Source organism: Rheinheimera sp., from assembly GCF_037442525.1.
GTDB lineage: Bacteria > Pseudomonadota > Gammaproteobacteria > Enterobacterales > Alteromonadaceae > Pararheinheimera.
The window spans coordinates 1-57,671 of the sequence record NZ_JBBIQD010000015.1; the positions used below are offsets into that span (position 1 = coordinate 1).

General features: G+C 53.4%; 45 protein-coding genes (1 of these 45 running past the window's edge). 15 read left to right on the plus strand and 30 right to left on the minus strand.

Annotated elements, in window-relative coordinates; all coding sequences use genetic code 11:
- Positions 1-138 precede the first annotated feature (138 nt).
- Positions 139-1,365 (minus strand): DcaP family trimeric outer membrane transporter, encoded by a 1,227-nt coding sequence (locus tag WKJ03_RS16335; RefSeq protein WP_337843304.1) that lies wholly within the window; start codon positions 1,363-1,365, stop codon positions 139-141.
- A gap of 184 nt (positions 1,366-1,549) precedes the next feature.
- Between WKJ03_RS16335 and acs the strand changes: the two genes are divergently transcribed.
- Both acs and WKJ03_RS16345 read left to right on the plus strand, forming a co-directional pair.
- Positions 1,550-3,499, plus strand: coding sequence for an acetate--CoA ligase (gene acs / locus WKJ03_RS16340; RefSeq protein ID WP_337843371.1), 1,950 nt, complete (start codon positions 1,550-1,552; stop codon positions 3,497-3,499).
- Between the two features lie 81 nt (positions 3,500-3,580).
- On the plus strand, positions 3,581-4,252 hold the full coding sequence (locus WKJ03_RS16345; protein ID WP_337843305.1) for a response regulator transcription factor: 672 nt from the start codon (positions 3,581-3,583) through the stop codon (positions 4,250-4,252).
- A 20-nt stretch (positions 4,253-4,272) separates the two neighbouring features.
- On the opposite strand, the gene WKJ03_RS16350 is transcribed toward WKJ03_RS16345, so the two are convergent.
- Both WKJ03_RS16350 and WKJ03_RS16355 read right to left on the minus strand, forming a co-directional pair.
- The gene (locus WKJ03_RS16350) at positions 4,273-5,313 is read right to left on the minus strand and encodes an AI-2E family transporter (protein WP_337843306.1); all 1,041 of its coding nucleotides are present in this window, start codon (positions 5,311-5,313) and stop codon (positions 4,273-4,275) included.
- A 39-nt stretch (positions 5,314-5,352) separates the two neighbouring features.
- Positions 5,353-8,892, minus strand: coding sequence for a PAS-domain containing protein (locus WKJ03_RS16355; protein WP_337843307.1), 3,540 nt, complete (start codon positions 8,890-8,892; stop codon positions 5,353-5,355).
- 179 nt (positions 8,893-9,071) lie between these two features.
- On the opposite strand from WKJ03_RS16355, the gene WKJ03_RS16360 reads away from it, so the two are divergent.
- From WKJ03_RS16360 to WKJ03_RS16380, 5 genes are all read left to right on the plus strand, one after another.
- Positions 9,072-9,338 carry a DUF4212 domain-containing protein gene (locus WKJ03_RS16360; RefSeq protein WP_337843308.1) on the plus strand — a complete coding sequence of 89 codons (267 nt, stop codon included), beginning with the start codon at positions 9,072-9,074 and terminating at the stop codon, positions 9,336-9,338.
- 10 nt (positions 9,339-9,348) lie between these two features.
- Positions 9,349-11,064 (plus strand): sodium:solute symporter family protein, encoded by a 1,716-nt coding sequence (locus tag WKJ03_RS16365; protein WP_337843309.1) that lies wholly within the window; start codon positions 9,349-9,351, stop codon positions 11,062-11,064.
- A gap of 123 nt (positions 11,065-11,187) precedes the next feature.
- Positions 11,188-13,008 carry a putative nucleotidyltransferase substrate binding domain-containing protein gene (locus WKJ03_RS16370; protein WP_337843310.1) on the plus strand — a complete coding sequence of 607 codons (1,821 nt, stop codon included), beginning with the start codon at positions 11,188-11,190 and terminating at the stop codon, positions 13,006-13,008.
- On the plus strand, positions 13,009-13,665 hold the full coding sequence (locus tag WKJ03_RS16375; protein ID WP_337843311.1) for a 3'-5' exonuclease: 657 nt from the start codon (positions 13,009-13,011) through the stop codon (positions 13,663-13,665).
- Positions 13,666-13,946: 281 nt separating this feature from the next.
- Entirely contained in the window at positions 13,947-16,328 is a 2,382-nt protein-coding gene (locus WKJ03_RS16380; protein WP_337843312.1) for a family 20 glycosylhydrolase, read from the plus strand.
- Here the strand turns inward: WKJ03_RS16380 and WKJ03_RS16385 are convergent.
- From WKJ03_RS16385 to WKJ03_RS16400, 4 genes are read right to left on the minus strand one after another with little or no spacing between them, the layout of a single operon-like run.
- The gene (locus WKJ03_RS16385) at positions 16,320-17,792 is read right to left on the minus strand and encodes a M81 family metallopeptidase (protein ID WP_337843313.1); all 1,473 of its coding nucleotides are present in this window, start codon (positions 17,790-17,792) and stop codon (positions 16,320-16,322) included. The genes WKJ03_RS16380 and WKJ03_RS16385 overlap by 9 nt on opposite strands.
- Before the next feature lie 9 nt (positions 17,793-17,801).
- Entirely contained in the window at positions 17,802-19,292 is a 1,491-nt protein-coding gene (locus WKJ03_RS16390) for a sodium:solute symporter family protein (protein ID WP_337843314.1), read from the minus strand.
- Between the two features lies 1 nt (position 19,293).
- Positions 19,294-19,686, minus strand: coding sequence for a RidA family protein (locus WKJ03_RS16395; protein ID WP_337843315.1), 393 nt, complete (start codon positions 19,684-19,686; stop codon positions 19,294-19,296).
- Between the two features lie 9 nt (positions 19,687-19,695).
- Entirely contained in the window at positions 19,696-20,559 is an 864-nt protein-coding gene (locus tag WKJ03_RS16400; RefSeq protein ID WP_337843316.1) for a MurR/RpiR family transcriptional regulator, read from the minus strand.
- A gap of 172 nt (positions 20,560-20,731) precedes the next feature.
- Here WKJ03_RS16400 and WKJ03_RS16405 point away from each other — a divergent pair, with 172 nt between their 5' ends.
- A complete protein-coding gene (locus WKJ03_RS16405; RefSeq protein ID WP_337843317.1) occupies positions 20,732-21,952 on the plus strand; it encodes an amino acid deaminase in 1,221 nt (406 codons plus the stop codon).
- A 77-nt stretch (positions 21,953-22,029) separates the two neighbouring features.
- Here the strand turns inward: WKJ03_RS16405 and WKJ03_RS16410 are convergent, their stop codons facing one another.
- The 4 genes from WKJ03_RS16410 to WKJ03_RS16425 all read right to left on the minus strand — a co-directional run bounded on the left by WKJ03_RS16410 (position 22,030) and on the right by WKJ03_RS16425 (position 28,269).
- Entirely contained in the window at positions 22,030-24,327 is a 2,298-nt protein-coding gene (locus tag WKJ03_RS16410; protein ID WP_337843318.1) for an acyl-CoA dehydrogenase, read from the minus strand.
- A 21-nt stretch (positions 24,328-24,348) separates the two neighbouring features.
- Positions 24,349-24,990 carry a TetR/AcrR family transcriptional regulator gene (locus WKJ03_RS16415; RefSeq protein WP_337843319.1) on the minus strand — a complete coding sequence of 214 codons (642 nt, stop codon included), beginning with the start codon at positions 24,988-24,990 and terminating at the stop codon, positions 24,349-24,351.
- A 205-nt stretch (positions 24,991-25,195) separates the two neighbouring features.
- Positions 25,196-26,539: a DUF2252 family protein gene (locus tag WKJ03_RS16420; protein ID WP_337843320.1), complete on the minus strand. Its 1,344-nt coding sequence runs from the start codon at positions 26,537-26,539 to the stop codon at positions 25,196-25,198.
- An 80-nt stretch (positions 26,540-26,619) separates the two neighbouring features.
- The gene (locus WKJ03_RS16425; protein WP_337843321.1) at positions 26,620-28,269 is read right to left on the minus strand and encodes an amidohydrolase family protein; all 1,650 of its coding nucleotides are present in this window, start codon (positions 28,267-28,269) and stop codon (positions 26,620-26,622) included.
- Between the two features lie 226 nt (positions 28,270-28,495).
- On the opposite strand from WKJ03_RS16425, the gene rimO reads away from it, so the two are divergent.
- The 4 genes from rimO to WKJ03_RS16445 all read left to right on the plus strand — a co-directional run bounded on the left by rimO (position 28,496) and on the right by WKJ03_RS16445 (position 33,341).
- Entirely contained in the window at positions 28,496-29,899 is a 1,404-nt protein-coding gene (gene rimO, locus WKJ03_RS16430; RefSeq protein WP_337843322.1) for a 30S ribosomal protein S12 methylthiotransferase RimO, read from the plus strand.
- A 270-nt stretch (positions 29,900-30,169) separates the two neighbouring features.
- Positions 30,170-30,865, plus strand: a complete 696-nt coding sequence (locus WKJ03_RS16435) for a DUF1080 domain-containing protein (RefSeq protein WP_337843323.1) — start codon at positions 30,170-30,172, stop codon at positions 30,863-30,865.
- Positions 30,865-32,553, plus strand: coding sequence for a GMC family oxidoreductase (locus WKJ03_RS16440; RefSeq protein WP_337843324.1), 1,689 nt, complete (start codon positions 30,865-30,867; stop codon positions 32,551-32,553). Before WKJ03_RS16435 ends, WKJ03_RS16440 begins: the two co-directional genes overlap by 1 nt.
- The gene (locus tag WKJ03_RS16445; RefSeq protein WP_337843325.1) at positions 32,553-33,341 is read left to right on the plus strand and encodes a gluconate 2-dehydrogenase subunit 3 family protein; all 789 of its coding nucleotides are present in this window, start codon (positions 32,553-32,555) and stop codon (positions 33,339-33,341) included. The genes WKJ03_RS16440 and WKJ03_RS16445 overlap by 1 nt, the downstream gene beginning before the upstream one ends.
- 240 nt (positions 33,342-33,581) lie before the next feature.
- On the opposite strand, the gene WKJ03_RS16450 is transcribed toward WKJ03_RS16445, so the two are convergent.
- The 9 genes from WKJ03_RS16450 to WKJ03_RS16490 all read right to left on the minus strand — a co-directional run bounded on the left by WKJ03_RS16450 (position 33,582) and on the right by WKJ03_RS16490 (position 38,034).
- Positions 33,582-33,974: a DUF1801 domain-containing protein gene (locus WKJ03_RS16450; RefSeq protein WP_337843326.1), complete on the minus strand. Its 393-nt coding sequence runs from the start codon at positions 33,972-33,974 to the stop codon at positions 33,582-33,584.
- A 39-nt stretch (positions 33,975-34,013) separates the two neighbouring features.
- Positions 34,014-34,370 (minus strand): DUF2200 domain-containing protein, encoded by a 357-nt coding sequence (locus WKJ03_RS16455; RefSeq protein WP_337843327.1) that lies wholly within the window; start codon positions 34,368-34,370, stop codon positions 34,014-34,016.
- Positions 34,367-35,227 (minus strand): DMT family transporter, encoded by an 861-nt coding sequence (locus WKJ03_RS16460; RefSeq protein WP_337843328.1) that lies wholly within the window; start codon positions 35,225-35,227, stop codon positions 34,367-34,369. Before WKJ03_RS16460 ends, WKJ03_RS16455 begins: the two co-directional genes overlap by 4 nt.
- Before the next feature lie 21 nt (positions 35,228-35,248).
- Positions 35,249-35,629, minus strand: coding sequence for a DUF1761 domain-containing protein (locus tag WKJ03_RS16465; protein ID WP_337843329.1), 381 nt, complete (start codon positions 35,627-35,629; stop codon positions 35,249-35,251).
- 24 nt (positions 35,630-35,653) lie between these two features.
- Positions 35,654-35,836 (minus strand): hypothetical protein, encoded by a 183-nt coding sequence (locus WKJ03_RS16470; RefSeq protein ID WP_337843330.1) that lies wholly within the window; start codon positions 35,834-35,836, stop codon positions 35,654-35,656.
- 149 nt (positions 35,837-35,985) lie between these two features.
- Positions 35,986-36,195 (minus strand): hypothetical protein, encoded by a 210-nt coding sequence (locus tag WKJ03_RS16475; protein ID WP_337843331.1) that lies wholly within the window; start codon positions 36,193-36,195, stop codon positions 35,986-35,988.
- 417 nt (positions 36,196-36,612) lie between these two features.
- The gene (locus WKJ03_RS16480) at positions 36,613-36,960 is read right to left on the minus strand and encodes a hypothetical protein (RefSeq protein ID WP_337843332.1); all 348 of its coding nucleotides are present in this window, start codon (positions 36,958-36,960) and stop codon (positions 36,613-36,615) included.
- Positions 36,961-37,006: 46 nt separating this feature from the next.
- A complete protein-coding gene (locus tag WKJ03_RS16485) occupies positions 37,007-37,549 on the minus strand; it encodes a hypothetical protein (RefSeq protein ID WP_337843333.1) in 543 nt (180 codons plus the stop codon).
- Between the two features lie 35 nt (positions 37,550-37,584).
- The gene (locus WKJ03_RS16490) at positions 37,585-38,034 is read right to left on the minus strand and encodes a hypothetical protein (RefSeq protein WP_337843334.1); all 450 of its coding nucleotides are present in this window, start codon (positions 38,032-38,034) and stop codon (positions 37,585-37,587) included.
- 728 nt (positions 38,035-38,762) lie between these two features.
- Between WKJ03_RS16490 and WKJ03_RS16495 the strand changes: the two genes are divergently transcribed.
- The gene (locus tag WKJ03_RS16495) at positions 38,763-39,407 is read left to right on the plus strand and encodes a hypothetical protein (protein ID WP_337843335.1); all 645 of its coding nucleotides are present in this window, start codon (positions 38,763-38,765) and stop codon (positions 39,405-39,407) included.
- Here the strand turns inward: WKJ03_RS16495 and WKJ03_RS16500 are convergent.
- The 6 genes from WKJ03_RS16500 to WKJ03_RS16525 are packed head-to-tail and all read right to left on the minus strand — an operon-like array spanning position 39,392 to position 45,403.
- On the minus strand, positions 39,392-41,179 hold the full coding sequence (locus WKJ03_RS16500; protein ID WP_337843336.1) for a monovalent cation:proton antiporter-2 (CPA2) family protein: 1,788 nt from the start codon (positions 41,177-41,179) through the stop codon (positions 39,392-39,394). The genes WKJ03_RS16495 and WKJ03_RS16500 overlap by 16 nt on opposite strands.
- A 1-nt stretch (position 41,180) precedes the next feature.
- Complete coding sequence (locus WKJ03_RS16505) at positions 41,181-41,720, minus strand: NAD(P)H-dependent oxidoreductase (protein ID WP_337843337.1); 540 nt, start codon at positions 41,718-41,720, stop codon at positions 41,181-41,183.
- A 40-nt stretch (positions 41,721-41,760) separates the two neighbouring features.
- Positions 41,761-42,519: an NUDIX domain-containing protein gene (locus WKJ03_RS16510; RefSeq protein ID WP_337843338.1), complete on the minus strand. Its 759-nt coding sequence runs from the start codon at positions 42,517-42,519 to the stop codon at positions 41,761-41,763.
- A gap of 53 nt (positions 42,520-42,572) precedes the next feature.
- Positions 42,573-43,775 carry an ABC transporter permease gene (locus tag WKJ03_RS16515; protein WP_337843339.1) on the minus strand — a complete coding sequence of 401 codons (1,203 nt, stop codon included), beginning with the start codon at positions 43,773-43,775 and terminating at the stop codon, positions 42,573-42,575.
- A complete protein-coding gene (locus WKJ03_RS16520) occupies positions 43,776-44,561 on the minus strand; it encodes an ATP-binding cassette domain-containing protein (protein WP_337843340.1) in 786 nt (261 codons plus the stop codon).
- Positions 44,561-45,403: a DUF3025 domain-containing protein gene (locus WKJ03_RS16525; RefSeq protein WP_337843341.1), complete on the minus strand. Its 843-nt coding sequence runs from the start codon at positions 45,401-45,403 to the stop codon at positions 44,561-44,563. Before WKJ03_RS16525 ends, WKJ03_RS16520 begins: the two co-directional genes overlap by 1 nt.
- 173 nt (positions 45,404-45,576) lie before the next feature.
- Between WKJ03_RS16525 and asnB the strand changes: the two genes are divergently transcribed.
- On the plus strand, positions 45,577-47,241 hold the full coding sequence (asnB, locus tag WKJ03_RS16530; protein ID WP_337843342.1) for an asparagine synthase B: 1,665 nt from the start codon (positions 45,577-45,579) through the stop codon (positions 47,239-47,241).
- A gap of 170 nt (positions 47,242-47,411) precedes the next feature.
- Positions 47,412-49,406, plus strand: coding sequence for a hypothetical protein (locus WKJ03_RS16535; RefSeq protein ID WP_337843343.1), 1,995 nt, complete (start codon positions 47,412-47,414; stop codon positions 49,404-49,406).
- A gap of 29 nt (positions 49,407-49,435) precedes the next feature.
- On the opposite strand, the gene WKJ03_RS16540 is transcribed toward WKJ03_RS16535, so the two are convergent.
- From WKJ03_RS16540 to WKJ03_RS16555, 4 genes are all read right to left on the minus strand, one after another.
- Positions 49,436-53,983: an EAL domain-containing protein gene (locus WKJ03_RS16540; RefSeq protein ID WP_337843344.1), complete on the minus strand. Its 4,548-nt coding sequence runs from the start codon at positions 53,981-53,983 to the stop codon at positions 49,436-49,438.
- Positions 53,983-54,354: an MmcQ/YjbR family DNA-binding protein gene (locus tag WKJ03_RS16545; RefSeq protein WP_337843345.1), complete on the minus strand. Its 372-nt coding sequence runs from the start codon at positions 54,352-54,354 to the stop codon at positions 53,983-53,985. The genes WKJ03_RS16540 and WKJ03_RS16545 overlap by 1 nt, the downstream gene beginning before the upstream one ends.
- A gap of 79 nt (positions 54,355-54,433) precedes the next feature.
- Positions 54,434-56,455: a S9 family peptidase gene (locus tag WKJ03_RS16550; RefSeq protein WP_337843346.1), complete on the minus strand. Its 2,022-nt coding sequence runs from the start codon at positions 56,453-56,455 to the stop codon at positions 54,434-54,436.
- A 57-nt stretch (positions 56,456-56,512) separates the two neighbouring features.
- On the minus strand, positions 56,513-57,671 hold the 3' portion of the coding sequence (locus WKJ03_RS16555) for a fumarate hydratase (RefSeq protein ID WP_337843347.1). It continues 365 nt past the right edge of the window; only the last 1,159 of its 1,524 coding nucleotides appear in the window; its start codon lies off the right edge, out of view; its stop codon occupies positions 56,513-56,515.

The window sequence follows — 57,671 nt, forward strand, 5'->3', positions numbered from 1 at the left end:
ACTTTACGCAAGCGATAAAATGACATTTTGATGATAACCACGCTCAACCGCTCAATAAACAAGCAAGGTGGGGAAATAAACCACAAAACAGCAGAACAGGCCGCCGGAGCGGCCCTGAGTTGACTCTGAAAAGCGCAATCAGAAGGTATACATAGCGCTGAATTGCACCCGGTTTAAGTCACCATCGGCCCCTGACACCACTTCGCGGGTGGCATGACGCAATTCAACGCCGTACATCAATTTGCTGGCCGCCTGATAAATCAGGTTCACGGCAATGCTACTGGTCTTGTCAGTGACAGCCCCCCCAGTCAAAGCTGAGTCATTGTCGATACTCTGTGCCGAATAAATGAAGCTTGAACGCCATTTGTCATCCCACATATGTCGGTACGCCAGCGCATAGGCGGTCACCGGAATAGCATCCAGGGTCCCGTCAGCAGCTATCACGGCATCGTTACTGGTATTGAGCCCTATATAACGACCAATACCCTCCCCTGTATTCACCGTGAAGCGAATGTCGTCTTTGGCTGAGAGGTTGTACTTACCGGAGATGGACACGCCATACCCATTGGTCTGATCGTCGATACCCGCAGCCATATTTTCATAAGCAATTTCGCGAGCCAGCACAGCAACAGCAACTGAGCCCCAGGTATCAGCGAAGTTATACTTTAAGGTCAGATCCGGAATACTATTGTCATCTGTGACAATACGGGCACCGCCACCAAAAGGTGTAATAGTGCTTTCCGGGTTTTCTGCCGACACCGACCAGCTGCCCGAGGTATAACGCACTTGTGCTTGACGGTTAAACACAGAACCGTCCGTGTTCCCCACAAAGTCCAAACTGTCAGGTAAAGATGCAACATCCATAAAGTTCGACCAGGTCTGACCGAAAATCCAACCATCGTAGCTAATAAACGCATGGCGAACTTCTGGCGAATAACCGTTGGTGATCCGCTCATCACCTATAGGTGTGGTCATCATGTCAAACTCAATGCGGCCAGTAATGGTTTTACCATTATCCAGTTTGGTTGCACTGTTAAAGAAGAAGCGGGACTGACGGGCATGCGCATCAAACTTACCGGATTCGCCCTCTCCTCCTACCGGAGTCAGGCTAGGGACATAAAATTCACGACCGATCCCGGTAGCCAGGTCACCATCCGGTGTATCTGTGTATAAGAAATCAAGCTTAATGTAACCGCCATAGGTAAATTCAGTATCACCAAAGGTGACTGCCGCCTGAGTTGGGGCACTTAAGGTGGCGAGGCTCAGCCCCACAGCTACTGCCAGAGTGTTTTTTGTAAGCATTGTTGTTGTCTCCAGGTCCTGATTGATTTGTTTTTGTAAATATGGCGTTTCAACTCTGGTCACTAAAAACGCTTCCAACAATTAGCCTTTAGTCGCAGATGTATTTTTATCCTTGACCGGCAGCCGCTACAGCAGTTTTGGCTAGACTAATGTCTAATATGGCCGCTGTAGCGAAACAGGTAGAACGATGGCCATGACTTATCAGAACGTGACTTTTATCACGTCACCACAACAGGGGAACTTATTTATGACGCAAGCCCAACTTTATCCAGTGCCGCCACAGGCCAAGGCCAACACCCTGGTCACTCAGGAGCAGTATCTGGCGATGTATCGGGAATCCGTTGAACAACCGGAGCAGTTTTGGGCTAAACAGGGTCAGCGCATTCACTGGTTTACACCTTTTACCAAGGTTAAGGACACCAGCTTTGAGTTGGGTAATGTGCATGTGAACTGGTTCAGTGATGGCAGCCTGAACGCCAGCTATAACTGCCTCGACCGCCACTTGCCAGAACGAGCCAATCAGGTGGCTTATTATTGGGAGGGGGATGAGCCCGGTGTGCAAAAGGCCGTCACCTATCAGGAGCTTTATGACGAGGTCTGTCAGCTTGCCAATTCCATGCGCAAGCTGGGTGTAGGGAAAGGGGATCGTGTCACTGTCTATCTGCCGATGATCCCACAAGCGGCTGTCGCCCTGCTCGCCTGTGCCCGCATTGGCGCTGTGCATTCGGTGGTCTTTGCCGGCTTCTCGCCAGACGCTTTGGGCAGTCGTATAGTGGACTGCAGCTCCAAACTGGTGATCACCTCCGATCAGGCTGCCCGCGGCAGTCGCTTAACCTATTTAAAAGACAACACCGATCAGGCACTCAGCCATCTGGGAGACAGCAATCCGGTGCAACATGTCATTGTGGTAAAACATGTCGGCGAGAATATTGACCTGCACCCGGGCCGCGATCTGTGGTACCACGAGCTTATTGCCGCAGAACCGAAGCAGTGCGAACCGGAAGTGATGAACGCCGAAGACCCGCTGTTTATTCTCTATACCTCAGGCTCCACCGGCAAACCCAAAGGAGTGTTGCACACTACTGGTGGTTATATGGTGTGGGCCTCAATGACCCACCAGTATGTATTTAACTATCAGCAAGGCGACATTTACTGGTGTGCCGCTGACGTGGGTTGGGTGACAGGCCACACCTATATTGTCTATGGCCCTTTGGCTAACGGTGCGACCAGCGTGTTATTTGAAGGGGTACCAACCTACCCAAGTGTCAAACGTATTGCACAGGTCATCGACAAATACAAAGTCAACATTCTTTATACGGCGCCCACCGCTATTCGTGCTTTGATGGCCCATGGCACTGCGCCTGTTGAAGGTGCAGATTTATCCTCGCTCAAAGTGCTTGGTAGTGTCGGCGAACCTATTAATCCGGAAGCCTGGACCTGGTACCACGATAAATACGGCAAAGGCCAGTGCCCGATCGTCGACACCTGGTGGCAAACGGAAACCGGCGGCATCCTGATCACACCATTACCTGGCGCTACTGACCTGAAACCTGGCTCCGCCACACGGCCATTTTTTGGTGTAAAACCAGCCATTGTCAGTAATGAGGGCGAAATTCTCGAAGGCGCAGCGGAAGGCAACCTGGTGTTACTGGATAGCTGGCCCGGTCAGATGCGCACCGTCTTTGGCGATCATGATCGCTTTGAACAAACTTACTTCAGCACCTACAAAGGCATGTACTTTACCGGTGACGGTGCCAAACGGGACCAAGACGGTTACTACTGGCTGACAGGCCGGGTGGATGACGTGCTGAATATTTCCGGCCACCGCTTAGGCACCGCAGAAATCGAAAGCTGCCTGGTGGCTCATGAAGCCATTGCTGAAGCGGCTGTGGTGGGTTACCCGCATGACATCAAAGGCCAGGGCATTTATGTCTTTGTGGCGCCTCGGGTCGGTGTGGAGCCAAGTGACGATTTAACCAAAGCAGTACGGGACTGGGTACGTAAAGAAATATCCCCTATTGCGTCGCCGGATCTGGTGCAATGGACACCGGCGTTACCCAAAACACGTTCAGGCAAAATAATGCGCCGCATTTTGCGTAAAATTGCCGCCAATGAGTACGATCAGTTGGGTGATATCTCGACCCTGGCCGATCCCTCTGTGGTTGAACACTTGATCCAAAACAGGTTAAACCGTTAAGCTCCCCGTACTAATGCCACCATTTTTTGAATGGTGGCAATATCTTAGCTAAACCCGGTCACGGCCGGGTTAGGAGTTTAAATGGCCAAACTCATTGTCGCTGACGATCACCCTTTGTTTCGTAATGCGCTGATCCACGCCATCAGCAATACCTTTGTCACCAAGGCCACCATTGAAACCGACAGTTTTGAGGCCACCTGCACTGCGCTGGAGCAACACCCTGACGCCGATTTGTTATTGCTGGACCTGCATATGCCGGGTAACTGCGGTTTCCTGGGATTGATCCAACTGCGTAAGCAATACCCTACTCTGCCCATTGTGGTTATTTCTGCCAGCGAAGACACGGATGTGATCCGGCGCGTGATGTCTTTTGGCGCTTCAGCTTTTATTCCAAAATCGGCCCATCCGGCCGAAATTGGCAAAGCGCTCAGTGCAGTGATGGACGGTGAACTTTGGGTGCAACCGGCTTTGCGCGCTCAGGTATTGGATCAGCATAACCAGACAGACCTTGATTTGGCTGCAAAAGTCGCCGAGCTGACACCACAACAATACAAGGTGTTGTTTTATCTGACCGAGGGCTGGCTGAATAAACAAATCGCCTATGATCTGCATATTTCTGAAGCCACGGTGAAAGCCCATATTACGGCTATATTCCGTAAACTTGGAGTGACCAACAGAACCCAGGTGGTGATCCAGGCTCAGCGTCTGCAATTGGAACCCCCTGCAGACAAGTTGCTGACGACAACATTCTGACCCCTGAACCTGCTGCGGTATCAGGGGTTAAACTCTTCCATAAAAATCTGCCAGAACGCCAGAAACAACGCCGCCACCATAGGGCCCAGAACAAATCCATTAATGCCCATCAGCGACAGGCCACCCAAAGTGGAAAATAACACCAGGTAATCCGGTAATTTAGTGTCTCGCCCCACCAATAAAGGCCGCAGTATATTGTCGGCCAGACCAATCACCAAAGCACCATAAGCCAGCAGAATAGTGCCGACCACCCATTCGCCTGTGCCATACAAATACAGGGATACTGGCGCCCAGACCAGCGCAGCCCCTACCGCCGGCAGCAGTGATAAAAAGGCCATCACTACCCCCCACAGCACAGGGGCAGGCAATTCCAGCAGCCAGAAAATAAAACCACCCAAAGCCCCCTGCACCACGGCCACCACCAGATTGCCTTTGACTGTGGCTCTGGTTACTTCAGCAAATTTGGCAAACAACAAACGTTCGCGCTGATCCCCCAGAGGCAGCGCCTTCACCATTAATTCCACCAGATGGTGGCCTTCACGCAGCAGGAAAAAGGCCAGATACAGCATCAGGCACAAATCCAGCACAAAACCAAAGGTATTTTGCCCAATTGCCAGGGCCTCTTTGGCCAGCATACGGCTGGCCTCCACTGCAGCTGACGAAACACGCTCCCTTAACTCACTGGTTTCAATGCCAAAGCGGTTTAACAGCTCAGTGAATGCAGGAAAGGCCTGACGAATGGTTTCAATAAATTCGGCGGGGTTAATTTCTCCACTTTTGATTTTGTCGTAAAACAGCGCCCCTTCCTGAATAAAAGCGGTGCTGATGGCCAGCACAGGCAAGACCACCACCAAGACACAGATAACTAAGGTAAGCAGCGCTGCCGTATTGGGTCTGTCTCCTATCCAGCCCAGTAACAACCGTTGCACCGGGTAAAAAATGACGGTAATAGCACAGGCCCAGAAAATACTGCCCCAAAAGGGTTCCAGTACCCAGCCAAAAGCCAGGCTGACCAGCACCAGCATCAGTAAGAAAAAACGTTGTTCCAGTTTGGCTTGCATACTCATCCTTGCCTGAGGTTTTAGCGGTTCGCCTCTATTCTACGAGGCCGTTCCTTTGGTTTTCAAATGATTAATCCCTGCCCTCAGCGCCGCTGGTTTAATGGGTTTGGCCAGAAACAGCAGGCCCGCGTCTTTGGCGCGCTGCGCCAAATCGGGTTCAGGTGCTGCTGACACTAAAATACCAGGGACCTGCCCCCAGATCTGCAGCAATTGATGATACAGCTGCAGGCCGTTGAAATCCTGGCCCAGCTGGTAATCCAGGATCAGTAAATCAGGTCTGTTCAGTTGCGAAGCTTGTTCCAGCAGTTGTTCTGCCCGGACATAACAACGCACCTGCCCCAACTTCCACTGCTCCAGCAGCAGTTGCAGCGCGGCCAGATTGGAGCTGTCATCATCCACGCAACAAACAGTCCAGTCCGGCAACACCGTGCTTGTATTGACCAGCTCAGCGGCCACCTGCTCACGCCGCTGCGGGCTTAGCGGCAACCAGAGGCTAAAGACAGTGCCTTTACCAACTGTGGAACGCACTTCTATTTTATGCCCCAACAGCCGGGCCATCCGCTGCACAACTCCCAGCCCCAATCCTACGCCCTGCTGCCCTCTGGCCGTACTGTCCACCCGGTAAAAATCAGCAAAAATATGCTGCAGCTCCTGCTCTGCAATTCCGGGGCCGGAATCCCAGATTTGCAACAGCAACTGCCCTGAGCGACGGCGACAACTGACCAGCACTTTGCCTTTTGCCGTGTATTTCACCGCATTGGACAGAATATTCTGCACGATGCGGCGTAAATAGGTGCTGTCACTTTCCACCTGCCAGTCGGAAAAATACCGGCGGATCTCCAGCTGTTTCTGACTGGCGAGCAGGCTGAATTCATCCAGCAGTGGGGTTAACAACTGCCGGATTTGCACGGTCTGTTTTTTCGGCAGCAACCGGCCGTCGTCCAGCCGGGCTATATCCAGCAAGGTGCCAATCAGCTCTTCGGTGGCTTTCAGAGAATTATCCAGCTGGCTGACGACTGTCTGCTGTTTGTCCGACAGGCTGCCATCCTGCAAGGTCGCGGTAAATAACCGGGCCGCGTTCAATGGCTGCAAAATATCATGGCTGGCCAGCGCCAGAAACCGGGTCTTCGATGCATTCGCCGCTTCAGCTTCCGCTTTGGCCTGCAACAGCTGCAGCTCTGTCTGGCCACGACGCTCCACTTCCTGCAGCAACTCCTGGTTAATTTCACTGATCCGCTGTGTGCGTTCCTGCACCCGCTGTTCCAGATGCAGTTTGGCTTCAGCCAGTTGCTGCACAGCCCGCACATGGTCGGTAATATCAGTAAAGCTGGTGACAAAGCCTCCCCCCGGGATAGGATTGCCGCGCATTTCGATCACACTGCCATCTGGCCGGACCCGCTGAAACACGTGGGGAGTGCCTTTTTGCATATGGCCTATGCGTTTGGCTACATGCTCTTCGGGGGCTCCCTCACCAAAAAGCCCACGCTCAGCATTAAACCGCACTATGTCTGCCACGGGCCTGCCAATACGGATCATACCGTCCGGGTAATCAAACAGCTCCAGGTAAGCCTTGTTCCAGGCCACCAGTTTTAGATCCCGGTCCACCACACTGATGCCCTGGCTCAGGTGTTCCAGCGTGGAAAACAGAATTTTGCGGGAAAACTGAATAGCCTGCGTCGTGTCATCAAACAGGGTCACCACATCTTCCAGTTCCAGCTGCCGGCCTTCGGTGGCCGCGCTGACCACCGCCAGCGCTGACGCCGCACCTATAACCCCTGCCAGCTCACGTTCAACAAAAGCCACCAGCTCCGGACTGGCCCACGCCCCCTGTTCGTCAGGTTCCGGATAACGGCGGCAAAAATCGGCAATGGCTTCGGCCGTGCGCTGAGCACCAATAAAGCGCTCCAGCAACATCACCACATCGGTGCGGCGAATGCGCAGCTTTTTGACCGGATTCTCACGATGTTCCAGCGGCAAGGTTGGTTTGACAAAAGCAGCCGCCTGCAGCCGATCTTTAAAATTAACTTTGACCAGCATCGAGCCCAGCAGGTAACAGAACAGATTCAGCCCCAATGACCAGAACACGCCGTGACTTAAGGTATCGAGTTCAAGCCCGAACAATGCTGTGGGCCTGAGCAGGTCGACACCAAATAACCCGTACTGGACAATGGAATCCGGCAACACCCCGACGGCCGACAACTGCGGCACCATCAGGCAATAAAACCACAGCAAAAAGCCAACAGCCAGACCGGCATACACGCCAAAGGCATTGCCGTGTCGCCAGTACAGGCCCCCCACCACAGCAGGAGCCAGCTGAATCGCCAGCGCAAAGGCCAGCAGACCCGTTTCCGCCAGCTCGTAATTGCGGGCAAATAAGGCGTAATAGCCATAAGACAGCATCATCACTGTGATGATCATCGCACGACGCACCAGTAAAATAAGGCTGCTGTAATCCTTTTTCAGTTGCTGGCTGGACGGACGGCGCAGGATGGTCGGCATCACCACGTCATTACTGATCATGGTCGAAAGCGCCAGGGTAGAAATAATAATCATCGAGGTCGCGGCGGAAAAACCACCGATAAACACCAGCACACTTAAGGTGTGCCAGCCGGACTGTTCCGGGATCAGCAAAACAAAACTGTCTGCCAATTGTCGCTGCTCCGGAAACATCATCATGCCGGTCAGCGCAATAGGGATCACGACCAGCGTCACAATCAGCAAATAACTGCTGAACCAGCGTCTGGCATGGCGCAAGTGCCGGTGATCGACATTTTCGACAAAACCAACATGAAACTGGCGTGGCAATAAAAAAATTGCAGCCATCGCCAGCACTGTTTTGGTCATAAAGGCCAGCCAGCTTTGTTCTTCATGGTTCGCTTTCAACGCCGTGGCATGTCCACTGAAACTGGACAAGGGCACCTGCTCTGGCAGCAACAGCCAATACGCCATCAACGCCAGACAGATTAAGGCAAAAAGTTTAACCAGGGATTCAAAGGCAATGGCCACCATCACACCACGATTCTGCTCCGTCAGTGTGACTTTGCGGGTGCCAAACAAGATCGCAAAAATCATCATGGTCACCGCACAAAACCAGGCCGTATCCTGCCACCAGGGCACGTCATGGTCCGCCATACCAGCCCCTAATAACACCTGGTACGAACTGGCAACAGCTTTGAGCTGAAGGGCGATATAGGGGATCACGACCACCAGGCACAACAAAGCAGTAACCAGCGCCATATTTTTACGTTTGCCATAGCGGGCGCTGATAAAGTCGGTAATGGACCCAATATTCTGTTTTTTCGCCACATAGAGCAGCTTAAATAAAAAAGGCTGGGCGAAAACAAAAATCAGGATAGGGCCCAGGTAAATCGGAATATAGTCCCAGCCCTGAGTCACCGCTGTGCCCACTGCACCATAATAAGTCCAGGAAGTACAGTAGACCGCCAGCGCCAGGCTGTAGAGCAAGCCCCCATACTTTCGTAGCAGATGATCACCGGCATGCCGCTCGCCCCAGTTGGCAATAAAAAACAACAAACCCACATACATCAGGGCCAATACAGCGACAATCCACGCAGACAAAGCAATCTCCTTTTTATTTTTATACGCCTACTGTTGTGTGCCAGCCGCTGAAAGTCAATCTGCGGGCCCTTCACCTTCGACTAAAGTCGGGCTATCGCTGAATAAAGCCCCTGCTATGGTAAACAAGCAAGTCAACAGATTTTTATAACAACCACAATAAACAACAAGAGGAAGACAACATGGCTTTTCAAAGCTCTGAACAGGCGCAGGCCTATTGGCGGGAGAATATCTCGCTGATGCTCAAGCTGCTCATCATCTGGTTTGCCGTATCTTTTGGTGCAGGCATCCTGCTGGTCGATCTGCTCAATCAAATCCCGTTGTTCGGTTTTAAACTTGGGTTCTGGTTTGCCCAACAAGGTTCTATTTACACCTTCGTGGCGCTGATTTTCGTGTATGTGACGAAAATGAATGCGCTGGACCGTAAGTACAACGTGCACGAAGACTAAGAGGCCCGCCATGGATTTACAGACTTTAACTTACATTATTGTTGGCGCAACCTTTGCGCTTTATATTGGCATCGCCATCTGGGCCCGTGCCGGTTCCACACAGGAGTTTTACGTCGCTGGTGGTGGCATTTCGCCTTTGGCCAACGGTATGGCCACAGCCGCTGACTGGATGTCTGCCGCCTCCTTTATTTCAATGGCAGGTATTATCGCCTTTATGGGTTACGATGGCTCTGTCTACCTGATGGGCTGGACGGGCGGTTATGTATTGCTGGCGCTCTGCCTCGCCCCCTACCTGCGTAAATTCGGCAAATTTACCGTGCCGGACTTTATCGGTGACCGCTATTACTCGCAAACGGCCCGCACAGTCGCCGTGGTCTGTGCCATTCTGGTGTCCTTCACTTATGTGGCTGGCCAGATGCGTGGGGTCGGTGTGGTGTTTTCCCGTTTCCTGGAAGTGGACATCGACACAGGCGTTATTATTGGGATGGCTGTCGTATTCTTCTACGCTGTTTTGGGCGGTATGAAAGGCATTACTTATACTCAGGTTGCCCAATACTGCGTGCTGATTTTCGCTTATATGGTTCCTGCGATTTTTATTTCCCTGATGATCACAGGCCACGTGCTGCCACAGCTGGGCTTAGGTGCCACCCTGACCGATGGCTCTGACAGCTACCTGCTGGCCAAGCTGGACGGTTTATCCGCTGAGTTAGGTTTTGCCGCCTACACCGAAGGCACCAAATCAATGGCCGATGTCTTTGCTATTACGGCCGCTCTGATGGTGGGTACTGCAGGTTTACCTCATGTGATTGTGCGTTTCTTCACTGTACCTAAAGTGCGGGATGCCCGTATTTCCGCCGGCTGGGCTTTGGTCTTCATTATGATCCTGTACACCACAGCCCCTGCCATTGGTGCTTTTGCCCGTTACAATATGATCAATACCATCAATGGCCCGGATGCTCAGGGGACCTTAGTGACAGAAGCCCCACAATGGGTGGAAAACTGGTCAAAAACAGGCCTGATTAAACATGAAGATAAAAACGGTGATGGCCGCATGTTCTATTCAGGTGACGAGCGCAACGAGATGACCATTGACCGCGACATTATGGTACTGGCCAACCCGGAAATTGCACAGTTACCGGATTGGGTTATCGCCTTGGTGGCAGCGGGTGGTATTGCGGCCGCATTGTCGACCGCTGCGGGTTTATTGCTGGTGATTTCAACCTCGATTTCGCATGACTTACTCAAACGAAACCTGATGCCGAAAATCAGCGATAAACAGGAATTGCTGGCCGCCCGGTTGGCCGCCGCTGTAGCCATTATGGTGGCAGGTTACCTCGGCATTAACCCACCGGGTTTTGTGGCGGAGGTGGTGGCATTTGCCTTCGGCCTTGCCGCAGCCAGCTTCTTCCCGGCCATTATTATGGGGATCTTCTATAAGAAGATGAATAAAGAAGGAGCTATTGCCGGTATGGTGGCAGGTATTGTGTTCACTGTGGGTTATATCCTGTACTTCAAAGGGATCTTTATCACCCCCTTGGCTGAGAACAAAGCAGACAACTGGCTCTTTGGTATCTCGCCTGAAGGCATAGGCACCATCGGCATGCTGGTGAACTTTGTGGTAGCCTTTGCCGTCAGCAAAGTGACCAAAGAAGTACCGCAGGATGTGCAGGACATTGTTGAGCAAATCCGCTATCCCAAAGGGGCAGGTGCAGCGCAGGCGCACTAATATCCTTAGGGCCAGTCAAGGCGTGGCCACACGCCTTGACTGTTTCAGAGCTTTGACTTTTGTCTGTTGGCCATACCCGACCGCCAAAATTGAAACCTCTTTGCTAAGCACAGGACAGACGCAATGCCAGTTCAGGATGTTGTCCGATTTTTACACCAAACTCCCCCATTTGATGATCTTGCGCTTCATGTGCTGGAGGAGCTATGCCGTGATCTGCAGGTGTATTACGCCAGTCAGGGCGAAACACTCGCCCCCAAAAACGAGTTGCTGCTGGTCCGGTCCGGGCTCTTTGCACTGCATACCGACCAACAACAGCTGAGCCATCTGCAGAGCGGTGATTTTTACGGTTACCAATTGCTGCTGACAGGGCTGGCGGACCAGGACCGGCTGATTTGTGAAGAAGATGGCTTGCTGTATTTTCTGAGCCAGAGCCGCTTTGACCAGTTGCGTTATCAGTACAAAAATTTTGATTTGTTTTTCCAGCGCCTGTTTGGCCGCCGCTTGCATCTGTACCAGCGCAGTCAGGAACACAGCACTTCAACCTTAAAAGTGGCGGATCTGCTGACCCGCCGGGTGGTGACCATAGCCCCGGAACAGAGCATTCAGCAGGCTGCAGAGTTGATGACCGAACAGCGGGTGTCCTGTTTATTGATAGAACAGCAGAATGAGCTGGTGGGTATTCTGACCGACAGGGATTTGCGCAGCCGGGTGCTGGCGAAAAACCTGCCAGCCTCCACCCAGGTCCTGCAGGTGATGACCAAAAATCCACATAAAATCGAGCCGGACCGCTACGCTTTTGAAGCAATTCAGTTGATGAGCCAACACAATATTCATCATTTGGCGGTAGAAAGTGATGGCAAAGCCATTGGTGTGCTGACCACCACCGATCTGATCCGCAGTCAGCAGGAACACCCGGTCTTTTTAATCAGCCATATTCACCGCCAGCAAAGCCCGGCGGCTCTTGCCGATAGTCAGACACAGATCCGCGACTTGATGGTCAATCTGGGCCAACAGAAATTACCGGCCTCTGAAGTCAGCAGCATACTGACCAGCATTATGGACGCCCTGACTCAAAGCTGGCTGCGCCTCGCGGAGCAGCAGCTGGGCCCGGCACCTTGTGTCTACAGCTGGCTCTGTTTTGGCTCCCAGGCCCGACGTGACATGTTACCGAGCGCCGATCAGGACAATGCTCTGCTGCTGGAGAAAGAAGCCACAGGCCCCGTTGCCGACTACTTCAGCGCGTTGGCAGAGTTTGTCTGTCAGGGGCTGGCCCAATCCGGTCAGGCCTTGTGTCCGGGCCTTATTATGGCCAATCAGCCAAAATTGCGCCTGAGTCTGAAAGGCTGGTCGGCCCGCTTTGCTCACTATCTGCAAAGCCCGGATCCTCAGGCGCTGCTCGACAGCAGCATCTTTTTTGACTTGCGTCTGGTGCATGGCAGCAAGGGGTTGTTTAACGCCCTGCAGCAGGATGTGTTGGTGAAAGCCCAGGGCAACGAGCTGTTTTTATTTCATCTGGCCAGAAACGCCACCGAGCGCCAGCCCCCCCTGGGTTTCTTCAAACATTTTCTGCTGGAGCAGGATGGTCGCCAGCGCAAGGGCATGGATATCAAAAAACGTGGCGTCAGCCTGGTGACCGATCTGGTGCGGGTTTATGCCTTGGCCCATGGCATCCATGCGGTCAGCACCAGGGAGCGTCTGGCCCAACTGGAGCAACTGGAGGTCATCAGCCAGACTCAGCAGCAGAATTTGTCAGGCGCCTATGAGGTGCTGGCTAATCTGCGCTGGCAAGTGCAATGGCAGGATTTACAGCGTGGCCGCCATCTGAGCAATCTGCTGGACCCCACCACACTGAACTTGCTGCAACGGCATCAGCTGAAAGACGCTTTTGCCGTGATCAGCGACGAACAGCAAATTTTGCGGCAACGTTTTTGCCGGGAGTATTAAATGTGGTCCTGGTTTCGTCAGGCACAACCTGTGCACCAGAAAATCCGTCAGTACGAAGCCGTGCGGCCGGACAAATCAGCGCGGGCGCTGGATTGCAGTTATCTGGTGCTGGATTTTGAAACCACAGGGCTGGATCCGGCCAGGCACCATATTGTCAGTGCAGGCTGGGTCTGTATTGAGCAGCAGCGCATTTTGCTGAATTCAGCCCGGTACCAGCTTGTCCGCACACAGACTTCGGTTGGGCAAAGTGCACTGATCCATGGCCTGCACACCCCAGAGCTGCAGCAGGGGATGGAACTGCATGAATTACTGGACCTGCTGTTGCAGCAAGCGCAGGGCCGGGTCCTGGTCAGTCATCACAGCACTCTGGAGCTGAATTTTCTGCGTCAGGCCTGTCTGTATTGTTATGGCCGGACGGCACGCTTTCGTATGTTGGATACCCTGCGACTGGAGTTGTTCAGGCTCCAATTGCAGGGTCGCCTGGTGGCACAGAATAAACTGACACTGGCGGCTTGCCTGGAACGCCGTCAGTTGCCTGCGATCACCGAACACCAGGCCTTGTCGGATGCCTTTGGTTGTGCCCAGCTGTTTCTGGCCCAGCTGAAAGAGCGAGACAGCGGCAGCACTTTGGCTGATTTGCTGACCCAAAGCCGTTAAGGCAGAAAAAACGGAGGCCAGGATGTTTCAGGACATGGCGCGGCTCGCACCCCGCGCCGGATTGAAAACGTGCATTCCCAGCCTCCGTGACGAACTCTGCCTGGCTTTTGTGGGTCTCTGACCAAAGGCACAAAAACCAGACAACAATGTTACTTTGTACCACAAGGTAACAAATGTAAAGCTTAAATCGCTAAAAAAACGTACAAAAAATGACATCCAGGATGGACTTCTCAGAAATAATCGAATATCAATATGTTACCAAGTAACCAAATCATTCTGTTATGCACTCATTTGCCGTTGTCTTGTTTGGGCTGATGCTGTCGGTCCCTGTCACTGCTGAACCTTTGGCATTAATTCCAGCGCCTGTGCAGCTTCAACAGCAGCCCGGCGTTTTTGTGTTTCCCGCCCGGCTGGCCACCTCGGTGCCAGCCGATGCGGTCCTGTTAAAAACCCAACTCAAGCTTTTTGTTCAGCGCAACCAACTAAGCAGCACGCTGAGTTACGTCTCTGCCGAACAGGCACAACTCAGGTTTGACTGGCTGGAGCCTCAGCCGGCTTCGCTCCGTAATGCGGCAACGAAAAACCGGGGTGCTTATCAGCTTCAGATCAGCCCGGAGCAGATCCGGGTCTTGGCCTCTGACGAGGTAGGCTTTTTTTATGCGTTACAAAGCCTGCAACAACTGGTGCAGCGTCCGGCTGGCCAAGCAACACAGGTCCCGGCGCTGAATATCACCGACTCCCCCCGTTTTGCCTGGCGCGGTTTATTGCTGGACAGCGCCCGTCAGTTTCTGCCTTTGCCACTGCTGAAACGGCAGCTGGATTTGATGGCGTCAGTCAAACTCAATGTGCTGCATTTGCATCTGACCGACGATCAGGGCTGGCGTTTTGAATCAAAAAAATTTCCATTGTTGCAGCAAATCGGTGGCCAGGATGGTTTTTACACTCAGGCTGAGCTGGCTGAGCTGGTTGAATATGCCAGGCAGCGGGCTATCCGCATTGTGCCGGAAATCGACTTGCCGGGGCATACCACGGCTCTGGGTCTGGCCTATCCGCATCTGATGGCCGCACCAGCTCCCACCCGCGCCGAAACCCATTGGGGTGTGCACAAAGCGGTGCTGGACCCCAGTAATGAACAGGTCTACCAGTTTCTGGAACAGCTGTTGGCCGAAGTGGCCAGTGTGTTTCCGGACAGTCATCTGCACATAGGCGGCGACGAGGTGTTACCAGATCATTGGTTGGCCAGCCCGTCTATCCGTGCTTTTATGCAGCAGCATCAGCAGGAAAACGCCGCAGCTTTGCAGGCTTATTTCAACCGCCGTGTGCACCAAATCCTCAAGAAACTGGGAAAAACCATGATTGGCTGGGATGAAGTGATAGACCATCCCCTGCCCACAGAAGTCACAGTGCAATCCTGGCGTGGTACAGAATCCTTGTACCACGCCGCCAATCTGGGCCATCCTGCTATCCTGTCAACAGGTTATTACCTCGATCAGCCACAAAGTGCCGCTTATCATTACAGAACAGACCCGCTGCCTGCCGCCGTACAGCTGCCCGACCCGGCCAGTATTCGCCACTGGTCAGAATACAGCTTTGAGTTTCCCCGCAAACGCGGCGCGCCAGTCACTGGCCGGTTGCTGCTGCTTGAACTGCACAGCAAACCAGCGCAGGCCTTGCTGAATTTTGATGGCAAACCGCTGATCCAGGCTCAGCTCAGCCGTTTGGCGGATGGCCAGGTGGCGCTGACTTTTGACAGCTGGATGGGACCGGTCCGCGCTGAGCTAAGTTTGTCGGAGCGTCTGACAGGCCAGTTTGTGGTCGGCAATGCGCCTTATCAGGCCAGTGGTCAGCGTATTACAGCCCAGAGTACCGCCGCCTTACCAGCCGGCTATAGCCCCAGCCTGTTATCAGAGCAAGCCGCAGGCAAAGTACTGGGCGGAGAAATTGCGTTATGGAGCGAACTCATTACGCCTGAGCTTATTGATATCCGCTTATGGCCCAATGCCATCGCTGTCGCAGAACGCTTATGGTCAGCTCAAAGTGTGCAGGATGAGGCCTTTTTCTATCAGCGCCAGTCGCACTGGTTAGAATGGGCTGAACGCTACAACAGTCTGCAACTGCAGCAACAGCAACAGGACGGCTTCAGCCGTCTGGTACCCGCCAACGATCTGAACGCCCTGGCTCTGCTGGCACAAACCCTGGAGCCAGCCCATTATTACCACAGGTTGCATGAAAAATCGGTGGCAGGCCGCTATTATCGCCAGCCTTTGCAGCAACTGGTGGATTTTTTACCGGCGGAACAGCAGCAGTTAAGGCAATTTGAGCAGCAGGTGCAAGGCTGGCTGCAGAACCCCAGGCCTGAGCTACAGGCTGAATTGCTGCAGCAACTGACGCAGTGGCAACAAGCAGCCACTCAGCTTGAGCAGATCCAGGGTCTGGAATTTGCACCTCTGGTGGTACAGATAAAAGCGCTAAGCCAAATGGCAATACAATGGCTGCACCAACTCAGCGGGCAGCAGCCATTTTCAGCAGCGCAACTGCAGCTCGCTGAAAAACAATTGCAGCAGGCTGCGCAAATACAGCAGGAAATGGTGATAGCGCTGCACCGCCCCATCCAGTTATTGTTCAGGCAAGCGCAGCTCAGACAAGCCAAAACTTCAGGTTAAATCAAAAGGCGCCGGATGGCGCGGCCAGACAGGCCGCTGCAACTTGTGGTATTGGTTCGTCACCGGGTTACTGGGGTATGGCGCTCCGGCGTCTACATAAATGATCTTGCCCGCGATCCCGACAAACCCCTGGTAGAAATGGTTGGTGGATTTAATCAGCAGCACCCGGTAGCTCAGCGGGTCCAGCCCAAGCGCCCTGAACAGGCTGGGGTCAAAAGACTGGCATCTGTTGCTGTTTAGAATCAGATCGATGCCATCAAAACGGATCAAGGCACAATCGCCCATCGGCACCAGGCTGCCGGCAAACTCCTGTTGCGCATTCTGTTTCAGCCGTACCACTTTGACCCGTTTATCGACAGGATCGCCAGCGCTTGCGCAGCTTTTGCCACCAAAACGCAATTCAATGTCCGCGCCTTCACCGGCGGCCTGACATAAACGCACGGCCATCGGGTCCCATAAAGTCCCCACCGCAACACCGGATACCTGCTGGCGGATCAGCTCGTGCAAAATCAGGGTGCCATCCCCCGCCACCCCGCCGCCTGGGTTGTCCCAAACATCGGCCAGCACCACAGGGCCAGCCTGGACGCTTTGGTCATGCAAGTGCTGCAACGCGTCAGGAATGGTGTAAAACTGTGGCAAGGTGCGGCCACGAAACGAAAACAGTTCCAACCCCAGCTCTTGAGCCAAAGCAGCCCCCAGCTCTGGTGCATTGTCGGTGATCACCAGCAACTTAGCGCCCATATCCGGCACGTCACCGGCCATAAAACCATGGATCACCGACACAGATAACACTGGCGCCTGCTGCTCCAGTTGCATCAACTTATGTACAAAAGACTTCATCGGCTCATGGCTGGTTGGAAAGACGTCAATCATCCGGCAATCAAAGCTGTTCATCACAGGCCGGATTTCCCCTTTCACCGCCCGCACGGCAAGCTGCAGCAATTCCTCTGCGCGCTGCATAAAATCAAGATGCGGAAACTCTTTAAACGCAATTAACAAATCGGCCTGCTGCTGGCGCAGAGCGGTCAGATGGCTGTGTGGATCCAGCGTGGCCGCCACTATGGCGGTTGGCCCGACCAACAGACGCACCCGTTGCAGCAAGTCCCCTTCACAGTCGTCATAGCCCTGCGCCACCATAGCGCCATGCAGACCCAGCATCACCAGATCCACTGGCAAAGCGGCCTGTAATTGCAGCAAAATTTCATCCCGCAACTGCTCATAAGCCGCCCGGTTTAATAAACCACCGGGTTCGGCCCAGGTGCAGGTGCCTTCAATCAGCGTCACTTCTGTTGGGTGCAAGGCGGCATAATCACGGCAGGCCACCAGCGGCGCACTGCATAAAGTCGGCGTGGCAGGGTGTTCCCCCGGTGCGGCATAAAAGCTTTGATAAAACGACTGCAGATCGGTGTACATCGGCGAAAAAGTATTGGTTTCTGTGGCTAAGGACGCCGTAAAAATTCGCATAAATCCCCGTCAGGATAACTTTGGATCAGAACTGGTGAATAAGGCGTTATCACCACCTGCTGTGATCTTGGTGGGTGCGGCTTGATGCTGTATTTGTTGCAGCGCCTGCTGCCGGTTCAGACCGGGTTTAGTGCAGAGGCTGACCAGCACGGCAGCCATGCTGGCGACAGCTAAAGCCGGTATACAGGGGTTGCCCCATAAATTCAGCCAGTCAGGCTGGCTTAACACAGACAATGAAGTGCCGACGGCCGCCAGCAAAGCCGCCACAGCGCCTTGCCAGGTCAGCCGATGCCAGAAACGTCCCAGCACAGCCACCACACAAAGTCCGGACATCAGGGTGGCAATCATGGCGGTGATATAACCGACCAGGTTATTCGACAACAGCGCCAGCGCAAAAGCCGACACCGAGACCAGCACTACGGTCAGCCGCGACACCCAGACCGCTTTCTGGCCCTGCAAGGGCGACCGGCCCACCCCTTGCTGCAAGTCATGCATAATGACAGTGACAGCCGCAATGGAGTCTGAACTGGCGGATGAAAGCGTGGCCGACAGCCCGGCCAGCAGTACCAGCATGGCGGCCACAGCAGGCAGCACCAAGACCGCGACAGAGGTAAAGGCGAATTGCGGATTCGTCAGTTCAGGCAACAGCAGGCGGGCACTGACGCCTATTAAAGCCGGTAAAAACGCGAACCCCAGATATAAAAAGCCGGCAAACAAAAATGAGCGCCGTACGCTCTGCACAGAGCGGCCTGAATAAATACGCTGGCGGAAAGACGGGGTGGCCAGCACGCCAACAGCCACAGCAACGGCTAATGAGACAGCCGCCAAACCAGGTAACGGTTTAAACAGATGCTGCGAGGCCTGCTGCCAGAACTGTATCAGTGACTGCCAGCCGCCGCTGGCCTGCACAGCGCTGTAGCCCATCACTAAAAAGCCACTGAATAGAATCAACGCCATCAGGCTGTCAGTCCAGATCACGGCTTTATAACCACCTATGGCAACATAAATGGTAAAAGCTAAAGTGATCAAAAGTTTGGCGCTTAGCATATCAAGCCCTGTCATCCAGGACAGATACAAAGCCCCACCAATAATATGCGCGCCTAACCAGCCAAGCGATGCCAGAAAAATCAGCACGGCACTGCCTTGTTTCACCCAACGACTGGCGCCTGTGTAATAACTCAGCTCTTCACTCATGGTGGAAAACTTTAAATCCCGCACCTGGGCAAAGCAGCAGGCCAGCAGCAAAATGCCCAAAGCTCCGCCCACTCCGTACATCATACCGGTCCAGCCATGACCGTAGGCGTAGCCCACTGCTCCCATACTGGTACCCGTGCCAATCATGGTGGCTATGGTGGTGCCAAAAGTCAGGCCCCCACTGACTTTGCGGCCCGCCAGCAAAAAATCATCCTGGTTGTGCTGACCGCGGGAAACCCAGACACTGAGTGCAGTCATCAGCAGCAGGTAACCACCAAATCCGGCCAGAAAATACAGCGGGTTCATCTCAGGCCCGGTCTGCGCGGTAACAGGTCAGGTCGACTTCCACTTTGCAGTCCACCACCAGATCCGTCACAGCACAAATACGGGCTGGCGGCGCGTCAGCAAAAAACTCGCGGAACACCTGATTGAAGCTGGAGAAATAACGGGCGTCTGTTAAATAGACTTTGACATGCACCACGTCCTGTAAGCCATAACCAGCCAACTGCATAATGTCGACACAGTTCTGAATGGCAAGGCGGGACTGTTCGACAATACCGCCTTCCACCACTTCACCGTCCCGCATCGGCGTCTGACCCGACACATACAACCATCCGCCGGCCTCTACTGCTTTGGCAAAAGGCAGTCTCTGCCCACCAGTGCCTTTGCTTTCATCCACACCGTAGCGTTTAATCGTCATGACTTTTCCTTAATCCCCCAATGGCTGACGCTCATCACCGCCACGGCTGCTGTCGAGCGACAACTTGACCCGCCGCAATTTGTCGCGTGACTTGCGTTTGTTCTGTTTGGCCACTTCGGTGGCCAATACATCAATCACCGCCAGCATGGCGTAACGGGATGCCGAAGGTTTGTAGATAAAATCAGTCTCAGGGGCCTGCAGGCCCAGTACGATGTCGGCATTTTTGGCTAAAGCGGAATCAGGTTTGGTAATGGCGATCACTTTGGCGCCGTAGTGCCGGGCCATCGCCGCTGAATCAATAATTTCACCTGTATTCCCAGTCAGTGAAATGGCGACCATCACATCCTGTGGTTCGACGGACGCTGCCACCATCCGCGTCAGCAAACCATCCTGATAACTGCAGACCGGCATACCAAAGCGAAACAGCCGGTACTGCAATTCCTGCGATCCAATGGAGGAACCGCCCCCCATGCCGATACAAAAGATCATCCGGGCATTGAGCAGATAACTGACCGCCTGGCGGATATCTGCCTCCACCAGCAATTTACGGCTTAAATCCAGCGTATTTTTAATGGCTTCGTACACACCATGAATGCCATCCAAATCGGCCGGCTCTTCGACAAAACGCTGGCCAACCGCCAGCGATTGCGCCAGTTTCACTTTCAGCTGCCGCACATCTTTGCAATCCACAGTACGGGCAAAGCGGGTAACAGTGGCCTGGCTGACACCTGCATGCTCAGCCAAGAGTGCAATGCTCATTTCAGTAGCCGCTTTTACATTGTCGAGGATCAGCTGCGCCACCCGCTGTTCCGACTCACTCATTTCAACAAAACGTTCAGATATACGTGACAGCACATCAATTTCATAGGTCATAACGTCGCCAACCCCAGGTTAGAATGTCACATGAAAAAACTAACAAAAATCCCAAAACCAAAGATACTTTGTACCATAAGCACCGAAATGTAAATATCTACCAGACCTGATTACAATGCTTTACACTGGAAACATCACTGAAACCGCTCGTTTCAAACCCAGGCTATATGTTATGAAGTACCAACGAATCAACGAAAAATCCGGCTCCCCTTTTCTGCCTTCTGCCAAAGCCAATGTGCTGCGGGAATCGTTGTGCCTGCCAGCGGCAGTGCTGAAAAAAACACAGCTGGAGCAAAATATCCGCTGGATGAACAGTTTTGCCGCCGCTCATCAGGTGCAGCTGGCACCCCACTGCAAAACCGCCATGATGCCAGCCTTGATGCAACAACTGCTCAGATCCGGTGTCTGGGGCCTGACCGTTGCCACGGCCTATCAGGCGCAAATTGCTGCAGAGCACGGTGCTAAAAAAATTCTGCTGGCCAATCAGTTGACAGGCCGCGCCAATATGGCTGTGGTTGCGCGTTTGCTGGCTTCTGGCGCCGAAGTGTTTGTTTGCGTGGATCACAGCAGCGACCTGGCAAGGCTGAACCAGTTTTTTGCCACAGAAGCATTGCAGTTGCCGGTACTGATTGAACTGGGCGTGCCTGGTGGTCGCTGCGGTTGTCGCAGCCACGAACAGGCGCTGGCGCTCTCCAGGCAGCTCCAGCAGTTTCCGGCCCTGCAACTGGCCGGCATTGAATTTTATGAAGGTGTGATTAAAGGTGAGGCTGCAGAACAACAAATCCGTCTGTTTTGTCAGGGGGCAGCCGCCTTACTGCAGCAGCTACAACACAGTGGCGCGCTGACCCGCCCCAGAGCCTTATTAAGCGGCGCAGGTTCGGTCTGGTATGACGTAGTGGCCGAAGAATTTCAGCAAAGTCAGCTGGCGGACAGTACAGATTTACTGCTACGCCCTGGCTGTTACATCAGCCTGGATGTGGGTATTTATCAGCAAAGCCAACAGCAAATCACAGAACGCAGCAGTGTGGCCTGCATGCAAAACGGCGCCTTGCAAAATGCGCTGGAAGTCGCCTGTTATGTGCAGTCAGTGCCAGAGCCGGGTTTTGCCGTATTAAACCTCGGAAAACGTGATGCCGCTTTTGATGCCGGGCTGCCGCTGGTGCTGGCGTTGTACCGCAACGGCCAGCTGCTGGCCAAGCCGGATACGGCTAATCAACTGAGTAAAATGATGGACCAGCATGCATTCTGGCATTTTGGTGAACTGGATGTACAAGTCGGCGATATGCTGCTGCTCGGCACCTCCCATCCCTGCCTGACCTTTGATAAATGGCGGCAAATCTGGTTAGTGGACAATGACTACAACCTGCTCGAAGCACTTCCTACCTGTTTTTAACCGCGACAGTTTCAACAGAACAGCCATAAAAAAGCCCGCCATCAGGCGGGCTTGGTGTTCAGGTTAACAGTCAGGGCTTAGATAGCGTTGTCGGACAACACACCTGGCTTAAAGCTGTCCACGCTGATGGATTCAAACCGCAGTTTGTTCATCACCCGCAGTTGTTGGGCTTCGTCGCTGCTGATCACACTGGCGTCCAGCGCTTTTTCAATCAGAATATCCATCGGCAGTTTGCGGGCAATAGTGCCTTGCTTCTGTGCTGCGTAGATTTTCTTCATTACTGGCTGGGCTTCGTGCACCGCAACAAAGGCCGATTCCATTAACCCTGTCGGGTCGTTTTCACCTTCACCGATAAAGCACAGGTGAGTCAGGCGGTCACGGATCACACCAGGTTTCAGCAGCGCGTCACAGATATCCTGCGCCGTCTCATCGGCAGGCATTTTGTAGCCAATACCAAAAGGGAACACCAGGGTCTTCAGGACGCGGGCCACCACACGGCTAGGGAAGTTCTGTAAGAAACCATCCAGCGCTTTGCCAATTTCAAACAGGTTACGTTCTACGGCGTAACGCACGAAAGGTAAATCAGCCACCTGACGGCCATTGTCTTCATAGAACTTCAGTACCGCAGACGCGATATACAGATGGCTTAATACGTCACCTAAACGGGCGGACAGCATCTCTTTACGTTTTAAATCGCCACCCAGCATCAGCATGGAGAAATCAGCGCACAACGCCAAAGCACGGCTCATCCGGCTTAATTGCTTGTAGTACTTAGCGGTTTCGCCAGCCACCGGGCTTGAATTAAAGGCACCGGCCGTTAAGCCCTGGAACAGCGCACCAAAGGTGTTGCCCATGGCAAAACCAATGTGCTTCATCAGCAGGCTGTCGAACTGCTTCAGGCCTTCTTCCGCATTCGGGTTGGCCGCCGCTTCCAATTCCTGCAGTACGTACGGATGGCAACGGGTCGCCCCCTGACCAAAGATCATCAGGTTTCGGGTCAGAATGTTGGCCCCTTCCACTGTGATGGAAATGGGCATGCCCATATAACCATGTGCCAGGTAGTTTTTCGGACCCACCTGGATAGCGCGGCCTGAGTGAATATCAAAGGCGTCGTTCAGCAGGGTGCGCGACATTTCGGTCATATGGAACTTGGCAATGGCCGTCACCACAGAGGGGCTCAGGTTCAGGTCAATGGCACCTGCCGTCATCACCCGCATGGCTTCCAGGCTGTAGGTGTAAGCACCAATACGGCCCAGTGCTTCCTGCACGCCTTCAAATTTACCAATCGACATACCAAACTGCTGACGGACATAAGAATAAGCACCAGTCATCCGGGTGGCTAAATGACCCGTGGCGGTCGCCAGTGCTGGCAGCGAAATACCACGGCCTGCAGACAGACACTCCACCAGCATACGCCAGCCACGACCGGCGTAATCTGGACCACCGATAATCCAGTCCAGTGGAATAAACACGTCTTTACCGTAGGTAGTACCGTTCATAAAGGCCATGTTCATTGGGAAGTGACGGTCGCCAATTTCCACCCCCTGGTGGCTGGTTGGGATCAGCGCACAGGTAATGCCCAGCTCGGTTTTTTCACCCAGCAGGTTGTCCGGGTCGTACAGCTTAAAGGCCAGGCCCAGAACTGTGGCCACAGGCGCCAGCGTAATGTAACGCTTGTCCCAGTTCAGCCGGATCCCGACCACTTCGTTGCCTTCGAACTGCCCTTTACAGACCACGCCGGTATCCGGAATACCGCCGGCGTCTGAACCCGCTTCCGGGCCAGTCAGCGCAAAACAAGGCACTTCTTTACCGGCAGCCAGACCTGGTAACCAGCGGTCTTTTTGCTCCTGGGTACCATAATGCATTAACAGCTCACCCGGGCCTAAGGAGTTAGGCACCATAATGGTCACAGCGGCCGTTAAGCTGCGGGTAGCAATGCGCGACACAATAGTGGAGTTGGCAATGGCAGAGAATTCACGGCCACCATAGCTCTTTGGAATAATCATCGCAAAGAAGCCGTTGCCTTTAATGTAGCTCCAGACTTCAGGGGGAAGGTCGCGTTGTTCCTGCACAATCTTGTAGTCATCCAGCATTTTCAGCAGGGTTTCCACTTCATTGTCCATAAAGGCCTGCTCTTCTGCAGACAATTCGGCTTTTGGAATGGCGTGCAGTTTGTTCCAGTCTGGTTTGCCTTTAAACAGCTCGCCGTCCCACCAGACATCGCCCGCTTCCATCGCTTCACGTTCGGTGTCCGACAGTGGCGGCAGGATTTTTTTAAACACAGCAAAAATAGGTTTGGTAACGAGGTTACGCCGGATATCGGCCACACCCAGTACCACAATCAGTGCGACCAGTAGCAGGATCACAATGGACATAAGTTTTATCCTTCCGCGAGCTTAGTTAGGGTTTAAAGGTGAGGCAATACCAGCAGCCAGGTATGGGATCAGCCGCTGGATCACGCCTTCTATTTCTACGTTTTCATTAAAATCTGCTGCAGCAATTTCCTGCAACGCCTGGTTGGACGCCATGGTAAACACTATGGTGCCCAACGAAAAATGCAGCCGCCAGAAAATTTCACTGGCGGGTAACTGTGGACAGGCCTGTTGCACCAGCAGCACAAATTTATCCAGCACCCGGCCGTGATGATGGTTAAAAAACCAGCGTAAATGGCCCTGCACGTCGGTGTAGCCGCGCCCCAGCAACTGCAGAAAAATTCGCGTGCCCTGCGGTTTGACGGTATTGAGTTCCAGCAAAGGTTTAACAAACACTGTCAGCACCGTATGCAGATCATGGGCTTTGGTCTGGGCCAATAACCGGCTGAACTCCTGATCCAACCTTGGCATCAGCACCGACAAATACCGCTGCAACACCGACTGGATCAGCTCTTTTTTTGAACCAAAATGATAGTTCACCGCTGCCAGATTCACTTCCGCTTCGCTGGTGATCTGCCGCAATGAGGTATCGGCAAAACCACTGCCTGCAAACAGCTGCTCCGCCGCATCAAGAATTTTTTGTTGGGTATTGAGTTTCGCTGACATGCAAACACCAGATTAAAACGCTTGTTTGAAATGTACGTTTGAAACCAAGCACTGTCAAGCCGCCAAAACGCAAAAAAGTGCTTCTGGTCGGACTTGTTTTGATGTTGTGAAAAAATCAGCCGCTGCCGCCGTCACGGCACAATAACGCCTTGCTTAAAAAACGACAAAGGAGCCGGGTGGCTCCTTTGTGCTGGCCACTGACTCATTAAGTGGCCTGGTCCAACAGCTGCTGCAACAGCTTGCAATCGTCCGCCTGTTGTCTGGCATAGGCCAGGCAACTGCCAATCAGCTCCTCGCCTGCCTGTTCCAGGCTATCCACTACGGCCTGTTCAAAGCGGAATGAACGCCGGTCTCCCCTGCTATGACAGAGCGCCAGCGCCTGACCACAGGCCGTGGCGTAATCAGCCAACTGTGTGGCGACATCTTTTGCTGCCAGGCAAACGGTTTCCGGGTCCACATCCACATTGGCGTGGTGCAACGAACGCACTAAAAAATGGGCACCGTTAAAATAATGCTCATCCAGCACTAAGTCTGGCCGGCGCTGCATCTGGCGCTGACAGTCCACTGTCAAATGCGCGGCATTCAGCCGGTTCACCGGGCTGAGCTCAGGGAAATGATGCAAAGGGGCCGCATCCCGCTGCTGCTTGGCTTCGACCACATGGCAGAGGCTGAAGTCCTCATCACTTTCGATACGCGCAGGACCCACCAAAAAATAATAACGTTGCATATTCAGCGACCCAGTCCCAGCGCCCTGCCGTGTCACCAGATCCAGGATGTGATCGTTCAGATAGGGCCTGAAACTATGACTGACCGCCTGATACTCCTCTGCAGGTAAGCGGGTAAATTTACGGGCATCCTGCTTAAATTTCAGCGGCTGCACCGACAGGTCAGCCAGTTTCGCCAGGGTACTTTTACGCAAAAAGTCTTCACCTTTGGCCGAACGTTTAATGGCCTTTTTCAGCAGAGGCTTTAACACATGGGATTTGGGGAAATCGTCCAGCGCACTGTAACGCAGCTCAGGCTCCGCCAAAATGGCTTTGCACTGCTGGCGATACGCTTTTAAGAATGCCCGCAGCGCAGCTGCAGCGTCAGATTCTGTCGCCGCTGCCAGCCCTTCAAGGTCCAGCCCTTCGTCATTCGGGTAAGCACCACTGAGCACACCACGGCAGTAGTCCGCGGCCAGCAACACACTGACCATAAAGCGGCTTAAATCCCAGCCGGCATGGCCCACACAAGCATCATCAAAATCATTGGGGGCGAAGATCACCCTGTCGCCACTGGAGCCTTCTTCGGTAAAAAAACCAAAATTCGACAGATGGCAATCGCCCACCACAGTGGTCAGCGGCCATTGCTGTAATGCCTCAGGTAATGCCAAAACACCGGATTTAATATCCAGATAAAACAGGCCCGCACTGCCCCGTAAAAAACGAAACGGCTGCTGCGCCATTTTCTGGTGTTTCGCCAGTGCAGGTCGCTGCGCCGGATCGGCCTGATCCGTTCTTACTAACTCAGCGCGGATCACTGCGCTGCGGGATGCTGTCTTTGCCATCTTCACCTCCTGTAAAAGTACGGCTTTATCCTAGCGCCAGTGATGAACAGACACCATTAAACTTTGTAAGCAAACGTAGGTTACACAGCTGCCATGCATTCCACTTCCACCCTGGCCCCTAACGCAAGGCCGCTGGCGGCGAAAGCACTGCGGGCTGGCAAGGGCGCTTGCACGTACTGCAGATACACCTTGTTTGCCGCTGGCCAGTCCTTAATGTCCGCCAGCATCAGGGTGCATTTGAATAACTGCCGGTAATCCAGCCCATGCTCCTGCAACACAGCACCAATATTTTGCATGGCCTGATGCATCTGGCTGTCAATATCGGTGCCGTTCAGCGTCATAGTGCCGGGAAAATTGCCCAGTTGGCCCGACAGATACAACACGCCATTGACCGCTTTAGCGCTGCTGAACGGCAGCTTCGGATCGTCGCCGCGGTAAACAAAACGGCCATTTTTCAGTACATGACTGATCTGGGTGGTTCGCCGAATATCCTCCGCCGGGTTGGCCGCAAGCACCAGCAGGTTGGCTTTTTTGCCCACTTCAATACTGCCCAGTTGCTGCTCAACACCAATGGCTTTGGCGCCATTGAGCGTGGCAGCCTGAATGGCCTGCAGCGGAGTGAGCCCGGCCTGCTCCACCAACAGCTGCAATTCCTGATGCAGCATGGGGTATGGCAAGCCTGCCATGTCACTTTGATAATCAGTGCCCGCCACAATAGGGATACCCTGCTGATGCGCCAGTTGGGTCAGCAGAATACCGTGCTGGTAAATAGTGGGGGCATTGTGGTTGCGCCGTTGCAGCTGGTGGAAAATAGTCAGGGTCGCGTCCAGCATGGTGCCTTTGGCTTTCATTTGTTGCAATAAACCCTGGTAGCGCGCCGGGTCGAAGGACGCTTTTTCAAGCTCCGGGCTCACCGGCTTGTCCTGGCGTCGCCATAACTCAAAAGGTGAAATCACGGTGGCGGCTAAATCCGGCGCATGGGATATCACGTCAACACCCGCCTGCACGGCATCCGCCGGTTTGGCCGGGCCTACATAAGCATGGGCCCAGACCTTCACGCCATGACGTTTGGCCGCATCCGCCAGTTTGGGCATCAGCTCTGCCGGCACTTTGGCGTAAATCTTGATACCTGTGGCACCCGTACCCAGAGTGCGCAACATCACTTCATCCATAGCGGTGGCAGCTGTGACCGCTCGCATCCAGTCGGTGTTGCCCGGCTCTCGGCCGCGGGCAGAGGCGATAGTGCGGGGATCGGCAAAAAACTCAGGCCCGCCGATAATCACCGAATAATAAATATCGGGCGCCTGAATGAGATCCAGCTCCGCCTGACGTTTGAGGCCAGCCAGCACCCGCACATCGCCGCCCATATCCCGTACTGTGGTGACGCCGCCACGCAACAATAACCGCATCCGCTGCTCTACCAGTTGCGCATGATCACCGCCTTCTGGTTCTGTGGCGTTATGCACATGGGCATCAATCAGCCCGGGTAACAGATACTGACCGGTTAAATCCACCACTGTGGCAGCTTTGGCCCCCTGGCGACTTCCAGCCAGGTAAATAGCGGTGATCTGAGCGCCTTCAATTTCGACACTTTGTGCCGGAATAATTTTCAGCGCCTTCACATCCACCAGATTGACATTGCTCAGCAGCAGGGGTTGCGCCAGGACAGCAGGAGCGGCCGCCAGTAATGCCAGGCTGGCATGCAGCAGTACGAAAGGATTTATCTTCATGATGAACCTGTTGTTATTATGATCCTGTTGTTTTTATACCCAAGCGGCCTGCAATACACCAGCACGCAGTGCCCTTCAGGTTTGGCTTTTCCTGTTCCCCACCCGGCCTAACCTCGCCCCCCAACCTCTGAGCTGCGCATTTTTTAACCAGAAGGCCCTGTACCTTTGCTTTGGTTCAGGTATAATCGCGCGCACTTTTTTCCGCCCCTAACTTTGCAGGACATCCATGACAGTCGAAACCTTTGACCCGAAACAAACCACCACACTGGAGACTCCAGTGAAAAGCCTGACTGAGCAGGCCGCCGTGGCCAATGGCACAGGCGCAAAAATCGGGTTTGTGAGTTTGGGCTGTCCGAAAAACCTGGTGGACTCCGAACGTATTCTGACTCAGTTAAAAACTGAAGGTTACCAGATAGTTCCTACCTACAATGACGCTGAACTGGTGATCGTCAACACCTGCGGTTTTATTGACAGTGCAGTGCAGGAATCGCTGGACACCATAGGCGAAGCCCTGGTGGAAAACGGCAAAGTGATAGTGACCGGCTGTTTGGGTGCGCGCGAAGATGAAATTCGTGAAGTGCACCCCAATGTATTGGGCATCACTGGCCCACATGCCTATGAAAATGTGCTAAAGCAGGTGCATGATTTTGTGCCCAAACCCAAGTACGACCCTTTTATTCAGCTGGTACCAGACCATGGTGTCAAACTGACGCCCAAGCACTACGCTTACCTGAAAATTTCCGAAGGCTGTAACCACCGCTGCACCTTCTGCATTATCCCGTCCATGCGTGGCGATTTAGTCAGCCGTCCTATAGGTGAAGTACTGGACGAAGCGGCCCGGCTGCAAAAAGCCGGGGTGAAAGAGCTGTTGATTATTTCACAGGACACCAGTGCTTATGGTGTGGATGTCAAACACCGTACCGGCTTCTGGAATGGTCAGCCGGTCAAAACCTCGATGCAGTCACTTTGTGAAGCGCTGGCCGATTTAGGCATTTGGGTTCGTTTGCATTATGTGTACCCCTACCCGCATGTGGACGATGTGATCCCACTGATGGCGGCCGGTAAGCTGCTGCCTTACCTGGATATTCCATTCCAGCACGCCAGCCCACGTATTCTGAAATTAATGAAACGCCCAGGCCAGTCTGACCGCGTCTTGGAGCGCATTAAAAAATGGCGGGAGATCTGCCCGGATTTAACCATCCGCTCCACCTTTATCGTCGGCTTTCCGGGCGAAACCGAAGAAGAATTCCAGGAATTGCTGGAGTGGCTGGAAGAAGCTCAGCTGGACCGCGTTGGCTGCTTTAAATACAGCCCGGTGGAAGGCGCCAAAGCCAACGACCTGCCAGATCCGGTGCCGGAAGAAGTGAAAGAAGAGCGTTATCACCGCTTTATGCAAACCCAGCAGCGTATCAGCGCTGAGCGCCTGCAGCGTAAAATCGGCCGCACTATTGCCGTACTGATTGACGAAGTGGACGAAGAAGGCGCCATTGGCCGCAGCTTTGGTGACGCACCGGAAATTGACGGTGCTGTGTACCTGAACGGCGAAACGCAACTCAAACCGGGCGATCTGGTCAGCGCCTTGGTGGAAGAAGCTGACGAATATGATTTATGGGCCAGCCTGGTCGTCTGAACAGCTGAAACCGATCCGCGAAAAGCCAGAGTTTGACTCTGGCTTTTTTGTTTCCGCTCTGCTGCACTTTATCCTGAGTTCGCGCCTGTACAACTCAAATCCCTTCTCTGCAGCTTGCAGCCAGAGCACAGGCTTGTTCTGATGGGTGTTTTGTCGTATTAAAACATAACAGCGCAAAGGAGTTCGCTTCCCTGAAGCGGTCTGTGGTAAAACCAACCAATGCACTGAAAACAAATTACAACAAACTACAGAAAACGATGGGGTCTTGTGATGCAACGACGAATGTTCGCCACTCTTTTATTCTGCTCGGCTCTGGCTTTACCAGCAGTGGCCGCTGATAACCAGCTGACAAAAGAAGAACAAAATGCGGGCTGGACATTGCTGTTTAACGGCCAGGATATGCAGCAATGGCGCAATTTTAAAAGTGACAGTTTAAACCCTCTGTGGGTGATTGAAGACAACGCCATGAAACTGATGGGCCAAGGTGGCGGCGATATTCTGACCAAAAAAACCTACCGCAATTATGAGCTGATGCTGGACTGGAAAATCTCCGAAGTCGGCAACAGCGGTGTGCTGATTATGGCCGATGAAAGCGGCCAATATATCTATTCCCATGCGCCGGAAATTCAAATCCTTGATAACGAGCGCCATCCGGACAACAAACTGGCCACCCATTTGTCCGGTTCCTTATACGATATGGTCGCCTCGCCTGTCGCTTCACAGAAAAAAGCTGGCGAGTGGAACACAGCACGGATCCGGCTGGAAAATTCCCGCCTGCAGGTTTGGCAAAATGGCATTGCGGTCACTGACATTCTGATTGGCAGCGCCGAGTGGAAAAAACTGGTTGCAGGCAGCAAATTTGCATCATGGCCTGGTTTTGCCGCCAATAAAACAGGCCATATTGGCCTGCAGGACCATGGCGACCCGGTATGGTTTAAAAACATCAAAATCAAAGAGCTGAACTGATGAGCGCAGAACAACAAAGTACCCATGAAATTATTGTGGTCGGTTCTGGCGCCGGTGGCGCTATGGCCGCCTACGAGCTGACCCGGCAGGGCCGCAAAGTGCTGCTGCTGGAAGCAGGCCGGGATTACGACCCCAAAACTGAAACGCCGATGTTTAAACCCAATCATGCCGCTCCGCTGATGGGAGCGTCCACTGTCGACAAAGACTTTGGTTATTACGATTCCACCATAGACGGCGGCTGGACAGTGCCGAATGAGCCTTATAGCTCCGCAGAAGGCTCGGAGTTTTTATGGTGGCGGGCCCGGATGCTGGGTGGCCGCACCAACCATTGGGGCCGCTATTCGCTGCGGTTCAGTGAACATGACTTTAAAGGCAAAAGCCGCGACGGTTTAGGCGCCGACTGGCCTTTCACCTACGACGACATTGCGCCCTGGTACGATAAAACAGAAGCCCTGGTGGGAGTCTGCGGCACCAATACAGGGCTGGATGATATGCCGCCCTCGCCGGAAGGCGTACTGCAGCCGCCCCCTAAACCCCGGATCCCAGAACTGCTGGTCGCCGCTGCGGCGAAAAAACTGGGCATTGCTGCCGCGCCTATGCACAGGGCCGTTTTGACCAAACCTTTGGATAACAGAGCCGCCTGTTTTTATGCCACCCCATGCGGCCACGGCTGTTCTATTGGCGCCGCCTTTCAGACCACCACCTCGCTTATTCCTATGGCCAAAGCCACAGGTTTACTGGAAGTGCGCACCAATGCGATGGTGCGCCGGGTAGACACCAACGCGAATGGCCAGGTGACAGGTGTCACTTATGTTGATAAAACCACAGGCACAGATGTCACCTTAAACGCCAAAGTGGTGATCCTGGCCGCCAGCGCTTGTGAAACCGCACGTTTGCTGCTGAACTCTAAAACCGACAAGCACCCGCAAGGCCTCGCAAACTCCAGTGGTCAGGTCGGCAGGAACCTGATGGATTCCACGGGCGCCAATCTCAGCGCCATGATCCCGGCGCTGCAAGGCCGGCCGCGTTATAACGAAGACGGTCACACCGCCAACCACCTGTTTATTCCCTGGTGGGGTCACACAGCCCAGGCCAACAAAGAACTGGATTTCCCACGTGGTTACCATTTTGAAATTGGCGGGCGTTTTTCCGAGCCTGGCGCTTATGTCAGCGGTCAGTTCCAGGGCTACGGCAAAGACTTAAAACAACAGGTTCGCCAGCAATATGGCGCCTCTGTTGGTTTTGCGCTGCGGGGCGAAATGCTGCCCAATGAACACTGCTACATGGACATTGACCCAACACTGACAGACAAATGGGGCATTCCGGTGGCGCGCTTCCACTGGAAATGGTCTGAGCATGAACTGAAACAGGTCGAACATGGCTTAAAAACCGCCAAGGCCATTTTTGAAACCATGGGCGCCACAGTGGCAGAACTGCCGAAAGCCGAAGACGCCATTCTCAAAGGGGGCCAGATCATTCACGAAGTGGGCACCACCCGAATGGGCGAGTCCGCCAAAGACTCAGTGACCAACCAATGGGGCCAGAGCTGGGATTGTCCAAACCTCTTTGTGATGGACGGCGGCGTCTTTGCATCCAACCCACATAAAAACTGTACCCTGACTATTCTAACCCTGGCGATGCGCAATTCATCCTGGTTGGCTGAACAACTGAGCAAAGGAGCGCTGTGATGACAACACCCACTGAACAACAGCCGCATAACCCGCAACAATCAGAGTACCGCTCTGGCCTGACCCGGCGCGAATCATTAAAACTGATGCTGGCGCTGGCCACCACCGCCTTATTGCCGGGCCTGGCTGGCTGCGAAGACAGCAGCAAAACCGCAGCCAGCGGACCTGCGGTTGCCAAAGCGACAGGTGAACACTGGCCAGAGCTGAAATTAGACCCCATTACAGCCAAAGGCTACGGCAAAGACCCCAACCTGATTATGCCCCCCGAGTCGCCCTGGCCTTTGACCATGACCGCCAGTCAGCTGACCTTGCTGGCCGTGGTGGCTGATATTCTGGTACCGCGGGAAGGCGCCGTGCCTTCAGCCTCCGAAGTGCATGTGCCGGCCGTGGTGGATGAATGGGTCAGCGCGCCTTACGAGACGCAGCAACAGGACCGCATCACTATTCTGAGCGCCCTGGCCTGGATAGAAGATGAAGCGAAGCTGCGTTACGGCAAAGGCTTTACCGGCTTAACTAAAACCGAACAGCTGAGCATTATGGATGACATTGCGTACGACAATGCCGAAACAAAACCTCAGTTTAAGCGTATTGCCGGTGCTTTTAACCGCTTACGTGGCCTGGTGCTGGCAGCCTTTTTCTGCACCCCTGAAGGCATGAAAGATATTGGTTATCTGGGCAATACCGCCATTGCCGGTGAATACCCTGGTCCAACGGCAGAAGCCTATGCCCATTTAAACCAGATACTGGCAGATTTGCAGCTGACGCCTTACGCCTACCCTACAGCGTAAATTGTGAACTGCTGGCGGCCCCCAGAGCACCGATTAGTTTAAGAAGTAAGCAGCAGAGCAGCCTGAAAAAGACTCAATCAAGGCGTAACAGCGAAGGAATAGTGGCTCTTTCGAGCTGTTACAACGCGGAGTGAGGTTTTTTCAGGCGCTCCCATACGGGCGAAATCAGAATGGACGCATGCGGCGAGAGTGTAAAAAAACCGCTGTCAGGGCAGCGGCTTTTTCACGGATTGAATCCAATCAACTCAGGCGTTCCAGAATTCCTTTACGCCGTACCAGATTTTTATAGTCCCATTGGATCTCTGTAGCCTGTGCCAGCCAGTGTTGCAGACTGGTCAGGTCAACCTGAGCTGCATCGGTATAGAACACCGAGGCATCTTTAAATTTTTTCCCCACAACCGGCAGTACAGGCCCGGAGAAACTGGCGCCGCTCCAGAACATCAGTCGTATTCCGGCTTTTTGCTTGCTATAACCAACAATAGGGTTGCCATCGAAAAACCAGACCGGGTGTGCATGCCAGACTTTATTCTCCGCTTCTGGTAACAGCAGCTCAATCTGACTGGCCAGTAGTTCACACACAGCTTTCTCTGTGGCGCTTAACTGGTTGTGGTAGTTCAGCGTATCCGCATGCATCACCATTCTCCTGCCCTGTCTCCACCCACACCTGCCACTTCACGGCGCTTTGCGTAAAATTTTATCCATGCTTTTGCCTTTCGCCAGCTCATCAATCAACTTATCCAGATAACGGATTTTACGCGTTAATGGGTCTGCCACCTCTTCCACCCGCACGCCGCACACCACCCCTTTGATTAGCGCAGCATTGGGCTGAAACAGCGGTGCCTGGGCAAAAAAACCGGCAATATCGGTTTGTGCAGAAAGTTGCTGTGCTAACCCCGCGGAGTCGTAGCCGGTCAGCCAGCAAATAATGCTATCCACTTCTGCCTGGGTCCGGCCTTTGCGCTCTGCTTTATTCAGGTAGGCCGGATACAGGCTGGCAAAAGGCAGTTTAAAAATACGATGTTCAGTCATGTGGATTGTTTCCCTTTGGCTGGTTTTTGCAGCACCAGTGCAATACCGCCTAACACCACTATGGACGCCACAGCCAAACGCAGGCTGATGGCTTCCTGCAAAAACACTACAGCGGCAAAAGCGGCTATCACAGGCACACTCAGCTGCACTGTTGCTGCAGTGGTTGCTTTCAGTGACGGCAACACCGCATACCAGAGCGCATAGCCAAGTCCTGAGGTTAAAGCCCCGGACAACACGGCATAAACCATTCCCGGCGTATCGTAAGACAGCTCTGGCCAGCACACTAACCCCAGCGCCAGCCCCATAGGCACAGCCAGCATAAAATTCCCTGCTGTATGCTGCAGTGGATTAGCAACACCACGGCCGCGCAACGAATACAGAGCCCAGGCCACACCTGAGAGCACCATCCATAACGAAGGCATCAAAGGCGGCGCAGACAGCCCCGGCAGCAACAAACCAACCAGACCGGCACAGGCCAGCAGCATGCCGCTAAGCTGAAGCAGATGCAATCGCTCGCCCCGATACAGGCCATAACCAATCATGCTGATTTGCACAGCACCAAACAGGATCAAAGCACCAGTTGCTGTGCTGAGTTCCACATAAGAAAACGAAAAACCAACAGCGTAGACAAAAAGCGCCAGCGCAGAGAACCAGCTGCCTGAGCCTTTAGCACCGGAACGCCCGCGGCTGAACAGCACCAGCAGCCATAACACCAAAGCACCGGACAGTAAGCGCAGGCTGGTAAAAGTGGCGGGATCCGTGTCGGTCTGTAACAAAGCCGCGCGGCATAATAAGGAATTACCGGCAAAAGTTATTAGCGCCAACACCGTCAGTAGTGCTGTTTTCCATAAAGGCATACGCGACATCTTGAACCTGGATCAGCCGCACAACCCATAGACCAGACCAAAAAGCAAAAACTGGGCTGTATGGTAACCGCCGTCAATCAGCCATAACTTAAAGGAGCGCTGGGCAAACTGGTAATTAATGCCAAAACTGGCGGCCACAAAACCCAACCCGACCATCAGGCCCATATGCAATGCCGGGTACAGGCCGGGATTAGGCCCAACCAGCACAGAAAAACAGAAGGCTGCCAGCAGCGAAAATAAAAAACTCACCCCAAAGACTTTGGCCGGGTGCCCGGTTTGTGGCACACCACCGTTTTCTTCATTCCAGGCTTTGCCAAACAGCAGGGGCGAATACCAAAGCCCACCGACTAAAAAACTGGACACTGCGGCCAGTACAATCACCCAAATCTCCATCTTGCCTCCTGTTGATCCTGTTTCTTATGTTTTCGTTTTTTGTTTGATCTCTAACTTTGCATGTTCAAACAAGGGAATAAAGTCTTTTTCTGCATCCAACTGCAAAAACACCGATAAATAAATCTGTTTCAGTTCTTCCGGTAAAGGTTCAAAGCCAAACCGGACAGAAAAAGTCGCTTTGCCGGGTCCCTGCTGTTGTTGCAGCATCTGTTGTGTTTGCTGAAAATTTTCAATGGCAGTGCCGGATAACTTCAGCAGATACTCTGTTTGCGCCGCTGTCGTTGAAAAAAGCCTGTTTGCGCAGCAAGAGTCCGCTGTTCCAGTAACACCAGCGGAAACTCAAACTGCTGTTCGCCCTAGGCAGTTTGCAGCGCCAGACTCAAGGTGGCCTTAGCTACATCCGCACGTACAGGCTCGTCAAGCTGAACTTTTGCCCGGATCTGTTCGGGTTTCATGGCAATAAAATCGTCTTTCTCAAAAGCGCTCAGTGCTAACAACGTGCTCAGTGGCATAGCGGCGCAGCCTGCCAACACCAGCGAAACGACAAAAAGTACAATCCGTTCCACTGCACTACTCCTTGTAAATAAATGTTCGTAACCATCTAAGGCCAGTCAGATAAGCAGTTTTTTTGCAAAAACTGCTTATCTATTCACGAGTTGGTTTGGATGCAGCGGAAAAGGCAAAGCTCACGCAGACACGCCGTGAATACGCTCCCTGTAGGCTCGGCTTTGGCTTGCCGGGGTTTTGCAGAACAAAACCCGTTCGGTGGGCAACAAGCCAGATTGCTGGCTTGCTGAAACCCCCACCTCACCCTGCCAAAGACGGTCTGCTTAGTTCTTTGCCTTTCCTCGCTTTGGATGGACTCAGTTACTTCAATGTGTTAGTCCAAGGGCATCCTGATACTGCGCCATAAAAAACAATGCCAGTCAGTTTAACAATGGCGACAGCGCTTTACTCAGAAGTACTGCCGCCAGAACGCGGTATTAAGGGGCGGTTTTGCTGACCAGCACTACGAGTTTTTGCGGGCCCATTTCCATCGACGCTTCCTGGTCATAAGCCACAATCAGTTCAGGCTGCATCCGTTCACCTTTTTGCACCACTGTGGTTGCGACCTTCACTGTCTGGTCCGATTGGGGTGTCAACGTAAACTCGTAGCTGACATCGTCACCCAGAGTAAAAGAGGATGCCTGCCCTGCTTCAACCACCATCACAGGTGAAGCCATCAGTCCACCCTGGTGGTACAAAGAGGTCGATACCTTATAGGTTTGAGGTGGTGTACAGGAAACGACAGCCAGTAACGAGGCCACTACAACTAACGCTTTAATTTTCATCGTAATTTCCCTATTTTTTAGTGAACAATTCCATGCTTCCAACCCGTCATTGGCTTGGTTCTGCTGCATCATAAGCCTGCTGATAGGATAAATGGAAACCATGGATCAGCCGGTCCACCGCTGCCAGATTCAGCGCATTGGGTTTTATCTTACTGCCCTGAGCCAGCTGTTCCCTGTGCAGCTTGAGTGCTGCCAGGTCCCTCTGCAAAAAAGCAGCCGTCGCCAGCACATAGTCATTCCACAAAAAGGGAGATTTTTGCTGCTGTTCAGCCGTGAATAACAGCTGTGGCACCAATTTCAATGCCTGCGGCCTGTTGTCCGCATACGCATGCATTTGCAGCAAATGCCACTTCACAGAATTGGGTTGTGTTTTGCTTTGCGCCATCCAGGCCTCAATCAGCACCGCGGCTTCAGAATAACAGCGCTGAGCTTGCAATACCCGCCAACCCGCATCCGGCGTCTGATCAAAAGCCTGATACGACAAACTCAGATCTGATTTGAGTTGTTCAGCCAGCAACGACTGGCAATCCGCCTGCACTGAGCTGGCAACCATTGCGCCTGTAGCGCAAACAAGGAACCAATAGTTCACAGTTTCACCCTTAGCATTGCCTTATCGACGCGTTTTCAATTGGTTTCATAGTAATAAAGGTCATCCGCCACCTTATCCAATATGGCCAGCTGCTTCAGATCAGCCAGTGGCTGACTTAATTTAGGCCGGTCGGCGCCAGCGTTCAGCAACAGAACACCGGATTCATTATCACCCACGCCCACACCAACCAGACGAATACCCTCTTTTTCCCGTCTAAGCGCACTCAGGCCACTATCACGCATTTGTGCAGTCAGCGCTTCGATTTGCGCTTCGGTGACAGCAATACTATCCAGATACGCAGCCAGACTCGGCCATTTTTTCCAGACGCCAGAAGGCACAAACCCCATCTCGGCGCTGGGAATGGCTTCTTTGGCAGTACCAGATAACAGGAAGAGATCATTTACCCTCACTTCGTCTGTGGGTGCCCAGACAGACAGTAGTTGCAGCCCGTTAATCTGCCGAAAACTCTGGGCCAGAGTACGCAACCTTTCTGGCTGGCGGATCAAATGAGCTTTGCGACTGGGTGGACACAGAGGGCCGCAAAAAAAGTGGTCTGTGATCCTTTCCGCTTGAAGCCTGCATGCGTGAGCTGTTGCCCCCAGGTAGAGGTTTCTCAAGTCGTTCGCTTCCGCAGCACTGTTGGCTTTGCGTACTTCCAATCCAAGCGGACCAAAAGTAAAGGTGCGATAAGGAAAGATAGCTGGATTGGCTCGGACCACTTCACAACTGTCCATCAAATGGGGGATCAGCAAGCGGAATTCCGACTCACCACGAAAGTTACTGTCCGCGACTACAGGACAAACCACTAAACACGTCAGCGCGACTAACGATGTCCTTATCATTGATAATCCTTGTTTGAATGAACCTGCGCTCTACGACTAAGCCTGAAGCGCTTCCGTCAGTAGCAGAAGCTATCCATCATCAGGCATTTACAAAGAAAATCAAAGGCTTTTATGGGTTCAGGCTGTATTTATTTTCGGGATATCGATCAATATCTGCTGGTTATTTGGTGCCCCGCTTTGCCCGGCTTGTCCTGTTGTCCCATACTGACATGCCGCCAACACCCTTTATGGAGAGGATACGAATGCCTTTGAGGCTACACCTTTTATTACTGCTCGTTGTCCTGATCGCATCCACCAGCCTGGCAGCAGAGTCACCCAATAAACTCAGCAAAGTCCGGTTAGGCATCCATAATTTCCCCCCCGGTTTTGTAATGTCCGAGGACGGAAAAGTTTGCGGCGGCCGTGCCGTCACCATCCTGGACAAAATTTTAAAACCTGCCGGTTTGCAGGTTGAACCTGTGTGTGGCACCGCAGCCCGTATTTACCGCCAGCTGGACAGTGGCGATATGGACATGGGCATTAGTACGGTCACCAACCCTTTGGTCAATCATGCACATACTTTTTTAACCCCGGCTTATACCGAACTGGTGCTGGTGTTATACAGCCATCCAGAGGCATTGAGTGGCGCTGACGCCAATTCTGTCGCGGCGATCCGGGGGCTTGAATACCAGGGCCAGCGGTTACTGATGCAGCAACAAGGCTACCAATTTATTGAAATGCCGGATGCCATCAGCGCGAGCAGTTTTTTTCTGCATCAGCGCGCGCAGCACCTGATCAGTTACGAAGGCCCGTTTCTGTATTATCTGGAGCAGCATGCACCGGACAGATCACAGCACATACGGCAGCAACCATTGATGAAAGTGGATGCACAACTGGTGGTGTCTGCCCACTCAGTCTACAAGGAACGGATCATCCAGGCTGTAACAGCCTTTGCCGCCACGCACAAGTGCCGCTATCTGACGGAGTGCCCGCCCACCGATGCGGCGGCACTCTTGAGTGATCACCCTCCACTCTGATAGCGCTTTGGTGTTTCGCGGCTTTCACGCTCCAACTGGCGCTGCAGTTCTTCACGGCTTTGTTTCAACAGCTGCAGATAACTCTTCTCGTCTTGCTGCTGGCGAATAAGCTGCATTTTATCAATCAGCTCATAGTTGGCGGCCCTGAACCGGTCGGCCAGTTCCTTCGCTTCATACTGGCCCAGCCCCAGCTGAGTTAAGACAGCGCGGCCCTGATGCAACGAAGCTTCAAACAGCTCCCGCTCGATAAACTGCACCCCAAGCGCGCGCAGCTGATACAGATGGGCAACGTCCTTGGCTCTGGCCATCAGGGTCAGGTGTGGAAAGTGTTCGCGTGCCGCGGCAACAATACGGTTGATGGCGTCCACCTCATCTACAGCCACCACCAGCACCTTCGCTTTGGCGGCCCCAGCGGCTTCCAGCACATCCATCCGGCTGGCGTCGCCGTAATACACATGAAAGCCGAATTTGCGCATGTTCTGGATCGTATCGGAGTCGTGATCCAGCACAGTGGGGACTACGCCATTGGACAAGAGTAAACGGCCGACAATCTGACCATAACGGCCAAAACCAGCGATGATCACCGGGCTGTCGTTGTCCTGCACATCACTGCTGCCGGAGGCTTGGGTTGCACTGCGGCACAACCAGTTGTCATACAAGGTCATCAACAAAGGAGACACCGCCATCGACAACGCAATCACCAGGTTCAGCATGGCGCCTTCGGTGGCACTGAGCAAAGCCCCTGCAGTGGCCAGCGCCGCCAGCACAAAAGCAAATTCACTGCCTTGACCCAGCAGCAGCGCATAGCCCAGACGCTCCGGCCTGGCCAGCTTCAGAAGCATGGCCACTGCATACAACAGCGCTAATTTCACCACTAAAAACAACAGCAATAACAGCAGGATCAGCGGCCACTGTTCGAGTAATAAAGACAAATTGATGGCGCTGCCAATAGTGATAAAAAACAGGCCTAAAAACAGCCCTTTAAAGGGCTCCAGGTCGGCCTCCAGCTGATGGCGGAACTCAGAACTGGCCAGCAGCACACCGGCAATAAAAGCGCCCAGACCAGCTGAAACGCCAACCGCAGTCATCAGCTCCATCACCCCTATCACCAACAGCAGTGCCAGGCCGACAAAGAGCTCGCGTGAGCCATAATGCGCCACCCAGTGCAGCAAATAACCAATCAGGTAACGCCCGGCCAGCAGTAACGCCGCAACCGCAGCCAGAGCCCATAAAGGCTCAAAGCTTTTAGCACCGTCTGACGGCGCCAGTACGGACACACCAATCAGTAACGGAATGGCGACCATATCCTGCAGCAGCAACGCACTGAACACCGTCTGCCCTGTTTGTGTGCCCATCAGATTGCGGTCTTTCATCAACTGCACCGCGACCGCCGTCGAGGACAACGCCAGGGCCAGACCGATAAACACCGATAAACCCCAGGACAACCCCAGCCACTGACTGCACAGCGCAATACCCAGGGCGCAGACCACTACTTGCAAGGAGCCAAATAAAAATACGCGATGGCGCATGGCCCACAGCTTTTTCGCATCCAGCTCCAGGCCAATACTGAATAACATCAGCACCACCCCCAGTTCGGCGAGCAGCGCAATGTCGGCGGTATTTTCCGCCAGTGCCAGACCCGCAGGCCCTAAGGCCAAACCAGCCAGCAAATAGCCCAGCACCACGCCAAGACCGAGCCTTTTGGCCAGCGGCACCACCAGCACCATAGCGGCCAGATAAATCATCAGGTAAGTCAGAATGTTCAGGTGCATATCAGCTCCGCTCTGTGTGCCTGACAAGGGCCAGTTGCTGCAGACCACTGCGGTATCGCTCAGCAGCCTCTGCCGCCGTGGTCGTGTCGGCCAATGGTGGCAGGATCAAAGGCCTGTGCCAGTGCATGCCACAGGCGTCTGCCAGCTGCTGCATAGGTTTAAACAGGCTGTGTGGATCGCAGCTGTCCGGCGCTTTGCCCTGACCGACCGTTTGAGCAACCAGCCAGAAACCCACCCCTTGTACCGCCGAGCTGACTTCGCCTTTGCTGTTCTGACCAAAAGCCCAACCTGCGACAAAGACTTTGTGCAGATACTGCACCAACAGTGCCGGCGGTAAGCCCCATTGCAGCGGGTAATGCAGGATGATGGCATTGCTGTGGCTCAGCATTTTCTGTTCGGTTGCCACATCAATATAAAAATCCGGATACAGCTGGTACAAATCGCGCAGTTCAAGGCCTGGCCAGTGCTGCACAGCATTCAGCAGCCACTGGTCTTCCCTGGCATGCAGGGAGTACGGGTGCGCATACAACAAACTAATCATCATTCCTCCCTGCCTGGAGCCAGCATTCGATAGCGCTGGCTCAGCTTTGGGGTGTTAACGCAGAAAAAATTTCATAAGCTTCAGGTGACTGCATATAGCCTGCAACTTTGTGCGGGTGCAACACCACGCCATTCAGGGCAGTTTTTAACAATAACTTATTGTACGGACTGGCCTTGTCATCCTGCAGATACCTGTCCACCTCAAACCAGCGCGCCTGCAGTATCTCGTTGGCGTCGGCCACTGGTGTTGTTTCATCCGCATAAAGGCGGCAGACAAAATAAATATTGGACGCCCCAAATTGCCCCTGGTGATGGTGGCGCAGCGCCAGCATGCTATCAAAACGGGCTTCGATACCGGTTTCCTCTCGTACTTCCCTCACCACGGCTTCAGCCAAATGCTCTTTGGCATCCACCATACCGCCGGGTAATTTAAAGTAAGCTGCTGTTTTGCCGGGCAGGGGTTTTTCCTGCACCAGCAGCACCTTGCCGTTGGGCGACAGCACCACAGCCCCCACCCCTATACTGTGGGTAGCTGCCAGCGGCAGATAGGCATTCGCCTGCAGTTTTTTTACCAGCATCAGCATCTGCGGCTGGCAATGGTGAAACTCAAAACCCAGGGCGACGGCGTAAGGCACTAAATCAGCCCGGCTGGCTGGCAGCTCCAGCCAGCACAGCAGGTAATCGGACTGCCAGGCGACAATGCTCTGGGCCAGCCGGTCACTGAATTCAGCCGTTGACACCGGCAGTTGCTCAGGCCCGATAAAACAACCACCATAAGGATTCACTAAGGCTTCAAACATCCTTTGCTCCGGCTAAAAACAAACCCGGCCAGGCCGGGTTTGTTGCACTTTGACTAACGGAATAACACTTTTTCTTTCTGAAACCAACTGACACAAAACGCCAGCATGGCCCCGGCCAACACCACTGTCGACCCCAGAATTGCCAGCAACATGCCGGTGTCCATGGTGCCTTTAATCAGCTCTTTAATCGCCAGTGCCACATTGGTGACCGGCAGCATGGCCATGGCCCAGTTCAGTTCAACTCCTGGCAACAACGCCACCACCAGCGGCATAAAGATGATCATGCTCAGTGGCCCGACATAGTTTTGTGCTTCTTTAAAACTGCGGGCATAGATCGACAGGCTGAGCAGCAAGGAAGCAAAAATGGACGACAGCGGGATCAGCATCAGCAAAATCAGCACCAAATCGGCCAGACCCAGGGTGCTCATGGTTTTCTCAACAATGTCCACCCCCATCATGGAACCTATCACATAACCCCAACCACCAAAACTGGTCACAGTGATCAGTGCAGTCGCCAGCCCTGTGGTCAGTACGGTGAGGAATTTACCCAACACAATGGCGGTGCGGCTGATGGGGCAAATCAGCAGGGTTTCCAGCGTGCCACGCTCTTTTTCGCCAGCACCAATATCAATAGCCGGGTAAGAGCAGCCCATCAGGCAGAGCGGGATCAGAATGTAGGCAATAAAACCGCCAATTTTTTCTCCCAGATTCTCGCGGCTTTCCGCTGTATTGACCTTATCCAGCTTCACAGGCTGCAGCAGCGCATTCACCTGCTCTTTGGCCACCCCCAGCTTTTCCATCTTGGCCAGCTGTAATTGTTGGCTGTAGTCCTTCAACAGATCGTTAAAGTACTTATCAATCATGTCCAGCTGCGAAGACATGTTGTACACCACAGTCCAGGTACTCTGGTTCAGCTGATCGGCCGAGGAGTCAAAATCAGCCGGAATGATAATGGCCAGATCAAACTTGTTGTCACGAATGGCTTGCTTGAGCTCATCCACTTGCGTCAGTTCAGACTCCACTTGTTTAAAGTTTTTGTGGTAAAACAACGCCTCTTTCAGTTCTGGCGCTTTGTGGGCATTGATAATCACATAACGGTGTTCTTCGGATTCAGCCTTTTTTACCACATTGGCCATCACGGCCCCCATGATGCCAAACAGCACCGGGAACACCAGAATGGGCAACAGGATCACAAAAAACATGGTTTTTTTATCACGGACCAGTTCGGTCAGTTCTTTCAGATACACCTGCCACATTTAATTCTGCTCCTTCTGAATCACAGCCAAAAAGGACTGACGTAAATCGCCGGTTGGGCTCAAAGCCTTAAACGCATCCAGACTGTCCGCAAAAGCACTGATGCCTTTGTCAATCACCACCACCCGATCACACAAAGACGACACTTCATCTAAATGATGGGTGGAAAAAATCACCGGAGTCCCTTGTTGTTTCAGCGACTGAATAAAATCCAGTACCGTTTGGGTGGTCATAATATCCAGCCCCGTGGTCGGTTCATCCAGAATCACCACCGCAGGTGAATGCACCACAGCCCGGGCTATCGCCGTTTTTTGCTTCATCCCGGTCGACATAGCGTCGGCGCGACGGTTGGCAAAATCATGCATAGTGAGCAGGGTAAACAGCTCGTCGATACGCTGTTTCAGCGCGGCTTCGCCCATGCCATGCAAACGGCCAAAGTAGGCCACATTTTCCAGTGCGGTCAGCCGGCCATACAGACCGGTATTACTGGACAAAAATCCGATTTTTTTCCGGGCCTGCACCGGTTTTTTCAGCACGTCAGCACCGTCAATCACCACAGAGCCGGCATCCGGCTGCAGCGCGGTGGATAAAATACGTAAGGTGGTGGTTTTACCTGCACCATTCGGGCCCAGCAGGCCCAGCACTTCCCCTGCACCGCAGTGAAAACTGACGTTACGTACGGAGTGAAACGCCTCTTTGCTGTAACGCACGTCCTGTTTTTCACTGTCGGATACTTTCTGGCCGCGACTGATGGCAAAAGATTTTGCCAGTCCGCTGATTTCAATCATCAGGAAACTCCCTGTTCTGTCTGTTGCCGTTTTGGCCGGAAATAGCTGGTGTTCTGGTAAAACGCCAAATCCTGGCCCGCAAACCACCCAGGTACACCTAACAAAGGCAATGGGCTAAGTTGCTGATGATTCAGCAGTTGATCAGGGTTGGCAAGCTGTTTTGCTAATAATTCATCTACAAAACTGTAACGCTCTGTATCAAAACGTTGCAGCTGCTCTGCAGTAATGTCCAGCACCCACAGCTTGGCGGTCAGGCCAATAAAGGGCCGGGTGGCCATTTCATAATTGGCATGGCCAAAGATCAGCGGCTGTAATTGGGTCCACAGCTCTTGCTGCTGATAAAAGGCTTTTTGCCATTGATGTTGCCGCAGCCACTGCGCCAGTTCAGCCTGTTCTGGTGTGAGGCACAATACCAGGCCACATTCATCCAGCAAGGTCAGCTTATGGCGAAGCTGGCTGCGCACCTTCTGACCATGCGCCTGCAGTTCAGAGCGGTGCAGCGCATTGATCTGCTGCTTGCTCTTTGGAAACAGACACCAAATCAGCGCACCAAATAAGTCATGCCAGTTGTTGGCCCGCAACGGAATTTGCCGGGTGTCAAAAATAAAGTCTTCGTAGTAACGGCCGTCCTGTTCCAGCAGGCTTTGGTCTACAAAACACCAGTCCGTTAATCCGGTGTGTTGATGCAGCCACTGCGTCAGTAACCGGCAATCCGGAAACTGAGGGCAGTCAGCCAGAGGAAAATGCAAAGCAAGATCGTTAAACAGCGGATTTGTAAGAAAAATATCGCTCTGCCACTGAGGCGGTGCCAAAAATCGGCCAGGTTTTTCTGTTGGGGTCATGCGGTTATCCTGTGGCCCGCTCTGAAAACTTCAGCCAGGCCTTACCTCCGGTTTTGCTGAAAAAACCTCTTGCTTTTTCTGATGCAACTGGCAGAGTCAAAGGGTACGTATAGACGTACATACTGCCAAAACTAGTGAATTTTACATCGGATTGAATTAAACAAGAGGTTATCATGTGTTCGATATTTGGGGTGCTTGACATCAAGACGGATGTTAAAGCCTTGCGCCAGCAGGCGCTACAGTTATCTAAGTTATTACGCCATCGTGGTCCGGACTGGTCCGGTGTATGGAACGACGACAATGCCATTTTAGTGCACGAGCGTCTGGCTATTGTAGATACTGAAAATGGCGCCCAGCCCCTGATTAATCCGAATCGAAATCACATTCTGGCAGTGAATGGTGAAATTTATAATCACAAGAATTTAGAGAAAAACCTGAACGTCGACTATCAGTTTCAGACCAAGTCAGACTGTGAGGTGATTCTGCCTTTATACCTGGAGCATGGTGCCGACTTTATCGACCAGCTGCAGGGCATGTTTGCTTTTATTCTGTATGACGCCGAGCAGCAGCGTTACCTGGTGGCGCGTGACCATATCGGCATTATTCCGCTTTATTACGGTTATGACGAACATGGTCAGCTCTATGTGGCGTCTGAGCTCAAAGCCCTGGTGCCCGTCTGTAAACAAATGCAGGAATTCCCGCCAGGCCATTTTTTTGACAGCAAAGTGGGCAAACTGGTGAAGTACTACCAGCGTGACTGGATGAGCTATGACGCCGTCAAAGACAACCCAGCCGATTTGGGCGAGTTAAAAGCCGCTTTGGAGCACAGCGTGAAGAGCCACCTGATGTCCGACGTGCCTTATGGTGTGTTGCTCTCTGGTGGTCTGGATTCCAGCTTAATCTCCGCCATTACCCAGCAGTTTGCGCGTAACAGGGTCGAAGATGACGATCAGTCCGAAGCCTGGTGGCCACGGCTGCACTCTTTTGCGGTCGGCCTGCAGGGCTCACCGGATCTGGCAGCAGCCCGCAAAGTGGCAGATTCCATTGGCACAGTGCACCACGAAGTGCATTTTACCGTGCAGGAAGGCATAGACGCTTTGCGTGATGTGGTGTATTTCCTCGAGACTTACGATGTGACCACCATCCGTGCCTCCACCCCTATGTACCTGATGGCGCGTAAAATCAAAGCCATGGGCATTAAAATGGTGCTGTCGGGCGAAGGCTCGGATGAAATCTTTGGTGGTTACCTGTATTTCCACAAAGCGCCGAACGCCCAAGAGTTCCATGAAGAGACGCTGCGTAAACTGGACCGTTTACATATGTTCGACTGCAACCGTGCCAACAAGGCGATGTCAGCCTGGGGCATTGAAGCCCGGGTGCCGTTCCTCGACAAGCACTTTATGGACACCGCCATGCGGTTAAACCCACAAGCGAAAATGTGCGGTGGCGGCAAAATGGAAAAACACATTCTGCGTGAAGCTTTTGAAGGCGCTTTGCCCAAAGAAATTTTATGGCGGCAAAAAGAGCAGTTCTCTGATGGTGTCGGCTACAGCTGGATTGACAGCTTAAAAGCTTATGCGGAAAAAGAAGTGACGGACCAGCAGATGGCCACCGCCAGCTTCCGCTTCCCGGTCAACACACCGGACACCAAAGAAGGTTATCTGTACCGCACCATTTTTGAAGAGCATTTCCCACACCCGGCCGCTATCGCTTGCGTTCCGGGCGGTAAGTCAGTCGCCTGCTCCACGCCTGAAGCCCTGGCCTGGGACGCTAAAATGGCGCAGCTGACCGACCCGTCGGGCCGTGCTGTACGTGACGTCCACGAGCAGGGTTATTAAGCTTTGCTCAGTAATCCCCAGCGGCCGCTTTTGCGGCCGTTGTTTTTTCCAGCACAAAATGCCTATTGAGCGTTAAATTCGTTTTTTCATCGGGTTTGCACTGGCGAAAAGTCAGCACAGATCGTATGTTAAGCGCCAAATGACCCCCCTGAGATTGGGCCTTTGAGTTTATGAAATGCTTTTCTGTTGTACTGGCCGTAGTGATGGCGTCAAGCCTGTGCCAGCACGCTGTTGCCGAAACCGCGCTGACCGGGCGCTGGATTAAAGATTTAGCCCAGCAACCTTTGCTGGACCCGCAAACCTCCGGCCTGACCTTTCGCAAAGGTGAGCTGGTCGCTCTTGGCGATCAAAGCGCCGATGAAAGCACCCGGATGAAACTGTTCCGGCTCAGCCCACAAACCGGCCAGGCGATCACAGCGCCAATCCCGATCACTGTGGCGGATTCGCTGAAATCCAGCTGTTTTTATCAGTACCTGAGTGAAAAACCGGATTTGGAAGCCCTGACCTGGGATCGCATTGATGACACCACCTTAATCACAGTCACCGAAGATGCGTCCAACTACAGCCTGAGCCCGGAATGCAGCCGTAAGTTTGCCAAAACCAATTCCACGCTCTACCCCACGCTGCTGCTGAAGATTCAGGTGGACCAGGCGCTGACCAGGGCTGAAATTGTTGCAGTACGGCCTGTGCAGTTTCCGCCTGAGGCCAAACTTGGTAACTTCCCGAATGATGGCGTGGAAGGTCTGGCAGTGGACAGCCATCTGAATCTGTACCTGGCGGTTGAGCAGGATATGGCGAATAAACCCCGTATTTTTAAAACCCGGCTGACCTCCGATTTCTGGGCCAGGGACAACCTGGTCAAGGTCATTGACGCCAATCTGAGCATGCCGCCGCTGGATGACGCCGACCACCCCATCAATGGCATTGAATTTATTCCAAGCCCGCTGCAGGGCCACCCAGGCTATCTGGCTGCTGTGGCGCGTAATGACGATGAACTTTGGGTGTTTGACCTGACCAACAGGGTGCCGCCTTATGTACAGAAACTCAGTTTCTATGTCAGCACCGACGATTCAGGCCTGTGCCAACCCTACGACAAGCTGGTGCAAACCGCCATCGAAGCCGTAACCTATGCAGATGGCACGCTGTATCTGGTCAACGATCCCTGGAAACAGCATTACAGCGACAATATTCAGTGTGGCACCCATGCCGACAAATTTAAGTCGATGTCCCCTTTGTTGTTCCAGCTGAGCCTGGACCCACGCTGGTTCAGCCCGCTTCGCAACAAAATACAGAATGCATTGCCCGCCATCAGCGGTTTAGCCAGTCATGATGGCGTCAGCTATCTGGCGGTACAGGATAAAAAAATCCAGCGACCCGGCGACCGGCTGGTCAGTATTCAATTGAATGCCAATCAGCCGCCTGTGCATCAACCGCTTTTTGTCACCAACTGGCCGGCCGGCCAGATGGCCAGCGATCTTGAAGCTGTCTGTGCTTTGCCTGGCCGGCCCGGTGAATACCTGGCCGCTGAAAGCGGCACCTGGCAAGGGGCTTTTGGCCGCCTGTTTCACCTGAAAGTGTTTCCGTCTTACGCTCAGGTGCTGGCGTTTTATGAGCTGCCTGTGGAGCGGGACAATAACCCACAGCTGGAAGGAGATAATTTTGAAGGCCTGGCATGCAGCGCCAAAGCTGAACAAAAGTACCTGCTGATACTGGGCGAACGCGGCAACGCTACAACCCCAGGCTTCCTGCAATGGGGAGAACTGAATTTAGCCAGTTCGGCCCTGAGCTGGAACAGCCAGAAACTGCAGGTCACGGGGCCAACAGGGGTGGACAGCGCCGTCTACCCACGCAAAATTTCCGACCTGTTTTTACAAAACGATGTGCTCTGGGCCAGCGCAGTGGCCGATAACGGCGACAATGGTCCTTTTCACTCCGTCATTTACCCGCTGGCGCTGGTCAACCCGGCCCAGACGCAGCCTGTCAGCCTGATGGCACAACGCCCTGTGTTCTGGCGGCTGGACGGCCTGAAAGTGGAAGGCATTGCAACACCGGCGCAAGGCCAGGAGCAAGCTGCACTCCTTATTGGCTCAGATGATGAAAACTACCAGGGCGTGATCCGGCCCTTACAAAAAACCAGCCTGAGCCCCTACGGGACAGTGCAGTAAGTCTTCGTTGTTTCACAGAACAGCCCGCTTTATGCGGGCTGTTCTGTCACTGTGGCAGACAATAAAGCGGCAAAGTCCTGGGCAGGAACCGGTTTACTGCAATAGTAGCCCTGGTAATAATCACAGCCCTGCTCCAGTAAGAACTCAACCTGACTGGCGCGTTCCACCCCTTCGGCCAGCGCTTTAAGCCCCATAATATGCGCCATGGAAATAATGGCACTGACAATGGCCCGGCTTTCCGGGTTAAATTCCACATCGTCCATAAAGCTCTTGTCGATTTTCAGCACGTCCAGCCGGTAACGCTGTAAGTAAGCAAAAGACGAATAACCGGTCCCAAAGTCATCAATGGCCAGATTGACCCCCATCTGGTGCAATTCGGTCAACAGCACAGAGGCTTCCAGCTCTCTGTCCATAATGGCGCTTTCGGTCAGTTCCAGCTCCAGCCACTGGGCAGGGAAACCTGTCTGCTGCAGTATTTGAGCTGTGCGTTCGTGGATATTGCCCTGACTGAACTGATGGGATGACAAATTGACCGCAAGTTTTACCGGCCTCAGTCCGGCGTCCAACCAGGCTGCGCCCTGACGGCAGGTCTCGGCCAGCACCCAGTCGCCAATGGCACCAATCAGGCCAGTGTCTTCGGCAATTGGAATAAAACGCCCAGGTGGAATTAAACCTTCCACCGGGTCCAGCCAGCGGATCAAGGCTTCCGCACCAACAATACGGCCAGATTTCAGCTCCACCTGAGGCTGGTAATACACCCGGAACTGATTGGCTTTTAAGGCCCCACGCAACCGTCCTTCCAGGGCAATGCGCTCCCTGGCATACAGGGTTAAATCGTCCGAATAGTAGGCAAAACGGCCCCGGCCCTGTTCTTTGGCACGGTACAGGGCGGCGTCGGCATGGCTGAGCAATACGGCCCCATCTTCACCATGATCCGGAAAGACCGAGATACCAATGCTGGCACCAATACGAACCTCCACATCATTGCTCAGCAACCAGGGCTGACTGAGCAACTGGATCAGTTCACTGGCGAAACGCGCGGCATCTTCCGCATGCTGCAACCGCTCCAGCAGAATAATAAACTCGTCGCCGCCAAAACGGGCCACAGTGTCAGTGCTGCGCAGCCGCTGACTTAAGGTGGTCGAGACCAGCTTCAGCAATTCGTCCCCGCTTGGGTGGCCGAAACTGTCGTTAATGTACTTAAAGCGGTCCAGGTCCAGCATCAGCACGGCAAATTGCTGCTGGTCACGTTTGGCCTGCTGCACCGCATTCTGCAGCCTGGAGTTCATCAGCAACCGGTTCGGTAAGCCTGTCAGTACATCATGGTGGGCGAGAAACTCCAGCTCCTGCTCCGACGCCTTTAACTGGGTAATATCGGCAAATACGGCCACATAGTGGCTCAGCGCATTTTGCGGATCGCGAATGGTGCTGATGCTGAGCAGCTCAGGGTACACCTCACCATTTTTACGGCGGTTCCAGACTTCGCCTTGCCAGTAGCCCCGCTCCGTCAGCTCCTGCCACATTTGCCGGTAAAAGGCTGCATCGTGTCGGCCAGAAGCAAAGATGGCCGGTGTTTGCCCCAGCACTTCCTGCTCCTCATAGCCCAACATCCGCAGCAATGACTGGTTCACCTGAATAATTCTGTTGTCCGAATCGGTGATCATAATGCCTTCGCGGGTGCTCTGAAACACGGCCGCCGCCTGGCGCAACGAGGATTCAAAGCGCTGCCGTCTGACCGCATACCCCAAAGCTGACGCCAGCATTTTCAGCGCGTCCATCTCCACCGTATTCCACTGCCTGTTGGCCACTCCAGACTCTACACCAAGAGTCCCCCACCAGTGGCCATCCAGTATCACCGGCAACAGCGCAATGGCAGTCACCCCAAGGTCACGCCACGGCTGCTGCACCGGCTCCGGCAGCTGCGCCACAGCACCTGCAACGCTGCGTCCTGCGCTCAGCTCTGCGACAAGGTAAGCACAGGCCTGACTGTCTTTTGTGCTCAGCTGTAAAGGGTTGAAGCCGTAACTGGTGTCTTGTTGCCATAACGCCAGTTGCTCACAGTGTTCAGAACTTTTGTTCTGGTACAGGTACATAGCGTCCGCTTCCAGGGTTTGAGCCAAAGCGGGCAAACTCTGCTGCAACAGACTCAGCCAGTCACTGTGCTGCAACAGCGACGCGGCCAAATCGGCCTGTTGCGCCATGATTTGTGCGCGCTGCTTTAACTCCTGACGGTTGCTGATACTCTGACTGATGTCTTCAATGGTCACCAAGGCTCCTTTGAGCACACCATCTTCCAGCAAAGGTTCTGCATTGCTGCTGAGCCAGCGCAGCTCATCACCGTTGTAAAAGCCCAACACGCGGTCTCGCACTGAGGCTTTGGTGCTCAGCACCTGACGGCTCGGCAATAACCCAAGCGGAACCGTATTCCTCTCTTCATCAACAAAAATCCAGCGATCGCCCTGTTTGTTTTCCTCGATCAACTGCTGTTTGCTGCGGGCCAGAATACGTTCCGCCGCTGGGTTGCAGTCCAGCAGACAGGCCTGCTCGTCGTACAGAATTAAGCCCTCTGACATGGTGTTAAATAAGGTTTGCAAGCGGTTGACCGTGGCCTGCTGCTGTTGCCTGCTGTGCACCAGCTCCGTCAGATCCAGCATGGCGCCAAGCACCAGTTGCCGGCCATCCCGCCCTGCAGGCAACAAGCGCAAATCATCCCGAATGTATTTCAGCGAGCCGTCGGCGGCATAAAAGCGGTATTCGTGGCTGTAGTACCCCTTTTCCATGGTCTGCTGCAGAGCTTGGGTCGCCCTCCCCAGGTCATCCGGATGGACCTGCTGCTCCCACCAGCCCGGTACCAGACACAAGCCAGGTTCAAAACCCAGCACCCGGCTGACATTGGCACTGACCCAGCTGGTGCTGCACTGCTGGCCGTCCAGTTCTATCCGGTGCAGGACAGCAGAGCTGGCATTGAGAATGCTGTCGAGCTGCTGCGCACTGTGTTGCAGCTGCTGATTGCTTTGGGTCAGGTCGGCATAGAGCTGGCGTTTTTCGGTCACATCATCAAAACTGGCCAGGATCCAGTCCTGATGCGCTTTGCCTTGCTGCTTTTGAATCATCAGCCGGATCACCCGTAAACGGCCCGATTTGTGTTTCAGTGACAAATCCAGCGTCAGCGGCTGCCCCTCACGCAACTGGTCCATAGGTAAATTGGCCAGTTGGTTTTCCGCAAGCAAATCCCATAACGACAACTGCAGCAGCTCGTCCTGCGCATACCCCAGGATCTCGGCCAGCCGCCGGTTCACCTGTAAAAAAGGCTGATGAATACGGTGCAGCACGGCCATGCCCAAAAATGGCAAATCGAAAAAAGCCCGCACTTGTTTGTCCTGCATCTGCTGACGGTTTTGCAGCTCCAGATAATGGTTCTGCATCAGCTCACGCCAGTAAAACAACACCAGCAGGAGCAGCACTAACAACAAACTGCCAGCCACCAGCGCCAGCCACAATAACAGGGTGTCAATGGGGGCCAGCACTTCGGCCGTATCCACCTTGGTCACCAACATCCAGTCGGTGTTCGCCACTGGTGCATAAGCGCCAAGCACTGCTGCGCCGCGATAATCTTTGGTTTCAGTAGCACCAGACTGGCGTTGACGCAATGCTTTGGCGGTCAATACTTCTTCGTTCAGGTCAAACTGCCCCTCCTGCCCGGCTTTTGCATGCCGCAGCGGGTTCAGAAACTGCACCTGTGCCCCCTGGTTTTTGACCAGCAGCACTTCTGCTGTCGGGCTGCTGACCGGCCAGGTCTGCAGCACAGGAAACAGAAACTGACTGGCGTCGGCCTGCAATTCCAGCCGATACAATTGCTGATCCGCCGCCAGTTGCAAACGCCAGTTCAGGCTGCAAAACTCCTGGAGTTCTGCGCTGAAACAATGAAAGACCGGCTGTTGAGCTGACCAGCTGTCCCGATGAAAACCTGTCTGCATCTGCCCCACTTCAAGCAGCAATTGCTGGTTCTGGTTGTACAGACGGATGGCGCTGAAGGCATGGCTGGCAATCAGACTACTCAGGCGTAATCGCAGGTTATGACGGGCTTCGTCACTGCGTTCAAAAGCACTCAACTGCTGACGAAAACCGTTGTCTTTGGCCACACCACTGATGTCATAGCGTCGTTCCGCCAGCCACTGTTCCAGTTGTTGTTTTTTAATTTCGTTGATGGTGTGTAAATCGGCATAAGCACGGGATTTCAACTGACTGGAATACATCATTTTGGTGACTACAGTCAGGCCGGGCAACGCCAGGACAAAGGCCAGCAGCACGGCCAGCAGACGCCACTGCTTCATCCGGGTATTGACCGGATTGTCGTAAAACTGTTGTTTGCGCCAGCTGGTCAGCAGCAGGTACAGCAAAGTTCCGCTTAACGCGACATAAGCAAAACCTTTCAGGGTACTGAGTACAGACACCAGCCAGGGGTCCGTCACCATCAGGTGCAGTACCCGGTCAGAGCCAAAAATCCACAGCAAAGAAAACAGGCTGTACAGAATCACAATACGAATGGCGTTCAGTGGAAAAGCGGTTTTAGTCATCAGAGGCTTACACTGGCGTGCAGCGCCAGCGCCTTTTGTTGCAGTCGTGGCAGTTTCGCTACCACCTGTTGCCAGGAGTGCTCAATCTGGCGCTGCAGCTCACCAGCGGGCAACGACCCATCCAGTACCACAGTATTCCAGTGTTTTTTATTCATATGGTAGCCAGGCCGCACTGCACTGAACAGGTCGCGCAGCGCCTGTGCCTGGTCCGGGTCGCATTTGAGGTTGATGCTGCACTGCGTTTTGTTGGCAAACAAAATGGCAAACACCTTGCCTTTCACTTTGTAGACATAGAGATCCGGTCCAAAAGGAAAATCCAGTTCAGCCCCTGTTTGTAACTGACAGTGCTGTTGCGCCTGCAGAAAATCCATGCAGCTCCTATCAAATCAAGTGTGTTTAATGCAAAAGGCTGCCCAGGGCAGCCTTTGTCCTGTTGTACCTTTTCCTGCGTTATTTGGCTGTCTGTAACTTCATCCAACTGAAGATTTCATTGTACCAACGCTCGGCATTTTGCGGTTTTAAGATCCAGTGGTTTTCATCCGGGAAAATCACCAGTTTCGACTCAATACCTTTGCGCTGCAGTGTGGTAAAGGCGCCCAGCCCCTGCGCATAGGGCACACGGTAATCTTTTAAGCCGTGGATCACCAGCATAGGTGTTTTCCAGTTGTCGGTAAAAGCGGCCGGGTTAAATTTATGGTAGTCAGCATCTTTGGTCCAGAGCATCCCACCCATATCGTGTTCCGGGAACCACAACTCTTCGGTGCTGCCGTAAAAACTTGGCATATCAAACAAACCTGCATGATTGACCAGGCACTTAAAGCCGTCCGGCCAGTTGCCGGCAATCCAGTTCATCATAAAGCCGCCATAAGAGGCTCCCAAGGCACAGGCGTTGTTTTTATCCAGCCAGGTTTCTTTTTCGGTGATATAAGCCAGGCCTTTTTGCAAATCCTGCAATGGCTTGCCACCCCAGTCACGGGCGATGGAATCGGTAAAGGCCTGACCATAACCGGTCGAGCCGTGGAAATCGATCATCACCACGCCATAGCCCTGCGCCGCCCACAGCTGGGCATTCCAGCGGTAGTTAAACATATTGCCAAAGCTGCCTTGCGGGCCGCCGTGCACAATAAAGGCAATGGGGTATTGCTGACCGGCTTTGAAATTCCAGGGTTTCATCCAGTAGCCATGCACTGTTTCGTCATTGGCGCCAGGGAAGCTGAACTGGGCGAATTCGGCCAGCTGAATCTCTTTCAGGTTGTCGGCATTCACGTTGGTCAGCGCTTTGGGCATGCCAGTTTCAGTCGCCAGCTCGTAAATATCGGTTGGTTTGTTCAGGCTGTGGTTGGTAAATATCAGCTTGTTTTTCAGCACATTCAGATCGCCAGCCGTGCCGTCGGCGTAGACTTTGGCGATATCGCCAAACTGGGTATTAATGGCAAAAATACCGTGCTGGCCTGTGTCCTGCGCTGTGACGTAAATAGTGCGGCTGTCCGGACCAAAGGCGAAATCACTGACCGAACGGTCCCATTCAGACGCCAGTTCTTTACGTTCCCCTGTCACCATATCCAGCAAAATCAAACCAAAACGGTCCGCTTCATACACAGGTTTCTTCATTGCCAGATAGGCCATATAACGGCCATCACCGGAGAACTTCGGGCTGGCATCCCAAGCGGCGTTTTCACGGGTTAAGTTGACTTTTTCGCCGCCATTGACCGACACCTGAAAAATATCAAAGTTGGTATGCCAGGCCTGATCGACGCCAGGAATTTTGGCGCTGAACACCAGATTTTTACCGTCTGGCGTAAAAGCCACCTGGTCGATACCGGCGATATCGGTATTCCACTCCGGTATCAGGTTTTTCGCTTCGGTGACCTTGTCCTGCCCGATACGGGCTATGTACAGCTGGCTGCGAAAACCGTCGCTCCAGCTGTCCCAATGACGCACCATCAGCTGGTCAAACACCATAGCGCTGTCTTTCTGGCCGGCCGCCACCTGTTTGGCTTCCACAGTACAGGCCACAGTGTCACAACCTGGTTTGCTGGCCAGTTGCAAAGCCAGATAGTTTTCATCGCCGGACAACACAAAACCATCCACGTCCAGCGGCAAATCGGTGATTTGTTTGGCTTCCCCACCTGTTAATGGCAAACGCCAGATTTGCGCTGAACCGCTGCGTCCTGCGATAAAATACAAGGCGTCCGAGTTTTTTGACCACTGCACATGATGTTCACGGTCATCGTTATAGGTCAGGCGGCTGACTTTATTACCTTGCTGTAAATCCATCAGGTACAAATCAGCACTGGTATCGGCCGGGTTCAAGCCACCATTTTTCTGACCATACACCAGATAACGGCCATCAGGTGACACATGCACGTCGTATAACTTGTTGAATTTATTTAAGTGTTCAATCGTCAGTGGTGACTTGGCAACAGCTGCAGTGCTCATCAGAGCTAAAGCAACCAAAGATAAGGCTTTCATACAGTCTCCTGAAAAAACGCCCTGAAGATCAGGGCGTTTTCGGTGTAATTATAAGATTCAGGCGCTTGGCTCAAGCTCGGCAATCTTCAGTTTCCAGATTGCAGGTCCTTGTTTATGCACGTTATTTCCGTTGCTGTCAACAGCCACTGTCACAGGCATGTCTTCCACTTCAAATTCGTAAATGGCTTCCATACCTAAATCTTCGAACGCCACCACACGGGCCTTTTTAATGGCTTTTGACACCAGATAGGCTGCACCACCCACCGCCATCAGGTACACAGCCTTGTGCTCTTTGATGCTGTCCACCGTTTTGTCGCCGCGCTCCGATTTACCAATCATGCCCAGCAAGCCGGTCTGGCTCAGCATCATGTCGGTAAATTTATCCATCCGCGTGGCTGTGGTCGGACCGGCCGGGCCTACTACTTCATCCCCGACGGCGTCCACAGGGCCGACGTAATAAATGAATTTGTTTTTAAAATCGACCCCCGCAGGCAGGCCTTCGCCTTTGGCCAGCATATCGGCAATACGCTTGTGCGCCGCGTCGCGGCCGGTCAGCATTTTGCCCGACAGCAGCACAGTTTCACCTGCTTTCCAATCCAGCACCTGTTCCGGCGTCACTGTGTCCAGGTTCACCCGGCGCACATTGTTGCCAAGCTCCCAGGTCACCTGTGGCCAGTCTTCCAGCTTGGGTGGTGTTAACTGGGCCGGGCCTGACCCATCCAGGTGGAAATGCACATGGCGGGTGGCCGCGCAGTTCGGGATCATCACCACCGGCTTGGACGCCGCATGGGTGGCCACAGATTTAATTTTGACATCGACCACTGTGGTTAAGCCGCCCAACCCCTGGGCACCAATGCCCAGTTTGTTCACTTTGTCGTACAGCTCCAGACGCAGTTTTTCGTCGGCCGTTTCGGCACCTTTTTCCAGCAGGTCCTGAATATCCACCGGCTCCATCAGCGCTTCTTTGGCCAGCACTGCCGCTTTTTCGGCGGTGCCACCAATACCAATGCCAAGCATACCCGGCGGACACCAGCCCGCCCCCATTTTCGGCAGGGTTTCCAGCACCCACTCCACCACAGAGTCGGACGGGTTCAGCATCACCATTTTGGTTTTGTTTTCACTGCCACCGCCTTTGGCGGCAATCATCACTTCGACATGGTGGCCTGCCACCATATCAATGTGCACTACGGATGGCGTGTTGTCTTTGGTGTTTTTC

Coding starts and splice junctions, on each gene's coding strand:
- WKJ03_RS16510 (WP_337843338.1), bottom strand. CDS start 42,519: ATGTTTGAAGCCTTAGTGAATCCTTATGGTGGTTGTTTTATCGGGCCT.
- WKJ03_RS16495 (WP_337843335.1), top strand. CDS start 38,763: ATGTCCGAGGACGGAAAAGTTTGCGGCGGCCGTGCCGTCACCATCCTG.
- WKJ03_RS16540 (WP_337843344.1), bottom strand. CDS start 53,983: ATGACTAAAACCGCTTTTCCACTGAACGCCATTCGTATTGTGATTCTG.
- acs (WP_337843371.1), top strand. CDS start 1,550: ATGACGCAAGCCCAACTTTATCCAGTGCCGCCACAGGCCAAGGCCAAC.
- WKJ03_RS16525 (WP_337843341.1), bottom strand. CDS start 45,403: ATGACCCCAACAGAAAAACCTGGCCGATTTTTGGCACCGCCTCAGTGG.
- WKJ03_RS16385 (WP_337843313.1), bottom strand. CDS start 17,792: ATGCGAATTTTTACGGCGTCCTTAGCCACAGAAACCAATACTTTTTCG.
- WKJ03_RS16465 (WP_337843329.1), bottom strand. CDS start 35,629: ATGGAGATTTGGGTGATTGTACTGGCCGCAGTGTCCAGTTTTTTAGTC.
- WKJ03_RS16455 (WP_337843327.1), bottom strand. CDS start 34,370: ATGACTGAACATCGTATTTTTAAACTGCCTTTTGCCAGCCTGTATCCG.
- WKJ03_RS16515 (WP_337843339.1), bottom strand. CDS start 43,775: ATGTGGCAGGTGTATCTGAAAGAACTGACCGAACTGGTCCGTGATAAA.
- WKJ03_RS16450 (WP_337843326.1), bottom strand. CDS start 33,974: ATGCATGCGGATACGCTGAACTACCACAACCAGTTAAGCGCCACAGAG.
- WKJ03_RS16415 (WP_337843319.1), bottom strand. CDS start 24,990: ATGTCAGCGAAACTCAATACCCAACAAAAAATTCTTGATGCGGCGGAG.
- WKJ03_RS16480 (WP_337843332.1), bottom strand. CDS start 36,960: ATGAAAATTAAAGCGTTAGTTGTAGTGGCCTCGTTACTGGCTGTCGTT.
- WKJ03_RS16410 (WP_337843318.1), bottom strand. CDS start 24,327: ATGTCCATTGTGATCCTGCTACTGGTCGCACTGATTGTGGTACTGGGT.
- WKJ03_RS16405 (WP_337843317.1), top strand. CDS start 20,732: ATGAAGTACCAACGAATCAACGAAAAATCCGGCTCCCCTTTTCTGCCT.
- WKJ03_RS16370 (WP_337843310.1), top strand. CDS start 11,188: ATGCCAGTTCAGGATGTTGTCCGATTTTTACACCAAACTCCCCCATTT.
- WKJ03_RS16545 (WP_337843345.1), bottom strand. CDS start 54,354: ATGGATTTTCTGCAGGCGCAACAGCACTGTCAGTTACAAACAGGGGCT.
- WKJ03_RS16390 (WP_337843314.1), bottom strand. CDS start 19,292: ATGAACCCGCTGTATTTTCTGGCCGGATTTGGTGGTTACCTGCTGCTG.
- WKJ03_RS16460 (WP_337843328.1), bottom strand. CDS start 35,227: ATGCCTTTATGGAAAACAGCACTACTGACGGTGTTGGCGCTAATAACT.
- WKJ03_RS16445 (WP_337843325.1), top strand. CDS start 32,553: ATGACAACACCCACTGAACAACAGCCGCATAACCCGCAACAATCAGAG.
- WKJ03_RS16425 (WP_337843321.1), bottom strand. CDS start 28,269: ATGAAGATAAATCCTTTCGTACTGCTGCATGCCAGCCTGGCATTACTG.
- asnB (WP_337843342.1), top strand. CDS start 45,577: ATGTGTTCGATATTTGGGGTGCTTGACATCAAGACGGATGTTAAAGCC.
- WKJ03_RS16400 (WP_337843316.1), bottom strand. CDS start 20,559: ATGACCTATGAAATTGATGTGCTGTCACGTATATCTGAACGTTTTGTT.
- rimO (WP_337843322.1), top strand. CDS start 28,496: ATGACAGTCGAAACCTTTGACCCGAAACAAACCACCACACTGGAGACT.
- WKJ03_RS16365 (WP_337843309.1), top strand. CDS start 9,349: ATGGATTTACAGACTTTAACTTACATTATTGTTGGCGCAACCTTTGCG.
- WKJ03_RS16345 (WP_337843305.1), top strand. CDS start 3,581: ATGGCCAAACTCATTGTCGCTGACGATCACCCTTTGTTTCGTAATGCG.
- WKJ03_RS16350 (WP_337843306.1), bottom strand. CDS start 5,313: ATGCAAGCCAAACTGGAACAACGTTTTTTCTTACTGATGCTGGTGCTG.
- WKJ03_RS16375 (WP_337843311.1), top strand. CDS start 13,009: ATGTGGTCCTGGTTTCGTCAGGCACAACCTGTGCACCAGAAAATCCGT.
- WKJ03_RS16380 (WP_337843312.1), top strand. CDS start 13,947: ATGCACTCATTTGCCGTTGTCTTGTTTGGGCTGATGCTGTCGGTCCCT.
- WKJ03_RS16535 (WP_337843343.1), top strand. CDS start 47,412: ATGAAATGCTTTTCTGTTGTACTGGCCGTAGTGATGGCGTCAAGCCTG.
- WKJ03_RS16420 (WP_337843320.1), bottom strand. CDS start 26,539: ATGGCAAAGACAGCATCCCGCAGCGCAGTGATCCGCGCTGAGTTAGTA.
- WKJ03_RS16520 (WP_337843340.1), bottom strand. CDS start 44,561: ATGATTGAAATCAGCGGACTGGCAAAATCTTTTGCCATCAGTCGCGGC.
- WKJ03_RS16395 (WP_337843315.1), bottom strand. CDS start 19,686: ATGACGATTAAACGCTACGGTGTGGATGAAAGCAAAGGCACTGGTGGG.
- WKJ03_RS16440 (WP_337843324.1), top strand. CDS start 30,865: ATGAGCGCAGAACAACAAAGTACCCATGAAATTATTGTGGTCGGTTCT.
- WKJ03_RS16470 (WP_337843330.1), bottom strand. CDS start 35,836: ATGCTGCAACAACAGCAGGGACCCGGCAAAGCGACTTTTTCTGTCCGG.
- WKJ03_RS16550 (WP_337843346.1), bottom strand. CDS start 56,455: ATGAAAGCCTTATCTTTGGTTGCTTTAGCTCTGATGAGCACTGCAGCT.
- WKJ03_RS16360 (WP_337843308.1), top strand. CDS start 9,072: ATGGCTTTTCAAAGCTCTGAACAGGCGCAGGCCTATTGGCGGGAGAAT.
- WKJ03_RS16505 (WP_337843337.1), bottom strand. CDS start 41,720: ATGATTAGTTTGTTGTATGCGCACCCGTACTCCCTGCATGCCAGGGAA.
- WKJ03_RS16435 (WP_337843323.1), top strand. CDS start 30,170: ATGCAACGACGAATGTTCGCCACTCTTTTATTCTGCTCGGCTCTGGCT.
- WKJ03_RS16500 (WP_337843336.1), bottom strand. CDS start 41,179: ATGCACCTGAACATTCTGACTTACCTGATGATTTATCTGGCCGCTATG.